Here is a 57671-nt window from a genome sequence, read left to right on the forward strand (position 1 = left end):
GCGCGACGCCGCTGGGACCGCGTCGTCGGGTCGTGCCCACGCGTCGAGAGGAGGTCCAGCGAAGGCGAAAGCCCGCCCCCACAGCGGGGGGCGGGCTTTCGTGGCCTTGAACGTCAGTTCGCGGTCGGGGCTCCGTGGCAGCGCTTGTATTTCTTGCCCGAGCCGCACGGGCACGGCGCGTTGCGGGACGGGCCGTTGCTCGGCGTCGCGGACTGGCGGCCCGGGGACGGGCGGCGGCCCGGCGACGGGCGCGGGCGGTCGCCGTTGCCCGCCGGCGCGGCTCCGCCGACGCCCAGTGCCGGCGCGTGCTGCATCGGCGGCTGGGGCTGCGGCTGGGTGTGCTGCACCGCGACCCCGCCGCCGCCGGCGGCGCCGTCGATGGTGGGGGCGGAGTATTGCAGGCCCTGCGGGCGGGACGACCGGCCGAGGCCCTTGGCCTTGATCTCGATCGTCGCGTCGTCGGGCATCGGCAGGGCGCGGCCGCCGGTGGCGGCGGGCTCGGCCTCGGGCGCCGGGGCCTCCTCGACCTGGACGTCCAGGTTGTAGAGGAAGCCGACGGTCTCCTCCTTGATGCCGTCCATCATCGTGGCGAACATCTCGAAGCCCTCGCGCTGGTATTCGACCACCGGGTCGCGTTGCGCGTAGGCCCGCAGGCTGATGCCCTCCTGCAGGTAGTCCATCTCGTAGAGGTGCTCGCGCCACTTGCGGTCGATCACCTGCAGCAGCACCATGCGCTCGAGCTGGCGGGTCGCCTCGGTGCCGAGCTCTTCCTCGCGCCGGTCGTACGCGTTGTGCGCGTCGTCCTTCATCCGCGAGAGCAGGAACTCGGCGTCGATGCTGTTGCGCTCGCCGCCGGCCTCTTCCTCGACGTCGTCGATCGTCACGCCGACCGGGTAGAGCTGCTTGAGGCTCGACCACAGCTGCTCGAGGTCCCAGTCCTCGGCGTAGCCGTCGGCGGTGGCGCCCTGCACGTAGGCCTCGACCACGTCGTCGATCATGTGGCGGACCTGCTCGTGCAGGTCCTCCCCGTCGAGCACGCGCTTGCGCTCGGCGTAGATGACCTGGCGCTGCTTGTTGAGCACCTCGTCGTACTTGAGGACGTTCTTGCGGATCTCGGCGTTCTGGCCCTCGATCTGGGCCTGCGCGCTGCGGATCTGCCGGGTGACCATCTTGGACTCGATCGGCACATCCTCGGGGATGTTGAACCGCTCCATGACGGCCTCGACGGCGCCCGCGCGGAAGCGGCGCATCAGCTCGTCCTGCAGCGACAGGTAGAACCGGGACTCGCCCGGGTCGCCCTGCCGGCCCGACCGGCCGCGCAGCTGGTTGTCGATGCGGCGTGACTCGTGGCGCTCGGTGCCGAGCACGTAGAGGCCGCCGGCGTCGACGACCTCGGCCGCCTCGCTCGCGCAGTGCTGCTTCCAGCGCGGCAGGATCTCCTCGAACGCCTTGGCGTAGTCGTCCTCGTGCTCGATCGGGTCGAGGCCCCGCTGGTGCAGCTCGGCCGCCGCGAGGTTCTCGGGGCTGCCGCCGAGCAGGATGTCGGTGCCACGGCCGGCCATGTTGGTCGCGACCGTCACCGCCCCGCGCCGGCCGGCCTGAGCGATGATCTCGGCCTCCTGCGCGTGGTATTTCGCGTTGAGGACCGAGTGCTTGATGCCCCGGCGGCGCAGCAGCTGCGAGAGGATCTCGGAGTTCTCCACCGAGACCGTGCCGACCAGGATCGGCTGGCCCAGCGCGTGCCGCTCGGCGATGTCCTCGACGACCGCGTTGAACTTGGCCTTCTCGGTCTTGTAGATGACGTCGGGGCGGTCGACGCGGACCATCGGGCGGTGGGTCGGGATCGAGACCACGCCGACCTGGTAGACCTTGTTGAACTCGCCGGCCTCGGTCTGCGCCGTGCCGGTCATGCCGGCCAGCTTGTCGTACAACCGGAAGTAGTTCTGCAGCGTGATCGTGGCAAGAGTCTGGTTCTCCTGCTTGATCTCGACGCCTTCCTTGGCCTCGATCGCTTGGTGCATGCCCTCGTTGTAGCGACGGCCGTGCAGGATGCGGCCGGTGAACTCGTCGACGATCAGGACCTCACCGTCGTTGACGATGTAGTCCTTGTCGCGCTTGTAGAGCTCCTTGGCCTTGATCGCGTTGTTGAGGTAACCGACGAGCGGCGTGTTGACCGACTCGTAGAGGTTGTCGATGCCCAGCCGGTCCTCGACCTTGGCGACGCCGCGCTCGGTGATCGCGATGGTGCGCTTGGCGTAGTCGACCTCGTAGTCGCCCTCGCCGTCCTTGCCGGGCTGGAGCCGGGCGACGACCGAGGAGAACTCCGAGTACCACCGGGCGGAGTGCTCGGCCGGACCGGAGATGATCAGCGGCGTACGCGCTTCGTCGATCAGGATCGAGTCGACCTCGTCGACGATGGCGAAGTTGTGGCCGCGCTGCACGAGCTCGTCCTTGGACCACGCCATGTTGTCGCGCAGGTAGTCGAAGCCGAACTCGTTGTTGGTGCCGTAGGTGATGTCGCACTCATAGGCGGCCCGGTGCTCGACGGACGGCCGGTTGGGCAGCACCACGCCGACGGTCAGGCCCAGGAACTCGTGGACCCGCCCGACCCACTCGGCGTCACGTTGCGCCAGGTAGTCGTTGACGGTGATGACGTGCACGCCCTTGCCGGAGAGCCCGTTGAGGTAGGCGGGGAAGACACCGGTCAGGGTCTTGCCCTCACCGGTCTTCATCTCCGAGATGTTGCCGAAGTGCAACGCCGCGCCGCCCATGATCTGCACGTCGTAGGCGCGCTGGCCGAGCACCCGGGCGGCCGCCTCACGGGCGGTCGCGAAGGCCTCGGGCAGCAGGTCGTCGAGGGTCTCCCCGTCGGCCAGCCGCTCGCGGTATTGGAAGGTCAGGTCGCGGAGCTCGTCATCGGTGAGGTTGACGTAGTCGTCCTCGATCGAGTTGACCGCAGCCGCGATGGCCTTGAGGCGGCGCAGCATGCGTCCTTCGCCCGCACGAAGGAATCTTTCCAGAATCGACACGGATCAACGCTCCCCTAGACGGTCTGCCGAACTATGGTAGGCGCTCATCCGGGGTGACTGTCAGGGGCGGTTCCCGACGAGCAGGTTATAACGGACATAACGAAGCTAACGCCGGAGGAAATCCGGTTATGCCCCAGCAGAAGTGTCCGGCAGGATGACCGCGTGGAGCCACCGAAGATCATCACGGACGGCCTGGTCATCCGGGCGTGGCAACCCGACGACGCGGCCGCTGTCGACCGCGCGTGCCAAGATCCGGACATCCAGCGCTGGACGACCGTTCCGGTGCCCTACCGCCGCGAGCACGCCGACTTCTTCGTGGGCGAGTTCACCACGGCGGCTTGGCGCAACGGCACGACGGCGCCGCTGGGCGTGTTCGACCACACCACCGGCGAGCTGGTCGGTTCGTCCGGTCTGGTGAAGATCAGCGGCGACCAGGCCGAGGTCGGCTACTGGACGGCGCCCTGGGCCAGGGGGCGCGGCGCGGCCACCGCCGCCACCCGCGCGGTGGCCCGGTGGGCGCTCGACGAGCTGGGCGTACGGCGGCTCGTATGGCGCGCCGAGGTCGGCAACCACCTGTCCCGGCTGGTCGCCCTCCGCTCCGGCTTCACGATCGAGGGCATCGCCCGGCACGACCTCGAGGACCGTGACGGCACCCGGCGGGACGCGTGGGTCGGCTCACTCCTGCCCGGCGACCCCACCGACCCAGACACCGCCGCGCCCGGCTCGGCCGAGGCCCGCCGCGCGGTGACGTTCAGCCGGCCGCAGCCGGAGCTCTTCGCCGCGACCCGCGACGGGGAGATCAAGCTGCGGGCCCTGGAGGAGCGCGACGTCGACCCGATCGCGGAGAGCGCCAACGACCCGGAGGCGGTGCGCTGGACGACGATCCCGCACCCCTACGAGCGCGCCCACGGGGAGAGCTTCGTCCACGACTACGCCGCCGGGGTGTGGCTGCGCGGCACGGGCGCCGTGTTCGCGATCGGCGATCCCGCCGACGACGCGTACGCCGGGGTCATGGAACTGCGCCTGCACCCCACCCGGCCGGCGCTCGCCGACGTGGGCTTCATGGTCCCGCCGCAGGCGCGCGGTCGTGGTTTCGCCCCCGCCGCGCTGGCCGCCATGTCCGCCTGGGGCTTCACCGCGCTCGGCCTGCACCGGATCGGCTGGTGGGCCAACGTCGGCAACGAGGCGTCCCGGCGGGTCGCCGAGAAGGCCGGTTTCACCTTCGAGGGCACCAGCCGCGGCTACCTCGACCACCGGGGCGAGTGGACGGATGCCTGGACGGCCGCGCTGCTGGCGTCCGACGGAAAGGCTCAGCGATGAGACGGGAACCCATCGAGCTGCCGACGGTACGGCTGCGCGCGCTGCGGGACGACGACACCGACGACGTCGTGGCCGCTTGCAACGACCCGCTGATCCAGCGGTTCCTGCCGGCCCTGCCGCGGCCCTACACGGCCGAGCACGCGCTGACCTGGATCCGGGACGACGCGCCGTGGGCGGCCGGCGGCGCCAGCTGGGCGATCGCCGACCCGGCCAGCGACCGGCTGGTGGGCACGATCGGCGTCCACCACGTCGACCGCGACCGGATGCAGGGCGAGATCGGCTATTGGGCGGCGCCGTGGGCGCGCGGCAAGGGGCTGACCACCGAGGCGACCCGGGCGACCGCCGAGCGGGCGTTCGCCGACGGCTTCGAGCGGCTCGAGATCCTGGTCGACCTGGCCAACCCGCGGAGCGTACGGATCGCGCTGGCGGCCGGGTTCCGGCCCGAGGGCACCCGCCGCGGCGCGGCCCGCAACGCCGACGGTTCCCGGCGCGACGTCGTCGTGTTCGCCCGGCTTCCCGGTGACAGCGCCGCCCCGGTCGACCGGCTCCTGCCCGACCTGCCCGGCGGCCAGCTGTCCGACGGCGTCGTGACGCTGCGGCCGGTGCGCCCCGACGACGCCGGCTTCTACCACGAGCTGTTCAGCACCCCGGACATCGTCGCGTCCCACGTGCCGCCGGTGGCGCCGGACCTCGAGGAGCTCCAGCTGCGCTGTGCCCGCGCGGAGAGCCGCTGGCTGCTCGGCGAGCGCGCCGACCTGGTGATGGTCGACACCGCCACCGGCGCGCCGGCCGGCGACATCGGCCTCTACTACCAGGAGCCGATGACCGGCCAGGCGATGATCGGCTACTGCGTGCTCCCGGCGTTCCGCGGCCGCGGGTTCGCCCGCCGGGCGAGCGTGCTGCTGGCCCGCTGGGTGTTCGCCGACACCGGCATCGCACGGTTGATCGCCGGTACCAACCCGGCCAACGCCGGATCGCAACGGGTGCTCGAGTCGGCCGGCTTCCTGCGCGAGGGCTACCAGCGCCGCCGCCTGCCGGGCCTGGCCGGCGGCCGGATCGACGACGTCCTTTGGGCCCTGCTGCCCGGTGATCTACCCGAGAGCAGCTGAACGGACATCGCCGGGCTTGCGGGTGTCGATTAAGGTGAGCCCACTTGGCAGCGGGGACCTGGGAGATGATGATGACTGCTCGGCGGCGCAACACCGCGCGCGTCGTGCTGGGCGCCGCGTTCCTCGGCCTGGCCGCCGGTGGCACCGCGGCCTGCGACTCGGCCGACGACGACCACACCTTCTACTGCGTCGACCAGAACGACACGATCGTCGACGAGGACGACTGCGACGACGACGGCGACGGCCGCGGCGGGTTCTTCTTCTGGGCGCATTCGCCGCGCTACAAGAAGGGGCTCAAGCCCGGCGCCAAGCTCCCCTCGGGCGGTTCGAAGTTCGCCTACAACGACGCGGCGCAGCGCTCCGCGTGGGGGCTGCCGGCGACCGGCCGGGTCAGCAACGGCACGGTGAAGTCCAACGTGGTCGGCAGCGGCGGCGACGGCTCCAGCAGCAAGTCGTCCGGCGGCTGAGGTGCGGCGGGTCGCGCACGGTGCACAGCGGGCGGAGTGGGAGCAGGCCAACGCGTCGCTCGGCCTGACCTACAACGCCACTCCCCTGGCCGACGGCCGGACGCTGTCCTACTGGCGTGAGGGCCCGTTCTACGACTTCGACCTCGACGAGATCCTGGCGCTCGAGCGGGCGGCGACCACCCTGCACCGGATGTGCGTGGCCGCCGGCGACCACATCGTGGCCGGGTGTCCGCGCCGGGAACGCGCCGTCCGTCGCGAGGCCTACCTCTCGGCCGAATGCTGGCCCGACACCTGCCGGATGGCCCGGATCGGCATCCCGGAATACGTGCACGAACAGGTGATCCGCACCTGGTTCGACGGCGACAAGGACGCGTGGACGCACGCCGACAAGGACCTGTTCGGGGCGCACGCGCACGCGCCGCAGGCTCCCGACTACTCGCCGAGCGTCTACGGGCGGTTCGACCTGTGGTACGCGGGCAAGGGCAGCACACCGAAGCTCCTCGAGTTCAACGCGCAGACGCCGACGGCGCTGCTGGAGAGCGCGGTGGTGCAGTGGTCGTGGCTGGAGCAGACCGGCCAGACCCACCACCCCGAGCGGCAGTGGAACGCGGTCCACGAGCGGCTCGTCGACGCGTGGCAGCGCAACATGGCCGAGCTGCGGGCGGCCCGGCCGTGGCTGCCGGAGCGGCCGACGATCTACTTCGCCTACGAGACGAGCGAGACGTCCGGCGAGGACCGGATGAACGTCGCCTACCTGATGGAGACGGCCAACCAGGCCGGTTTCCCGACCGAGCTGATCGCGATGAGCCAGATCGGTGTCGACGAGGTCGACGGGACGATCCGCTTCCAGCGCGGCCAGTTCGAGGTCGGTCCGCAGATCGACGTGATCTTCATCCTCTACCCGTGGGAGTGGCTCTGGCACGAGGAGGGCGGCCGGGCGATCTTCCGCAACATGGCCGACCCGACCAAGCGCGGCACCGTCTGGATCGAGCCGCCCTACACCGCGGCGCTCTGGTCCAACAAGGGCCTGCTGCCGGTGCTGTGGGAGCTGTTCGGGGACAAGCCCGAGGGCGAGCTGCTGCTGCCGGCCTACTTCGCCGACCAGAAACCCGCGACGATGACCTCGTACGCCAAGAAGCCGATCTGGTCCCGTGAGGGCGCCAATGTCGAGCTCGTGCGCGACAACGTGCCGTTGGTCGCCAACGGCGGCGACTACGGCGCGGAGGGGTTCGTCTATCAGGAGCTGCGCGAGCTGCCGTCATATCCCAGCAGCGACGGCGTCTGTCACCCGGTGCTCGGCGTGTGGCTGGTCGACGGCGAGCCGGCGGGGATGGGCATCCGGGAAGGAGTGGGCGTCGACGGGCTCATCACCCGCAACGACGCCCACTTCGTCCCGCACACCATCGGGTCACACCTGTAGCGAGATGATCCCGTAGTCGTATCCCTTGCGGCGGTAGACCACGCTCGGCTGGCCGCTTTCCTTGTCGTTGAACAGATAGAAGTCGTGTCCGACGAGCTCCATCTGGAAGAGCGCGTCGTCGACGGTCATCGGTTCGCCCGGGTGCTCCTTGACCCGCGCGATGTGCCAGGGCTGATCGTCCTGCTCGTCCTGCTCCAGCACCGCGTAGCGTTCCGCCGGGTCGTCGAGCACCGCCGTGCCGGCCGACTTCTTGGACTGCGCGGGAAGCACCGGCTCCGCCGCGTAGGGCAGGGTCGCCGTGTGCTCCGCGACGGAGACAGGCGGGCGACCGCGGTGTACGCGCCGCCGGTCGGCCGCCCGGCGCAGGCGGCTGTCGAGTCGCGTGATCGCCGCGTCGAGGGCGGCGTAGAAGTCGGAGGCGCAGGCCTCGGCGCGGACCACCGGTCCGCGGGACGCGCAGGTGATCTCCACGCGCTGGCAGTGGTCGGATTGGCGCGGATTGCGCTCGTGGAATAGTTCGACGTCGACTCGGATCAGCTTCTGGTCGTAGCGCTCGACCTTCGCCAGCTTGTCGGCGACATGGATCCGGAAATGGTCGGGCACCTCAACGTTTCGGCCCTTGACGACGATGTCCACGCGTTACCTCCCACAACTTCTCTGAGCTGATTGCGGTGGTGTTGGGAGTCGGCAACGCCGTGAGCTCATGACCCTGGGCATCGACCGACCGGACGGTGCGCCTCCTTTCGGATGCGGGTCCCCTCGAGGCTTGGACCACAGTCCTACCCCGGTGAATTTCACGCTAACGCCCGTTGGCGTCTCAGTCACCCCCTGTCAGGCCGAGGGCTCGGAGAAGTTTCGCCCAGTGGGCGCGATCGGGTGAAAACGGCCCTACTGAGGGTGACGCCTGCGTGTCGCTGCGAGTACGGCGGCGCCGTCGACCGGTATGCCGGACCGGAGCAGCACCGCGGTCACCGCCGCGAGGGTGGCGCCGGTGGTCACGATGTCGTCGACGAGGACGACCGCTCCCCCGTTCGCGCGCGACCTGGTGCGGCGCGGTTGGAAGGCTGCCGCGGCCGCAATTGCCCGCTGGGCACTGTCGAGGTGGGTGTGGTCCGGTTTCGGCAGCGCCCGCAACGGTTGCGCGACCGTCGCCGGCCAGCCCGCGCGGCGCAGCGTTCTCGCGGCGCGGTCGGCGAGGCGGCGCATGTGGTCGCCGTGGCGCTCTCTGATCGCTGACGCGGTGGACGGGACCGGGATCAGCGTCACCGGGCGGCGGACGCCACCCGCGGCCAGGGCGACCGCTTCGGCGAGCAGGGTGCCGAGCGGGGTCGCGAGGGTTACGCGGCCGCGTTCCTTGTAGGCCAGCAGGGCCTCGCGCAGCGGTCCGGCGTAGTCCCCGACCGCGGTGCACGGCGGCAGACCAGCGGGTGCGGGATTCGGCCGGGCGGCGTGTGGCCGCAGGGCGGCCAGGGAAGCGGCGCAGTCGGCACAGGCGCCGCGGCGGAGCGGGACGTGCGGCGTGCGGCAGCCGGCGCACTCGGCCGGCAGCACCAGATCGGCGAGCGCGGCGAGAACCACGGGCTCAGTAGATGAAGAAGGGTGCGGTCGGCTGGTCCTGCTCGTCCGTTCCCGGCGAGGGGTTGCTCGGCACGCCGGCCAGGCCGGCGCGGGTCAACTTGGTCGACCCGCCGCGGGTCAGCCAGGTCACGTTCTCCGCCTCGTAGAGCACCGTGCTGAACCGGCCGAGGGCCGTGCTCTCCGGATAGGCGGCGATCGTCGTGATCTGGCCCTGCGCGTCGACGATCCGCTCGACCCTGCGGGCGCCGTCGATCGTGACGTCGTAGATCGACAACCGACCCTCGTCATCGGTGCCCCCGACGGCGAGCGCCGTCTCACCACTCCAGGCCACCGCCGTCATGGCGTCCAACGGTTTGGCCACGGGCCACGCTTCCGAAAGGCTCACGTCGTCCTGGTTGTTGACGACCGGCGCGACGTAGAGCCGGTCGCTGGCGATCAACGCGATGCGCTGGCCGTCCGGCGCGGCCGCGACATGGGTGATCCCGGCCGGCACGCCCTTCGGAGAGAGCTTCGCGGGTCGCTGTCCCGGGCCGAACTTGTAGAGACCGCTGTCGGTGATCACCAGTGCGGTTCGCGACCGTGGGATCCACACCGGAGGCGAGACCGGCCTGACGCCGGGAACCGCGGTCCACTCGGCGATCTGGCCGCCGGCCACAGCGGTGCCGAGCCGCAGGTCGCCCGCCCTCGTGACAACGGCGGCGTCCATGCCGTCGTCGTGCCGGTTGAAGGCCGCCGAGCGTAGGTTCTGGTTTGCCGCGCTGGTCACCGGCGGATCGACGGACGTGCCGGCCAGCGCGCGGATCCGGCCGTCGAGAATCGTGTAGGCGTGCTCGTCCGGCCCAACCGGGTACGGCATCCGATGCAGCAGATCCTCGACGTTGTACGGCTCCGCCAACGCCTGGCCGTTGATCTTTAGCTGGAGCTTCTGAGGCTGAACCAGGTCCGGGCCACGAACCGTCCAGGCCGCCTGCTGGGCGAGGAAGTCCTCGGCGTTGTTGTCGACCGCCTTGGGTGACCAGTTCATCGTCAGCTGGCCGTTGTCGATCGGCGCGTTGATGAGTAGCTTGCTGCCCTCGGGCAGCGCCTGCGCCACGTCGGCGACGGACGGCGACGGACCGTTCTCGATCATCTTCAACAGCTCAGTCGGGACCCGGTCGGCGCCGACCTCCCGGGGCAGCCAGCGCAGATCGGGCACGAGCGCGCTGCGGTCGCTGTTCCAGAAGTAGACGGTGCGATCGGTGTAATAGGTCGACAGGACGTTCACGTTGAGCAGCGGCATCGGCGGCGGGACGGCCAGCGAGTAACCGCCGATCGTGGGCTCCGGATTGACCTGCAGGAGGTAGGTCTCCGTGCCGCGCGTGGGCGGGAGGATCTCCCCATTGGCGTTCAGGACACCCAGGTGCGTGACCGTGAGCTTGACCTGACCGCTTTCCCGGTTGATCTCAGGAGTGTTCCGCAGCCGAACCAGGGCAACACCACTCTTGAAGTTGATGTTGTCGGCCTTCCCCTGGCTCATGTAGTCCTGCACGCGGTGTTGGCTCCGCTCGAACTCGCCCGCCGGTGCTTCGAGGAAGTTGCGGACGAACTCGTCGATGCTGCTCGCCTCGTCGCGTTCGGGGGGCGGTTGGGCGGTGCTGGTCTGCGCGCCGGCGCCCTGCACCGGGCCCGCCTTCTCCACCTTGACGTCGGAGTGGTCGGGGATGCCGCAGCCCGCGACCAGGCCCGCCGCCAGACCGGCCACGGCCACGATCCCGGCGAACCGGCGCCGCATCATGGCACCTCCGCCGGGACCGCTGTGATCGCGCGGGGCTGCACGGGCGCGGCCACCGCGGGCACGTCCGCGTCTTCGGGCACCAGCCGCACCGGCGACGTGGTGAGCCGGTCGCCGGCCCGCACCGGCAGCGTCAGCCGGAACTGGGCGCCCTGGCCGGGCGCGCCCCAGGCCTCCAGCCAGCCGCCGTGCAGGCGGGCGTCCTCCAGGCTGATGGACAGGCCCAGACCCGTGCCGCCGGTCTGTCGCGCCCGCGACGGGTCGGCCCGCCAGAACCGGTTGAAGACCAGCTTCTCCTCGCCGGGCTTGAGGCCCAGGCCGTGGTCGCGCACCGCTACGGCCGCCGCCGTCCCGTCGGTGACCAGCCGCACCACGACGGGCTTGGCCTCGGCGTGTTCGACGGCGTTGCCGACCAGGTTGCGCAGGATGCGTTCGACCCGCCGCGGGTCGGCCTCGACGATCACCGGCGAGTCGGGCACGTCGACCCGCAGGTCGACCGCACAGCGCTCGGCCAGACCCCGCAGCGGCTCGACCGCCCGGTGCACCAGCGGCACGAGGTCGGTGGGCTCGGCGTCGAGCATGGCGAAGCCGGCGTCGTAGCGGCTGATCTCGAGCAGGTCCGTGAGCAGGCTCTCGAAGCGGTCGAGCTCCGTCTGCAGGATCTCCGCCGTCCGGGTCACGTCGGCCGGGAACCGCTCGCGCTCGGCGAAGATCAGGTCGGCGGCCATCCGTACGGTGGTCAGTGGGGTGCGCAGCTCGTGCGACACGTCGGACGTGAACCGGCGCTGCAGGCGTGACATGTCTTCCAGGCGGACGATCTGCCGCTGCAGGTTGGCGGCCATCTGGTTGAACGACGCCGCGAGCAACGCCAGGTCGTCTTCACCGGAGACCACCATCCGCTGGTCGAGCAGGCCCGCGGAGAGCCGCTGCGCGGTGCGGGCGGCGATCCGGACCGGCCGGACGACCAGCCGGGTGACCAGCGCGGAGAGCAGCCCGAGCAGGAGTACCAGGGTCGCGCCGGTGGCGAGCACCGTGGTGTTGATCTGGCTGGCCGCGGAGTCCTGGGTGCTCAGCGGCTCGACGTAGTAGAGCTCGACCTGGCCGAACTTGGTGCTGACCGGGGTGCCCTTGACGAGGTATTTCGCGGGGCCCGCGCCCAGGTCGGCGGATCGGATCGCGGTGGCCTTGTCGCCCCGCTCGACGGCCTGGGTGATGTCACCGGTGAGCACGCCGGAGATGTCACCGGGGCGCGACTGCACCGTGGAGATGTCGATGAAGCTGTCGGCCTTGACCACGACCAGGCCCGAGCTCGGGTCCTGCGCGTCACCGCCACCGAGATAGAAGACGACGTCCTGGAGCGTGCCCTGGACGTTGGGCTCGTAAGGCTTGCTGAAGACCGCGAGCTGCTCCCGGGTCCAGGACTGGCCGTAGTCCAACTGCGCCGACAGGTTCTCCTCGGCCCGGTTGAGCAGGATCGTCGAGCTCCGGTAGGCGACCACGTAGGCGAAGACCGCGACCAGCAGGCTCGACACGACCAGCGTCAGGGTGACCACGCGGACCTGGAGCGAGCGCCGCCAGGTGTGTTCGATGGTCACCAGGAAGAGCGTCAGCTGGCGGACGAGCCGACCCCAAAGGACCCGGGCGTCGGCCCGGGCCTTACGGAGGACTTCGTCGAGTGACGCTCTGCTCACAGCGCAACCCAGGTTATCCGGTGCCGGCCTTGTAGCCGACGCCACGGACAGTGAGGATGATCTCGGGCCGCTCGGGGTCGGGCTCGATCTTGGCGCGCAGGCGCTGGACGTGCACGTTGACCAGGCGCGTGTCGGCCGCGTGGCGGTAGCCCCAGACCTGCTCGAGCAGCACCTCGCGGGTGAAGACCTGGCGCGGCTTGCGGGCCAGGGCGACCAGCAGGTCGAACTCCAGCGGGGTCAGCTTGACCTCGTCGCCGTCGCGGGTGACCGTGTGGGCCGGCACGTCGATGGTGATCTGATTGCCGGGCGGGCCGATGGTCAACATCTCCGGCGCGGCGTCCTCGCCCCGGCGCAGCCGGGCCCGCATCCGGGCGACCAGCTCCTTGGGCTTGAACGGCTTGACCACGTAGTCGTCGGCGCCGGACTCGAGCCCGAGCACCACGTCGACGGTGTCGCTCTTGGCGGTCAGCATGACGATCGGGACGCCGGACTCCGACCGGATCGACCGGGCGACGTCGATGCCGCTCATCCCGGGCAGCATCAGGTCGAGCAGGACGATGTCGGGCCGGTTCTCCCGGAACGCGGACAAGGCTCGCTCGCCGTCGGCCACGAACGAGGGTAGGAATCCCTCACTGCGCAGCACGATGCCGAGCATCTCCGCCAACGCGGGGTCGTCGTCCACCACCAGAACCCGGGCTCTCATGGCACCAATATTCCATCCGCGTTCATCGCGGTGTGACCGGCCGGCCGGGGGATTATCTGGACCGACCCGGTACGCGGTCCCCACAATTCGGTCGTTCGGCGCTCTTCCGGGCCACCGGGTACGCAATATCCCCCACTCCGGTCCCCGAGCGTGACCTGCGCCATGCCACGATGACCGCTATCCCGCGCAGCCTCCCGGAGCCGACCCTGGACACGTCCGCCATCCCCCGGCGCCCCCTCACGGTGGGCGAGCTGCTCGACGCCGCCCTCCTGGTGCTCCGGGCGCACGCGCTGGCGCTGCTCCCCCTGGCCGCGGTCCTGGCGATCGGGGAGCAGCTGCTGCTGGCGCCCCTGCGCGACTGGGCCAACCTCTATCTGACCGACGTGGTCGACCCGTTCCGCTGGCTCGACGAGGACTTCGGCCCGGTCTGGACCGTCCTCTGCGTCGGCGCGGGCTGCGAGGCGTTGATCATCGCGCTGGTCGCCGCACCCGCCGCCCGGGCCGCCGGCGCTCTGCTGCTCGGTCGGCCGCTGCCCACCCGGGCGGTGGTCGACCCCCGCGGCCTGCGCCCGATCGCCACGACCGCGCTGGCCGTGTTCGCGGGCCTGACCGTGGCCACCGCGTCGTTCGCCGGCCCTCTGTGGGCGGTCGGCCTCGGTTTCACCGCCTTGGCCGTGCCGGTGCTGGTGGTCGACCGGGTCAACCCGTTCCGCGCGATCGGCCGCGGCATCAAGTTGGCCGGCCGCTCGGGCGCGCGGGCGCTGTGGATCCTGCTGGTCGCCTACTTCACCTGGTGGCTGATCCGGGTGCTCGTCGGCACCGGCGGCGGCAACCTGCTCTCCCAGCTCGTCCCCCTGCCCGACGAGGCGATCGGCGTGCTGCTCGTCGGCATGCGGGTCGCGGTCAACACCCTGGCGTACGCCGCCCTGGCCTGCCTGGTCGCGACCCTGCACCTGGAGACCCGGTTCCGCACGGAGGGCCTTGACATCGCCCTGAGCCGGGGCCTGCACGCCGACCCGCTGGCGGTGCGCCGATGAGCGGCTTCGCGCGCTGGTGGACGGAGTCGGTGGCGGCGGTGGGCGACGTGCTGTCGCTCGGCTGGCTGCTGCTCATCCTGCTGGCGCTGGCCGGCGTCGTGGCGGTGGTCTGGACCCACTGGGCCCGCATCCGCCGCTTCCGGTTCCGGCCGGCATGGTTCACGCGCCGCGCGCGGCCGAGCCAGCCTCCGACGCCCGAGGAGGCTCTGCAGGACGACAGCGAGCCCGACGCGCTGCCCGACCTGCCGGCCGCGACCTTCCTGTCCCGGGCCGACCGCTATGCGGCGCAGGGCCGCTGGGCCGAGGCCGTGCGCGAGCGGTTGCGCGCGGTGGTCCGGTTGCTGGTCGACCGCAAGGTGATCGACCACCATCCAGGATGGACGGTCACCGAGCTGGCCTCGGCCGCCGGCCAGCGCGCGCCGGCCACCGACCGCCCGCTCGGCGCCGCGGGCCTGATCTTCTCCGACATCTGGTACGGCCAGAAGCCCGCCACCGCCCACGACGACGCCACGATGAGACAACTCGCGTCCGATGTGGACAAGGCCGTCACCGGCGCCCGGGTGCCGGCGAGCCGGCGGGGTGAGGCATGACGGTGCGCGCACCCGGCCGCCGGGCGGCCCTGCTCCGTGGGCTGCGGCGCACCCGGCGCACGACGATCCCGTTCGGGCTGGCCCTGCTGGTGGTGCTCACCACGGTGGTGGCGCACGCGATCGACACACCCGACACCGGCGACGCCGACTTCCTCTCGCCCGTCAGCGAAGCGGGCATCGGCTCGGCCCGGCTGGCCGACGCGGTGCGCGAACGCGGTGTCACCGTGGTCCGGCACACCGATCCGCGCACCGCGCTGACCGACTCCGCCGGCGCGACGCTGTTCGTGCCGGCCGCCGAGTTCCTCGACGCCCAGACCGCCGAGATGCTTGAGTCGCTGCCGGCCGACACCCGGATCGTGCTGGTCGACCCGCCGGCCCGCACGCTGCAGGGCGCCGGCGTCCCGTTGACCCGCGCCCAGCGGCGGTGGGCCACCAGGGCCGAGCCGTCCGGCGGCTGCCGGATCCCCGGCGTCGAGCAGACCGGCGACGTGGCCGCGCGCCGCCAGGCGTACGCCGTGAACCGCTCCCGTGCCTTTGACGCGTGCTATCGCGCCAGCGTGTTCCGGTTCAGCTATCCGCAGGAGATCGTGGTCGTCGGCGCCACCGATCCGTTCCGCAACGACCGGCTCGCCGAGCACGACAACCGGGCCTTCGCCGCCGGTCTGCTGGCCACCCGGCCCCGGCTCGTCTGGCTCGACCTGCACGAGCGCTACACGCCGCCGGAGCCGCCACCGGGGACCGGCCCGCCCGACGACTACCGGACCGACGACGGTCAGCCGGTGGATCCGGGTGAGGGCTATCCGGCGCCGCCGGAGGGCGACCGGTCCGGCGCGCGCGACGGTGACGGCAGCAGTGATGACGGCGAGAGCGCCGCCGGCGGCGACAGTGCCTCGTTGACCGACGCGTTCCCGCCGTGGGTGTGGGCGATGCTCGCGACGCTGGGCGCCGCGCTGCTCCTGCTGCTGCTCTGGGCGGCCCGGCGCCTCGGTCCCGCGGTGAGCGAGCCGCTGCCGGTCGAGGTGCGCTCCGGCGAGACGGTGCTCGGCCGGGGACGCCTCTACCAGCGCGCCAAGGCCCGTGGGCCGGCGGCCGAGGTGCTCCGGCGGGCCGCGCTGCGCCGGATCGAGCCCGCGCTCGGTCTGGAGCCCGGCCACACGCCGACCGACGTGGCCGAGGCCGTCGCCGCCCGCACCGGCCGCGACCCCGACCGGCTCGGCGCGCTGCTCTACGGTCCCGAACCGACGCACGACGACGAACTGCTCGACCTCGCCCGCGGCCTCGACACGGTGGCCGACGAGGTGGGCGGCGTGCCCAGCCGCGACACCCAGCCCGGCGGCGCCGGGCCCGACACCCCGCCCGGCCACGCCTGGCCTGGCACCCAGCCCGGCGGCGCCGGGCCCGACCAAGGAGAACCACGGTGACCCTCGCCGCCGGACCGACCGCCGAGACCGATCCCCGGGTGGCCCTGCACCGGCTTCGGGCCGAGATCGCCAAGGCGGTGGTCGGCCAGGACGCGATCGTCACCGGTCTGCTGATCGGGCTGCTCACCCGGGGCCACGTGCTGCTGGAAGGCGTACCCGGAGTCGCCAAGACCCTGCTCGTCCGGGCTTTCGCGGCGGCGCTCGACCTCGACATGAAGCGGCTGCAGTTCACGCCCGATCTGATGCCCGGCGACGTGACCGGTTCGCTGGTCTACGACCCGCACGGCGCCGCGTTCACGTTCCGCCCGGGCCCGGTGTTCACCAACCTGCTGCTGGCCGACGAGATCAACCGGACGCCGCCCAAGACCCAGTCCGCGCTGCTGGAGGTCATGGAGGAGCGCCAGGTGTCGGTCGAGGGTGTGCCCCGGCCGCTGCCCGAGCCGTTCCTGGTGATCGCGACCCAGAACCCGATCGAGTACGAGGGCACCTACCCGCTGCCCGAGGCCCAGCTCGACCGGTTCCTGCTCAAGCTGGCGGTCCCGCTGCCCAGCCGCGACGACGAGCTCGGCGTGCTGCGCGCCCACCACCAGGGCTTCAACCCGCGCGACCTGGCCGCCGCCGGCATCCAGCCGGTGGCCACCGCGGCCGACCTGGCCGCCGGGCGGGAGGCGGTCGGCCGTGTCGGTGTGGTCGACATGGTGCTCGGCTACATCGTCGACCTGTGCCGGGCCACCCGCGTCTCCCCGTCGCTGGAGCTGGGCGCCTCGCCCCGCGGCGCCACCGCGCTGCTTGCCGGGGCCAAGGCGTGGGCCTGGATCTCGGGCCGCGAGTACGTGACGCCCGACGACGTCAAGGCCGTGGCCCGGCCGACGCTGCGGCACCGGGTGCGGCTGCGCCCCGAGGCCGAGCTCGAGGGCGTGACCGTCGACCAGATCCTGGACGCGGTGCTCGGCACCGTGCCGACCCCGCGCTGACGATGGTCACCTGGCGGAGCGCCCTGCTGCTCGGCGTCGCCGCGCTCACCATGCCGCTGTGGGCGGCGCCGTGGTGGGCCGCCGCGGCCGCGGGCTTCCTCGTGCTCGCAGCGTCCCTTGTGGACTTTCTGCTGGCCGCCCCGCTGCGCGACCTCGCACTGGACCGCAACGGCGACACCACTGTCCGATTGGGACAGTCGGCCACCGTGCGGCTGCGGTTGCGCAACAACGGCCCGCGTACGCTGCGCGCCCAGATCCGCGACGCCTGGGTGCCGTCGGCCGGCGCGGTCACGCCGCCCGAACGCCTGACGGCGCCACCGGGCGGCAGCGCGACCCTGGCCGCGGAGCTGACCCCGACCCGGCGCGGCGACCGCCCGGCCGTACGCGTGACCGTGCGCTCCCACGGCCCGCTCGGCCTCGCGTTCCGCCAGCGCGCCGAACGCCCCGCGACGCCGCCGTGGCGGGTCCGGGTGCTGCCCCGATTCGCCTCGCGCCAGCTGCTGCCCGAGAAGACCGCGCGCCTGCGGGTGCTCGACGGCACCATCGTGACCCGCGGCCGCGGCCAGGGCACCGAGTTCGACGCGCTGCGCGAGTACGTGATCGGCGACGACGTGCGCTCGATCGACTGGCGGGCCAGCGCCCGGCGGTCCGACGTGATGGTCCGCACCTGGCGCCCCGAGCGGGACCGCCGGGTCGTCTGCGTCCTCGACACCGGCCGCACCTCGGCCGTCCGGATCGGCGACGAGCCCCGCCTCGACGCCGCCATGGACGCGGCCCTGCTGCTGGCCACGCTCGCCTCCCGGGCCGGCGACCAGGTCGACCTGCTGGCCGTCGACACCGCCGTGCGCGCCTCCGTCTCCGGCGCCGGCCGCCAGGTGCTGCTGGCCCGACTGGTCAACGCGCTGGCCCCCCTGCAGCCCGCGCTCGTCGAGACCGACTTCGAGCTGGTCGTCGGCGAGGTGCTGCGGCGGGAACGGAAGCGGGCGCTGATCGTGCTCTTCACGGCACTGGAGCCGGGCGCGCTGGGCGAGGGGCTGCTGCCGGTGCTGCCGCGGCTGGTCGCCCGGCACAAGGTCGTCGTCGCGGCCACCCACGATCCGCTGCTCCGCGAGCTGACGACGCGGCGGGCGGAGACGCCGGCCGACGCGTACGCGGCCGCGGCCGGACACCGCGCGCTGGCCGAACGCGACCGGGTGGCGGCGGCATTGCGCCGCGGCGGCGTCGAGGTGGTCGACGCGCCCGCCACGGAGTTCGCGAGCGCGGTCGCCGACGCGTACCTGACCCTGAAGGCGAACGCCCGCCTCTAGGAGAGGCGCGAGGCCGTCGTTGGCCAGGCCAGCGGCGGCGTGTCGTCGGAGTAGGGGACGCCCGGGCGCACCAACGGCGCGGTCTCCGGTTGCGCCGGCGACAGATCCGGCCAGATCGCGTTGCTGACCGCGCGGGCCCGCCCGAGCCGGTCGCGGGCGCGCCGGTGCCGCTCAGCGATCACCGCGGCCAAATAGGCCCAGCCCGGCACGTTCGGCGGCGCCGGCGGGGTGGTGACGGCGGCGATTTCGGCGGCCAGCTCGCGGCCGAGCTCGGTGCGCGCCGGCTCCCGCAGCTCCCGGCCGCGGGCCAGGAAGTGCCGGACGGCCAGCGCCAGCTCGTCGGACACCCCGGTCAGGTCGAGCGTCCGGGCCCAGCCGGCCAGCTGCGGCGGCATGCCGGGCACCCAGCCCCAGGTCGCCGGCGTCCGCTCGTGGATCACCATGGTGCCGGCCACGAGGTCGCCGAGCCGCTTGCCGCGCGGGTTGCCGAGCATCGTGGTCAGCGCCGCGACCCAGGTGACCGGCGGCAGCAGCACCCCGGGCCATTCGGCGGCGACCCCGACGAGGCTGCGGGTCAGCGCGTGCCGCAGCCGCACGGGCCCGCCGTCGTCGCGGACCACCCGCAGGCCGAGCGCGGCCTTGCCGAGGGTGCGCCCGCGCCAGAGCGTCTCGCAGGTCACCGGGTAGCCGACCAGCAGCAGCACCGTGCCGACCACCGTGATGCCCTGCAGCGACGCGTCGTCGAACTCGAACGGCAGAGTCGACATCACGAGCGTGACGAGGGCGAACAGCGCCACGGCGATGATGAACATCGCCATCAGGTCGAGCAGCAGCGCGGTCATCCGCGAGCCGGCCCGGGCCGCGCGCACCTCGAGCTCGACGGCCTCGCCGATTACCACCCGGTCGACAGGTTGCGCGGTCACCCGCACAGTGAACACTATGAGCGCGTGGATCTCGACGCCTACGTAGCCGAGCACAGCGCGCAGTGGCGCCGCTTGGAGCAGCTCTCCGGCAAACGCCGGCTCACCGCGGCCGAGGTCGACGAACTGGTCACCCTCTACCAGCGCACGGCGACGCACCTGTCGGTCGTGCGCAGCCGTACGCCCGACCCTGCCCTGATCGCCCGCCTCTCCCGCCTGGTCCTGGCCGGCCGCGCGGCGATCTCCCCCGGCCCCCGTATGCGCCTGGCGGACGTCGGCCGGTTTTTCACGGTGGGTTTCCCGCTCGCCGCCTACCGCGCGTGGCCGTGGTGGAGCGCGGTCGCGACCGGCTTCACGGCGCTGAGCTTCTTCCTCATGTACTACACCGCCGCCCACCCCGAGGTCGCCAGCGCCCTGATCGGCGACGAGGCCGCGCGCCGCCTGGTCGAGACGGAGTTCGCCGCCTACTACTCCGAGTACTCGCCGCAGACGTTCGCGTTCTCCCTGTGGACGCACAACGCCTGGCTGTCGGTGCAGTGCCTGGCCTCCGGCGTACTCATCCTCCCGGTCCTCTGGCTCCTGTGGAACAACGCGCTCAACATCGGCCTGAGCGGCGGCGTGATGATCCAATATGGCGAGGCCGACCAGTTCTTCAGCCTGATCACCCCACACGGCCTCCTGGAGTTGACCGGCGTCTACGTGGCCGCCGGCGTCGGCCTCCGCATCGCCGGCGCCTGGATCCGCCCGCCACGCCACCTGAGCCGCACCCGCTCGGTGGCCACGGCCGGCCGCGAAGGGTTGCTGGTCGCGATCGGCCTGGTAGGCCTGTTCGCGGTCTCGGGGGTGATCGAAGCGTTCGTCACGCCGTCGCCGCTGCCACCGGCCTTGAAGATCGCCATTGGCGCGCTGGCCTGGTTGGGCTTCCTGGGTTATGTGGTGCTGTTCGGCTCGTCGGCGGCGCAGGCGGCTCGGGTGCGGGCGGCCGCGGAGGAGGCGGCCGCGCGCGCGGCGGTGCTCGGGGAACGGACGGTCGAACTGGCCATATTGGACTCGGGTCCGTCGGGGGCGCGACCGTCGCTCCCGCCAGACCACGGGCCGGTCCCTGGCGGGCCCGTCCCTGCCGGGTCCGCCGCCGCAAGACCTAACTGACCCCGAGCCGCGGCCACGCTTTCGAACAGCGCCTCCGCCACCACCGCCCACTGGGAGACGCGCCGCGCGCACGGGCTCGCCGTGTGCATGCTGCGGCCTTGCGATGACCGCACGCCTTCCCTTCGCCTGCACCAGGTCCGACGCCGTGGCATTCACATTGGCACCGTCTGCTCGTGAACCTTCTGGCCTGCCGACGGTACTCACGTGCATGGACGGATCTGTCACGCGCAGCGGCGCCGGCGGTGCTCATCGCGGCGGCGCGCTGGCCATTTGCTGGGATAGGTCAGCACGGCTGGCCGCACGCTCCGGTGCGCCAGCGAACGGCCGCCCGGTCGCTCAGCGGATTCGCGGCCGGCCCGGCCGCGCCGGACGGGGTGGGGCGTCACTCGAAGAGGGTGCGGCCCCAATAGTCGCCGGCGTCCGTCACGCCCGGCGGGCAGGCGAACAGGGCGCTCGAGACGTGCCGGAGATATTCGTTCATCACGTCATGGCGCGCCAACTGCAGCTGGATCGGCACGAACTGCTTGTGCGCGTCGCGCTGGAAGGAGATGAAGAACAGGCCCGCGTTGAGGCGGCCCAGCCCGTCCGAGCCGTCGACGAAGTTGTAGCCGCGGCGCAGCAGCCGGGCCCCGCCGTTCTGGCTGTGGTGGGCCAGCTTCACGTGGGCGACGTCCGCGATCGCCGGCTTGTCGTCGGCGCCCTTGATCGTGAAGTCGAGCTCGTCGAACTCGTTCTGCCGGCCGAGCGGCGCCCCGCTGCCCTTGGCCCGCCCCACGATCTCTTCCTGCTCGCCGAGCGAGGTGCGGTCCCAGGTCTCGATGACCATCCGGATCTTGCGCGCCACCAGATAGGTGCCACGGTCCATCCAGGACGCACCGTCGCCGCCCTTGGCCCACAGGTGCTCGTCGAGCAGCGCGGTGTCCTCGGCCTTGAGGTTGGCGGTGCCGTCCTTGAAGCCGAAGAGGTTGCGCGGCGTCGCCTGGTCGCGCGACGTCGACGACGTCCGCCCGAAGCCGAGCTGCGACCACCGCACGCTGACCACGCCCATGCCGATCCGGGCCAGGTTGCGGATGGCGTGCACGGCGACCTGCGGGTCGTTGGCGCAGGCCTGCACGCACAGGTCACCGCCCGAGATCTCCGGCTGCAGCGCGTCGCCGGGAAACTTCGGGAGGTCCGCGAGCGCGGCCGGGCGCTTAGCGGCGATGCCGAAGCGGTCCACACCTTGGGCGTCGCGGAACAGCGACGGGCCGAAGCCGACCGTCAGCGTCAGCCCGGCCGGCGGCAGGTCGAGCGCCTCACCGGTGTCGTCCGGCGGCGCCTCCGGGATCCCGTTGACCGCGCCGATCGTGCCGGCGTCCTTGCCCGCGGTCATCCGGGCGGCCGCGGCCGTCCAGTCCTGGAGCATCGACACGAGCCGGTCGCGGTCCTTCGTGATCACGTCGAACGCGACGAAGTGCAGCCGGTCCTGGGCCGGCGTGACGATGCCGGCCTGGTGCGCGCCATAGAAGGGGACCGCGCCGCTGGCCGCCGACGGCACCGTTTCCGGTTGCGAGTCGGCGGCCAGCACGGCCGTCGCGCCGGCAGCGGCGCCCGCGATGCCGGCCACACCGACACCCGCGATCGTCATCGCCTGGCGACGAGAGATGTTCATGGGTCAGCCCGCCACCACCGCGGCGACCTTGCTGATCGGCTCGGCCAGCGCGTTGATCGCGTCGGACAGCGCCTTCAGGTCATCCTGCGACAGCTCGTTGTGCAGCTTCCAGCCGTCGCCGGCGCGGTGCTTCGACAGCGCCGTGTCGACGTTGGCGAACTCGGTGTCCAGCTGCTTGACCAGGTCGGCGTTGCGCTGCTCGAGCGCCGGCCGCAGCGCCGAGATGGCGGCCTTGGAACCCTCGACGTTGGCGTTGAAGTCCCACAGGTCGGTGTGCGAATACCGGTCCTCTTCACCGGTGATCTTGCCGGTGGCCACCTCGTCCAGCAGCTCCTTGGCGCCGTTGGCGAGCTGCAGCGGGGACAGCTGCTCCGCGTTGGCCTTCGCCACGATCTCCTTGATGTTGACCATCAGCTCGTCGGCCATCGGACCCGACTTGGAGATGTCGCCGGTCTTCCACAGGTCCCGCTCGATCGCGTGGAACCCGGTGAACTTCATGCCCTCCTCGACGACCTCTTCCCGACCGTCGATCTTCGGGTCCAGGTCACCGAAGATCTCGGCGACGGGCTCGATCCGCTCCCAGTACGTGCGAGCGACCGGGAACAGCTGCTTGGCCTTCGCGGCGTCGCCGGCCTTGACCGCGTCCACGAACTCCTGCGTCTTCTGCAGCAGCGCGTCGGTCTGGCTCTTCACATACCGCGAGTAGCTGGTGGTGGCGTCCTTGAGCGCGGCGTCCTCGGTGAGCGGGGCGGCCGAGCCGTTGACCTTCAGCGGCCCGCGGATGCCCTTGCCGATCATGCCGGGCTTGCAGGCGGTCTCGTAGGTGCCGGCGGGCAGCTCGACGTGCAGGTCGCGGCTCAGGCCCGGCGCGATGTTCTCGACCTCGCCCATCACCCGGTCGCCGGCGGCGTACACGTAGAACTCGGTGACCTTGCCGCCCTTGTTGGTGACCTTGAACTGCACGGTGCCCGCGTCGACGTCGGTGATGCCGACCTCGCAGGCGCTGTCGCTCGCGTTGACGGCGATCGGCCCGCCCTTGTCGGCGCCGGCGTCGGCCTTGTCGTCGCTGCCGGAGCAGGCGGCCAGGCCACCGGCCAACAGGGCGACCGCCACGGTCGCCAGATAACGGTTACGCATTCAGGGACTCCTGGTCAGGCCTGCGGCGAGGGTGCCGAGGTGGGGGTTTCGGAGGGCGCGTCGGCCGCGGCGGCCGGCTTCGGCTTGGGCTTCGCCTTCGCGGGCTTGAGGAAGATCGCCAGAACCGGGATGCCGTACGCGACCCAGGCGATCGTCTCCAGCACGGTGGGCGCGGGGGTGACGTTGAACATGCCGGCGAGCAGCGCGGCGTACCAGGTGTTGGGGTCGAGCGTGCCGCTGATGTCGAACGCGAGCGTGTTGATGCCCGGCAGCACGCCGGATTCCTGGAAGTCGTGCACCGCGTACTTGAGGATGCCGGCCGCGACCAGGATCAGCAGCGCGCCGGTCCAGGTGAAGAACTTGCCGAGGTTGATCCGGACGGCGGTGCCGTAGAGGAGGATGCCGATCACGACAGCCGTGACCACACCGCCGATCAGCGCGTAGAGCGGGCCGCCGTCGGTCTCCACGCCCTGCACCGCGGAATAGAAGATCAGCGCGGTCTCCAGCCCTTCGCGGACGACGGCGAGGAAGGCCATCAGCGCGACCGCGAGCGAGCCGACAGCGAGCGCGTCGGTGAGCTTCGTGCGCAGCTCCCCGGCGATCGACCGGGCGGCCTTGCGCATCCAGAAGATCATCCAGGTGACGAAGACGACCGCGGCGAGGGAGGTGATCGCCTCGAACAGCTCGCGATCCTGATAGTCGGCGAGCAGCGTCGTGCTCGTGTAGGTGAGCAGCCAGCCGAAAAGGACGGACAACGCGACGGCGAGGGCGACGCCCGCCCAGACCTGGATGAGCCGGTCCTTGCGCTGCGACTTGACGAGGAAGGCGACCAGGATGCTGACCACCAGGGTTGCTTCCAGGCCTTCGCGCAAGCCGATCAGATACGTGGCGAACATGTGCGTCGGGCTCCGTCACACTAAGTGATAGGCGCACCTAAGTAAGGGCAGCCATACCTTCTCTCCGGCCCGAGCGGAAGTCAAGTTGGCAGTGGACCGGTAAGGTCCCGGCACGTGAAGGCCTTCATCCCGTGGCTGACCGTGCTGGCGTTGGTCATCGCGCTCAACGCCATGCGACTGCGGCCGCTCGCCACGGCGCTGGCGGTGGGTTGGCTCATCTATTGCGTGTGGACCTGGGTGCGCCCCAAAAAACCACAAAACCGCCCCAACTAGAGCGGGTCAGCGAGGTCCCAGCCTCTCGCGACCAGGGCATCGCAGGCCGCCACCGCAGCACGGAGACGCTCGTCGCGGGGGCCGGACAGTTCGACCACGGGTACGGGCGCGCCTGCCAACATGTCGCGAAACCGACCCGTCATCCACTCTCGAACGTGCTCACCGTCACGCAGCCCGTCCTGTTCGAACGGCACGCCGACGTGGTCGGTCAGCAGGTACAGGTCGGGCCAACGGGCGGCGGCGCGGACCTTCTCCGCGGTTTCACCGAGGTAGCGCTCCTGCCACAGCGCGGTGGCCCGGGCGTCGGTGTCGCAGATCAGCAGCGGGCCACTCGACCTGGCGGCGTGGTCGGCGGCGGCTTCCTGACGGTGGGCGACCTCGACGAAATCCTCTTCCGCCCAGGTGACGTCGAAGATGGACGCCCCCGGCCCGAGCGCGGCCAGCTTGCGTTCGGTGAGCTCCCGGCCGTACTCGGGGACCCAGGCCGTGCCGAAGTGCTCCGCCAGTGCGCGGGCGGTCGTCGTGGTGCCGGTCGACTCGGCGCCGACGACCACGACCTTGCGGACGAACCACGCGCGTACGGGCGGCGACAGGGCCCACCAGTGCGCCGCCGGGTCCGCGCGAACGGCCGTGCCGGAGACGGGGACCATGCCGCGGTCCTGGTCGAAGGGCACGTGCGCGGCGTCGAACCGGCGAGCCAGCTCGGCGCCGTAGGGCTCGGACGTAAAGACGGCGTCGAAGTCGGTGTCGCCGGCCGCGGCACGGAACAGGGCGCAGTGCGCGTCCCAGGCGGCCGGATCGGCGTAGTCGATCGGATGATCGTCGTAGCGGCCGACGAACCGCACGTGTGGCGTCCCGGCATGGATCTCCTCCAGCCAGCCGACCCGCAGGTCGAGCGGGATCGACTCGCGACGCGACGGCGCGACCACGACGGTGACGGCCGCGCACCGGGCGGCGGCGAACGCGATCAGCGCGTGGTGACCGGCGTGCGGCGGATAGAACTTGCCGACGATGAGCCCGTGCGCGTACGTCACGCCGCGACCAGGGCCGGAGTCCGCGCGGCGCGCCACTGGCGCAGTCCGAAGACGCAGAGGGTGAGGAAGATCAGGTAGAGGGCGGCGGTCAGGTAGAGGCCCTTGTAGGCGTACAACGGGATGTAGATCAGGTCTGCCGTGATCCAGAGCCACCAGCTCTCCCAGCGCTTGCGGGTCTGGCCGTAGGTGGCGAGCAGGCTGAGCGCGGTCGTGAGCGCGTCGGGCAGCGGAACCGTGGAGTCCGTGGCGCGGTCGAGGAAGAGCCAGAGGGCGGCGGTGAGGGCGACCCCGGCGGCGGCGAGCGCGACCCACTCCGCCCGGCTGGTGTCGGTGACCTGGAGCCGGGTGCGGTGCTGCCCGCCGTAGAGCCAGGCCCACCAGCCGTAGAAACCGAGGATCACGTAGAGGACTTGCAGGCCGGCGTCGGCGTAGAGACCCGAGGTCCAGAAAACCAACATCAACAGGGCGACGTTGAGAATGCCGACGGGCCAGTTGCTGATCCGCTGCCGCGCGACCAGCCACACGTTGAGCGCCCCGGTGACAAACCCGAGCAATTCGGCCCACGAGGTGGGCGTGCCACCCAGCGTGAACGCGGTGTCCGTGAGCAATCCCGCCTCCGCACAGGCGATTCAAAGAACGGTGGCCCTCCGCCGAGTTCCGGCGAAGGGCCATCGGCAGTGCCCGCTCCCGAAAGAACGGTGGCCCTCCGCCGAGTTCCGGCGAAGGGCCATCGGCAGTGCCCGCTCCCGAAAGAACGGTGGCCCTCCGCCGAGTTCCGGCGAAGGGCCATCGGCAGTGCCCGCTCCCGAAAGAACGGTGGCCCTCCGCCGAAGTTCCGGCGAAGGGCCATCGTCCTTGATTTCGATCTAGAGCGGAAGGGTCGCGGGCCTGGCAGGGCGTGGGCCGGGTTGTGGCCCGCGCCCGGTCCCCGGCGGGAGCGACGGTCGCGCCCCCGACGGACCCGGGACCGGATCCGGTTCTTGGATCAGTAGCGGTAGTGGTCCGGCTTGAACGGGCCCTCGACGGCGACGCCGAGGTAGCTGGCCTGCTCCTTGGTCAGCTCGGTCAGGTGCACGCCGAGCGCGTCGAGGTGCAGGCGGGCGACCTTCTCGTCGAGGTGCTTCGGCAGGGTGTAGACGCCGACCGGGTACTGGTCGAGCTTGGTGAACAGCTCGATCTGCGCGATCGTCTGGTTGCTGAAGCTGTTGGACATCACGAAGCTCGGGTGGCCGGTCGCGTTGCCCAGGTTGAGGAGGCGGCCCTCGGACAGCACGATCACCGAGTGGCCGTCTTCGAAGCGCCACTCGTCGACCTGCGGCTTGATGTTGATCCGGGTCGTGTCGCCGCGCTTGGCCAGGCCGGCCATGTCGATCTCGTTGTCGAAGTGGCCGATGTTGCCGACGATCGCCTGGTGCTTCATCCGGGCCATGTGCTCGTTGGTGATCACATTGAAGCAGCCGGTCGCGGTGACGAAGATGTCGGCGGTCTCGACGACGTCCTCGAGGGTGGCGACCTGGTAGCCGTCCATCGCCGCCTGCAGCGCGCAGATCGGGTCGATCTCGGTGACGATGACCCGGGCGCCCTGGCCGCGCAGGCTCTCGGCGCAGCCCTTGCCGACGTCGCCGTAGCCGGCCACGACCGCGACCTTGCCGCCGATCAGCACGTCGGTCGCCCGGTTGATGCCGTCGATCAGCGAGTGGCGGCAGCCGTACTTGTTGTCGAACTTCGACTTGGTGACCGAGTCGTTGACGTTGATCGCCGGGAAGAGCAGGCTGCCGGCCTGCTGCATCTCGTAGAGGCGGTGCACGCCGGTGGTGGTCTCCTCGGTGACGCCCTTGATGCCGGCGGCGACCCGGGTCCAGCGGCGGTTGTCCTCCTTGAGCGAGCGGTGGAGCAGGCCGAGGATGACGGCGTACTCCTCGCTGTCGGCGGTGTCGACGCTCGGCACGGCGCCCAGACCTTCGAACTCGGCGCCCTTGTGTACGAGCAGCGTGGCGTCGCCGCCGTCGTCGAGGATCATGTTGGGGCCCTCGCCGTCGGGCCAGAGGAGCACCTGCTCGGTGCACCACCAGTACTCCTCGAGGGTCTCGCCCTTCCACGCGTAGACCGGGACACCGGCCGGCGCCTCGGGCGTGCCGTCGGCGCCGACGACGATCGCGGCGGCCGCGTGGTCCTGCGTCGAGAAGATGTTGCAGGACGCCCAGCGGACCTGCGCGCCCAGCGCGGTCAGGGTCTCGATGAGCACCGCGGTCTGGATGGTCATGTGCAGCGAGCCGGTGATGCGGGCGCCCTTCAGCGGCTGGGTCGCGGCGAACTCGCGGCGGAGCGACATCAGGCCGGGCATCTCGTGCTCGGCGAGCTGGATCTCCTTGCGGCCGAAGGCGGCCAGGGAAAGGTCGGCCACCTTGTAGTCGCCCTCGGCGAGGGTGCGCGGACGGTCCCCGGTCGACGCGCCGTGCGCCGGAAGGGTGCTGGTCATGAAAGCTCCTAGTCGGTCGCGTCTGCTGGGCACTGCGCCTGATCGCGACCTTCGAGCTTACGCGTGGGGCATCGGTGAAGCAGCGTTACCCCGGGCCGGCCCGGACTGGCTCCGCGGCGTCGCAAGCCGGTGGCCCCCGTCCGCGCATAGCGCACGGGGCGGTGGGTAGTCGGCGGATAAACCGCTCGACCCCACACCGCCCCGTGCATCCCCCCGGTTTGGTTCCCCCGCGCGTGACTCGGACCTTCGTCGCGATAACGCTGCGTGGTTATAGAGTCACACGACGCGATCGGCTCCGTCAAGAGAATGCGGATATTTCCTGACTTGTTCTGGTCGTGGCGTCGTGGATCTTGCTGGTTGGCGGCGTTTCCTTGTGGGGCTGGCGTGGGGTTACTGACCAAGGGAGGCGACGTAGGCCTCACCAGCGCCGGCGATCATGAGGGGTCCGGCGCCGGCGGGGCCGACCGCCGCTTTGCCCGGAGTGAGCGAGACCACGCCGGTGGAGTCCCCGATGGTGATCTCTCCGGCGGTGCAGAGGGCGAGTGCGGGGCCGTTCAGGCGCAGTTCGGTGGGCCGGGTGACCCGGTGCAGGGCGAAGTCGTCGACGGGTACGGGCCACGTGGAGACGCCTGGCGCGACCTCGACGGCCTTGACGACCGGGTCGTCGAGCACCTCGAAGCGGAGCACCTGGAGCAACTCGCCGACGTCGACCCGCTTCGGGGTGAGGCCGCCGCGCAGGACGTTGTCGCTGGCGGCCATGATCTCGACCCCGGCGCCGGAGAGGTACGAGTGCAGGTTGCCGGCGGGCATCCACACGGCGTCGGCGGGCTCGAGGCGGACGGGGTTGAGCAGGAGCGCGACCAGCACACCGGGGTCGGACGGGTAGTGCTGAGCGAGCCGGCGCACGAGGGCGAGATCGTCGGCGAACCTTTCGCCAGGTTGTGCGCCGGTGACGAGTTTGACCAGGTCAGCGCCCTTGCCGGGCCAGGTCAGCAGCAGCTCGACGGCGTCGGCGAGCTCGCCCCGGCGCAGGTGGTCGACGACCGGTCGGAGCGGCTCGCCCCCGAGGGCCTCCAGCGCGTCGGCCGAGCGCTGCGGGTCGCGAAAGCCGCACAGGGCGTCGAACGGCTCGATTGCGACGAGCAGCTCCGGCTTGTGGTTGGCGTCGACGTAGTTGGTGTCGCCGGCCGCGAACCGCTCCCGGGCCCGGTCGAGATCGGGGTGGGCCTGCAGCGAGAGCGGGGCGTCGGCGGCGAGGAACTTGAGGAGAAACGGAAGCCGGGGCCCGAACCGGGTCACCGCGTCGACGCCCAGCCACCCGATCGGCGCGGCCGCGATCGTCTCGGCCAGGCTCACCGGGCCGTCCTCACCGTCCAATGTCGATGGAGCGGCGGGGTGGGCGCCGACCCACAGCTCGGCCTCCGGCCCGGTGGTCGGTGCCGTGCGCCCCTGCAACCGGGCGAGCACGGTGCGCGAACCCCAGGCATAGTCGCGAATCGGGCTGTCGAGTGGTTCCACAGTGGCCGGTCCCTCGGGTAGGCGCTGGTCGTCTGGTCGCATCGTGCCTTGTGCCGGCGGCCGGCCCGCACGGCCCGACCGCCGATCATCGCCGGCCGACGACCGGCGCCGACCGCGGGCGCGCGTCCCGGTAATCCGGGCGACACCGCGCCGCCCGCCAGTCTCCCGCACGGCAGCAACGACGCCCGACCGGCCGGCACGGTCGTCGCCCGCCAGTCTCCCGCACCACATCAACGACGCTCGGCCGGCCGGGGGCGGTCGTCGTCGGATCGGGGCTCGGGTTTCTCCGGACGCCGCGCACCAAGTCGATCGAGGGCGTCAGTGGGTCGTGATGCCTTCGGCGGTTTCGGCGGCGGACCCGTTCCCGGCCTGTGCCGCCCGGCGGCTGAAGATGTCCGGCTCGAGGTAGATCACGCGGGCGATAGGCACCGCCTCGCGTACCCGGGCCTCGGCCGCGTTGATCTCGCGGGCCACGTCCTCAGCGGAGGCGTCCGGCATGACTGCGATCTTGGCCGCCACGAGGAGCTCCTCGGGGCCCAGGTGCAGGGTCTTCATGTGGATGATGCGGTCGATACCCTCGCCGACCAGCGACTTCTCGATCGCCTGGACGTTTTCCGGGCTGGCACCCTCGCCCACCAGCAGGCTCTTGGTCTCGAGGGCCAGGATGACCGCGATCGCGACCAGCAGCAGGCCGATCATCGCGGTGCCGACCGCGTCCCACCGACCGTTGTGGGTGGCCAGCGTCATCGAGACGCCGAACAGCGCGAACACCAGGCCGAACAGCGCGCCGACGTCTTCGAGCAGCACGACCGGCAGCTCGGGCGCCTTCGCCCGCCGGACGAACGAGACCCAGGACGCCTTGGCCCGCAGTGGGTTGGATTCGCGGATGGCGGTACGCAGCGAGTAGGACTCGAGCCCGATCGCGACGACCAGCACGGTGACCGGCACCCACTGCCAGCTGTCGAAGCCGTGCGGGTCCTGCCACTTGTGCCAGGCCTCGTAAAGGGCGAAGAGGCCACCGACGCTGAACAGGATGATCGAGACGATGAACGCGTAGATGTAGCGCTCACGCCCGTACCCGAAGGGATGTTCGGGCGTCGCCTTCCGCTTGGACCGGCGGCCGCCGAGCAGGAGCAGCACCTGGTTGCCCGAGTCGGCGACCGAGTGGATCGCCTCGGCGAGCATCGACGAGGAGCCGGTGAGAACGAACGCCAGGAACTTCGTGACCGCGATGCCGAGGTTGGCACTGAGGGCCGCGACGATGGCCTTGGTGCCGCCTTCGGCACTCATGTCACTGCGCTCATGGGTTCGAAAGCTCCTTCATCTCGGAGACGGCGGGGACCGCCATCGGATCGAGACCATGGGCCAGAGCGAGATAGACCGAGGCGAAGTCGGGCACGGCGACGAGGGACGCCAACCGCTCCAGCGACGAGCCGCCCTCGGCCGTGATCACGTCGCAGCGCACACCGCGCCGCTCGGCCAGGGTCTGGATCGCGTCAGCCCGCCGCTCCTCCACCGCCAACGGCTCGTCGGTGTCGTCGTCGGCGTTGAGCCCGCCGTCGCGCAGCAGCACGACGCGTAGTCGGCTCGACTGTTGCCCGTCTTCGTCGTCGAACGGGTCGGCGAAGATGTCGCGGTCGGACTCCACCAGGCCGCCGAACACGCCGTCGAGCAGGCCGACCCGGCCACGCCCGGCCTCACCGAGCGCGCCGGCCACCACGGGGTAGCGCGCGTTGGCCGACAGCGTGTCGGCGAACCGCCGGGCCGCAACGGTCGCCAGCGGCGACGAGCCCCAGACGATCGGCACGGAGCCGGCGAGCCCCAGCGCGAGGGACTTCGCGGGGTTGACGAACGACTCGGCGCTCGGCCGGCACCGCTCGGCGTCGGCGTCGAGCCGGGTCGCGGTCTCCGCGAAGTCGGCCTCGTTGACCTTGACGAGCCCGAGCGTGCGGGCGGCCAGCAGCACCGGAACCGTCAGCGCCCACAGGCTGGCCCGGGCCGGCGCACGGCGCGGAACCGGGATGAACGGGGCACGGGCCCGCTCGACCACCGACTGGAGCTCGGAGTCGGGCGCACCGATGCCAACCAGGCGGGCCCCGCGTCGGGCAGCGGCGTCGGCGGCCGCCAGCGCCTCAGGGCTGTGGCCGGACGCGCTGATCGCGATCACCACGTCGGCCGCGCCCACCCAGCCGGGTACGCCGGCGCTGCGGTGGGCGATAACGGGCGCGCGGGACCGCGGACCGGCGGCCATCGCGAGGATCTCGCCGGTGCGGGCCGCGGTGCCGGCGCCGGCGATCACGACGGCACGCGGCTGCCCGTCGTCTTCGAGCGCGGACAGGTTGACCTCGGCCGCCAGGGCGGCGGACTCACGGACCTGGGCGCCGGCGGACGCCGTCATCCGCAGCATGCCGCCCGGGTCGTTTTCGGCCATGGCCTCCTGGTTGTCCAGGAGTGCCTCGTCGGCGATCCGCTGGCCACGCAGGCCGGCGGCGCCACCCACGGGGGTGTCCATCAGCTGGCCTGCCCCTCGCCCGCGGCCGGCGCCGGCGGGCGCGCCTCGTCGAGAAGGAGGATCGGGATGTCGTCGCGGATCTCGAACACCCGGCGGCACTCGGTGCAGGTCAGCGTCTGCGCCTCCGCGTCGTAGGTGAGCGGCGCGTGGTGCGTGTCAGGACAGGCGAGAATGTCCAACAGCTGCTGATCCAGGGCCATCGTGCGGCTCTCCTTCCAAAGGGCGGGCGGCGGGCCGTCCGGCGACGATCTTAACGGCGGATGAGGCCGAGCACCGCGTCGCGCAGTTCCGCCATGCGCGTAGCGGTCGGCGCCTCGACGTTGAGTCGCAGCAGCGGCTCGGTGTTGGACGCGCGTAGGTTGAGCCAGGCGCCGTCCGGGAAGGTCAGCGTCAGTCCGTCCAGCTCGTCGACGACCGCGTCCGGGTACGCCGCGCGTACCTCCTGCTGCTTCGCCTTCTGGTCCTGCACCGTCGAGTTGATCTCGCCGGACGCGACGTAGCGCTCGAACTCGCCGCCCAGCTGGGACAGCGGCTCGGGCTGCCCACCGAGCGCGGCCAGCACGTGCATCGCGGCGAGCATGCCGGTGTCGGCGAACCAGAACTCGCGGAAGTAGTAGTGCGCCGAGTGCTCACCGCCGAAGACGGCGTTGGTGCGCGCCATCTCCGCCTTGATGAACGAGTGCCCAACCCGGCTGCGCACGGGCGTGCCGCCGTTTTCCGCAATGATCTCGGGTACGGCGCTCGACGTGATCAGGTTGTGGATGACCGTGTCGCCGGGGTGCTTGGCCAGCTCGCGGGCGGCGACCAGCGCGGTGATCGCGCTCGGGCTGACCGGCTCGCCGCGCTCGTCGATCACGAAGCACCGGTCGGCGTCACCGTCGAAGGCGAGCCCGAGGTCGGCGCCGTGCTGCACGACGGCGTGCTGGAGGTCGATCAGGTTCTTCGGCTCCAGCGGGTTGGCCTCGTGGTTGGGAAACGAGCCGTCGAGCTCGAAATAGAGCGGGACGATCGTGAGGGGCAGCGAGTCGAGCAGCTGGTCGCCCAGCACCGCCGGGACCGTGTAGCCACCCATGCCGTTGCCCGCGTCGACCACGATCTTGAGCGGGCGGATGCCGCGCAGGTCGACCAGCTCGCGCAGGTAACGGGCGTAGTCGATGAGCACGTCGCGCTGCTCGGGCCGTACATCGGAAGTCACCGGTGTGGGCGCCGGCGCCGCGCCGTCGAGGATCGCCTGCGCGTTGGCCTGGATCTCGCGGAGGCCGGAATCCTGGCCGATCGGCTTCGCGCCGGCGAGGCACAGCTTGATGCCGTTGTATTGCGCCGGATTGTGGCTGGCCGTGAACATCGCGCCGGGCATGCCCATCGAGCCGGCGGCGAAGTAGAGCATGTCGGTGGAGCCCAGGCCGGCCTCGACGACGTCAAGACCTTCGCTGAGTACGCCGCGGGCGAAGGCGGCCGCCAACCCCGGCGACGACGCGCGCATGTCGTGGGCGATGACGACGCTGGCGGAGTCGGGGTGGCTCGACCGCAGGAACTGGGCGAAGCCCGCGCCGAGTGCTTCGGCAGCCCGCTTGTCCCACTGATCCGGGACGACACCGCGGATGTCGTAGGCCTTGACGATCTGGGACAGGTCGGACAACGCACTCGCTCCTTGGACGATGCCAGTCGTATCGCCGCCGAGCGTAACGGAGGGCGTCCGCCGGGCCGGCGAAGGCTCTTCGTGGCCTGTGGATAACTCCGAACTGTGGATAACCAGTTTTCAGTCTTCTACGCGCGGAAGAATCGCCGTCGGCTGGTCCGCCCCCGGTCCGGCCGCCGGACGCATGGGAGGAAGGAACATGATCTGGGTTTCTGGCGCACCGCCGTCGGCCGCCGCCGAGTGCCGCCTGGCCTCCGCTGTCGATCCGCCGCCGCCCCGGTCCGAGCGCAGCTGGCGCACCAGGAAGACGATCAGGCCCGCCCCCACCGCGACCAGCCCCAGCCCGCCGATCATGACCAACCCGCTCATGCCGAGAAAGCCACCGCTGTCCGAGTTGCTCGGCGGAATCGGCACACCCGCCGCCAGCGGGCTCTTTGCCGGGTCGTCGAACGGCGCTACCGGCTCCTCGGTCGCGACGGGGCTCGGGGTGGCCTTCTTGGTCGGCGAGGGCGACTTCTTCGTCGGGGTCGGCTTGACCCCGTTGATCCGGGCCGACGCCGACTCGCTGCCGAGCGACTGCCCGCGCCCGTTGAACACCTGACCGATGAGCGTCACACTCCCGGACGGCGTGCCGTCGGCAAAGCTGACCCGATACCGCCCGACCGCGGTCTGGCGGTTACACAACGTCGACCGATCCGGCGCGGTCCGCTCGGTGACCACCGTGCTCCCGCCGCCGTCGGACACGACAATCGGCCGCCACTGCCCACGGCTCAGCGTCTCGACCCGAACCTGCCCGGAGTTCATCCCGCTGGCGAGCCGGATGGCCAGCCCGGTGCGCACGCTGATGCAGCCCTTCTCCCGCCGCTCGACGACGACGGAAGCGGAGCCAGGATTGCCACCGGCGGTGAAGCTACGCGACGCTCGGAGGTCGATCCGCTCGTCCGCGGCACTGGCCGCGCCGGCCGTCACCACGAGCCCGACGCCAACCGCCCCGAGCAGCCCGACGCCGGTCGCCAACAGCGCCACCGCCCGACGCCCACCGCGCCGACCCGCCATCATCACCATCTCCTGTGCCGAGTTCCCCCACCAGGGCGACACGGTACCCGCTGGCCGGTCGCCCCAACCGGCACGAAGCCCTCCAGATAGACCGTAGGTAGTGGACCGGCAACAACCCGCACTGTCATGTTCCCGACGCCACCCTCACCCACCCTGCCGCGGCCTGCCTCGCCACCGGAAGATCCACCCAATCGTCTCTTCATCAGGCAATTCCTCGCCACCGGTCACCCCGAGCGCGATCCGCTCAGCCTCGGCGCGGTCGACGCTTGCCCAGCGGTCATCGTTGCGATCGTCATCGAGGAAACCCACCACGAGCGCGGGGTTGTAGCTCCAAGCCTTCAACTTGTGGTCCCACAAGAGGGCATCGCCAGGACCGACATCCATGACGAAGACTCCCGCAGCCTGCTCTCTATCCCTTCGGCCGTAGACCACGTAATAGCTGTACATCGCCTCCCCCAAGATGATCATCGATCGGGAAGTCGGCTGCATCGAGACCGAACTCATCCACCACGTCGGCAAACGCCAAGCCATTCATATCCAACCAAGCGCGGTACTCCTGCCAGACATCCGGCCTCCGAGCGATCCATCGAGAGAAGGTCGTATTTCGCGGCGGCCACTGCTCAGCCAGTCGCGGAGGCATGCGCTCCGGCAATCGCAGGCTCCGGTTTACGGCGAGTGTTCGCAGAAATGCGTGGATTCGGCGTGCGCTGGAGCCTGTATCGCCAGGCGTGCCGTCCTGCCGCACGATCTCGTAGAGCTGGTGGGTGAGCTTGCCAGCACGCCACGAATCGGCCGTGGGCAACTGGAGCTCAAACTGGTGGCCTGTCAGCGCGCGGAGGGTGAGGTTCATGCCCATGAACCGGTTACCAACGGCCCAGAAGTTCTTGAGCGACCGGGGACCTGTGGAGTAACCCGCTGCGGCAAGGGAGTCGAGCACGCGCTCGACCACAGGCCTGCAGCGATCATCGTGTGGGACCACGATCGTGAAACGGAGGACGTCGTTCACGTCCTCCGCGAACTCGTCGACCGAATCATTGGCCGCGCGGGCTTCCGCGTCGTATTTCCTCGCCAATGACTCGAAGCTTTTGACTCGATGGTCGAGGCCTTCGAGCCGCAGCGCCTCGTCGAGCCCGAGCTCGGCCGAGACGTCTGCGGCGATCGCCGTCAAATCGCGCTGAACGCGGTCTGCTGCTGTCTCGGCAGAGGTCCGGAGTCTTTCGAGCACGTGACGTTCCGTGGAGTCGAGCTCGATCGCCGGCTCACTGTCGCTCCAGCTAAGGAGCACCGGCGTTCGTTCGGTCCCGAACAGCTGAACTGGCAACAGGCTGTGGTCGCCGGCAGCAAGGAGACCGGCAAGGTCCCCGAAAGATGTCGCCACCGAACCCTGCTCGTCACGGATGCGGCCAGCAACCTCCAGCACGGGCAAAGGTCCGTTGGGCCCATGGGTGCGCCGTCGCAGCCCTCTCTCGACCATCGCCGCCGGCCAGTCGGCTACGCGCTCGGACGGGACGTGAACCACCATGGGCACTCGCGGGAGACGTGCCTCTCGTGCGGCGCGGAGCCGGTAGTTGTCGAAGCACGCGTAGCTTCCGTCACCCCAGCGGATGCCGTGGATCGGGGGGCCTTGCCAGCCGGTTGCGCGGAAGCGGGCGACTAGTTCGTCGAGCCCGAGGTTGTCGCTCCTCGTCGGGTTGATGCTGCGTTGGGTGAAGCGGATCTGGTCCGGTGGGAGCAGGGCCGTTCGCGGGAGGATTCTGTCGAGGTGCGATCGTTCGGTTTCCGTCAGTGAATCGGGATCGACGCCGAGGTCCGAGTAAGTGACAGCGCCGACGCCGACGGCTCGGAGCTCCTCCGGGCTGGGGTCTCGAAGCATCCGCTCGCGGTCGCCTCGATGCTTGGCGTGAGCGCGCGACGATGAGGAATGAGCATCTCCGGCGCCAACCACAGCCGACGCGACAACGGCGGTCCCGGGCTGCTGCGGTGCGTCGGTCAGGCCGGCGCGAGGGGCGGCGTCTGCGACGGATGGACGATCCGTTTGAGGAGGGTCGGCAGCAACAAATGGTTGCGGGCTGAGCGGCGCAGGTCTCACCGAGCCGTCGGTGTGGGGAACGACCACTGCGTCCTGCCGATCGCCGATTCCCGGCAGCAACGAGTCGGCTGGAAGGTCGACACGACCGGCATCGAGCGGCGGCTCGGCCTTCGAGGTGGAGGGCGGGCCAGTCGACGCGGTCGGGCCCGCCTGCGACGCGTCGATCCGAGCAGTCGGTGTCGCGCTCGAAACCTCAGCGTCGAAGGACGCCCACGGAGTCGGCGGCGGGCTCGAGAGAGCTGGAGTCGAAGCCGCCTCGGTGACGCGTGGCAAATCCGTCGAGGCAACTGGCGCGGTTGAACCGGAAGCTGCCAGACCCCCGAATCTGGCCGCGGCTGAGCCGGCAAGATCGATCGTGCCGTCGACGGCGCCTGAGGTGGCGGCGCGGGCCGATTGGCCGAGGTCCGGTAGGCCGGCGCCCGTCGCCAGGCTGGCCGCCGTTTCGGCCAGTGCCTCCGAAGCAGCCGAACGCACCGTCTTCGACACCACACCGGCGACCGGATCCGGGACCACCGTCGACCCGGCCGCTCCCCCGGCCAACCCGCCCACCGCCGACATCCCCATCGCCGCCACATCGAACGACTCACGGTGGCCCACCAACCGCTGATAAGACTGGATCCCACCCGCCGTCGTCAGCTCCTGCGCCGACTCCAAAGTCCCCGCCGCAACGGCGCGGCGAGCAGCGAGCCGGACCGTCGACGTCTTGACCACGTCGCGCGACACGGTCAAGACCAACCGGCCGAAGATGCGCTGGATCGCTGCCCTGGTCGCCGCCGCGGCGGCCATGGCGGCCGGGGTCGCGGCGCCCGCCGACAACGCCACCGCGATCCCCAGGCAAATCAGCTCGATGACGAGCAGCCCCACCTCGATCCAGATCTCCAGCTTCGCCGCTTCGATCTCCGTGCCGCACGCATCGACCGCCGCAGCGATCTCTGTGAAGGCCGCGCTCAGACCGCCCAGCAACTCGTCGACCGGATGCCACGACTCGGCGAAGGCCGACGCGGCCGGGCCCGCATAAGACGACGTCACGGCAAGCGCGGCGACAGCCGACTCCGCCCGCGCCGACGACAGCGACGAACCACCCTCCCGCCACGCCGCGGCCAGTGACCACAACGCCGCCTCGTCGCCATCCGGCCATTCGGCGCCGATCACCCATTCGAGGCACTCGTACGCCCAGTCCGGCACCTCCCACGGCAGCGTGTCGAGCGGATGCGGGATCGGGCTCCCCAGCACCGTCACGGCGAAGGGCCGAAGCGGCGCGCGGCCGCGTCGTCCGCGCTGGAAGTGGACGCGCAGGCGGCGGCCACCGCCGAGCCCAGCTCTGACAGGGCATCCCCCGCCGCCGACCGCGCCGACAGCGCCGCCGCCGCGACCGGCAGGTAGACCCGGGCGAACGCCTGCCCCGCTTCGTCCGCGCCCCACGGCGCACAAGCCGAGATGGACTCCGCCGCGCGCACCTGCGCACCGATCGCCGCCAGATCCTGAGCCGCCCGCGCCGCGGCCGCGAAGTCCAGGTAGACCTCAGGCATGGCGCCGCAGCAGGGCGTCGAACTGGCCTGATCGCACGTAGTCGGCCACCCCCGAACCCGGCGGCAGGTAGCCCGCAACCAGGTCCTGGACCGCCGCCGCGGCCGACGTCGCCGCGGATCGGACCGTCGCCGTGGCCACGGCCGCCAGCTGGTCGGGGCGGTGGGCGCGGTAGGCGGCCGGGTCGAACGCCAGCCGGACCAGTTGGCCGCGGGCGTCGACCGTAGCGATCACCAGGCCGTCTGGTGAACGCGCCGTTGTCGAGAAGGCGGACAGGCGGTCGCGCAGCTCGGCCATGCCGGCGCGGATGCGTTCGTATTGGCCGAGCACTTCTTCGGCACGCCCACGCAAGGCTTCGTTGCGCTGTGCCATTGCCGATTCTCCCAACCCCGCAGGCAGAGATCACCGAAAGTCACGCTGACGATACCGGGAGACATTGATCGATGTTGTCCCATCCACAGGAAGTTTCCACCGCGGCGGCCATGTCCCGGGGCCGCCGCCGGCCGTTGAAGTGGGAGTCGGCACCACCTGATGAGTGAAACCCCAGCTCAAGCCCCGCGTACGGGGTCTTGGCGTGCCCTCCTGCGCACTGATCTCATGTGCCCATCCGCAACCGCCGGAGCAGATTGGACGGTGCATCAGCGATGACTGTCAGCACGGGCAACCGCTCCGCGATCCCGGCACCCCGCCGTGGGTCCGGGGTGTTCGAGCGGGCGCGGACCGTCACCGAGCCGGCACTGCGGGCCGCCATCGACTCACTGCCGCCCGCGACCCGGCGCGCCGTCGGCTACCACTTCGGGTGGTGGGACAGCAGAGGCAACCTTCATTCGGGTACGCCCGGCAAGGCGCTCCGCCCCGCCCTCGTGCTCGTCGCGGCCGAGGCCGTCGGCGGCACCCCGGTCGGCATGGCGGCCGTGGCGGCCGTCCCCGCCGCGATCCCCGCCGCCGTCGCGGTCGAGCTGATGCACAACTTCACCCTGCTCCACGACGACGTGCTCGACGGCGACGGACTGCGCCGCCACCGGCCGGCGGTGTGGAAGGCGTTCGGCACCGGCGCCGCCATCCTGGCCGGTGATGCCCTGGTCGCACTGGCCTTCGACGTGCTCGCCGCCACCGCCCACCCGAGCGCCTCGACCGCCGCGCGGCTTCTCGGCGCCACCGTCGCCCAGCTCGTCGAGGGGCAGGCCGACGACCTCTCCTTCGACCGGCGCGACGACGTGCGCCTCGACGAATGCTTCCGTATGGCCCGCCGCAAGACCGGCGCGCTCCTGGAGTGCAGCGCCGGCCTCGGCGGGCTGTTCGGGGGCGGCACACCGGCCCAGATCGCCGCCCTCCGCGGTTTCGGGGTCGAGCTGGGTCTGGCGTTCCAGCTCACCGACGACCTGCTCGGGATCTGGGGCGGCGTCGACGCGACCGGCAAGCCGGCGCACTCGGACCTCAAGCACCGCAAGCGATCGCTGCCCGTGGTCGCCGCGCTGGCTGCCGGTGGCGCGACGGCAGACCGCATCCGCGACGCGTACCGAGCGACGCAAGAGATGTCCGATGTGGAAGCGCAGGAGCTGGCGGGCACCATGGACGCCGCCGGTTGGCGCGACTGGTGCCGCAGTGAGTCGAGGCGGCACCTGCGGGTGGCGCTCGATCTGCTCGAGCCCGCCATCACCACCGAACGGCGCCAGGACCTGCGTGCGATCGCCCGGCTGGTCGGTGACCGGGACCGGTGAACCGCGGCATCGCCGCCGCGGCAGCCGTCGCGGCTCTCCTACTCACGCCCATCCCGGCTTCCGCCGCACCCGCCCAGGCGGCAACGGCCACTGCCACCGCGACACGGGCCATGCGGGCACCCGCCCCAGCGCCGGCACAGACCACATCCGCCACCGCAGCGCCGGCTCAGGCCGCCGCGGGCTGCTACGGCGAGATCTACCTGACTCGCGACCGGACCCTGCACCGCCTGGGCGACGACAGCCCGATCGCCGAGTTCGCCGCCACGCCGGACGCGGTGGCCTGGGTCCCGGCCACCCGCTCCTTCTGGGCCATCGCGGGCGACCAGGTCATCAGCTTCGACCAGGCCGGCCGGATCACCAAGCGCCTGCCGCGCCCCCGCGCGCTCGACAACGACGACCCCGTCACGGTCGTCACCGGCGTCAGCAGCGCGGCGACCGGCGCCGGCGACCGCTGGATCGTCCGCACCGGCCGCGACGTCGTCACCTACCGGATGCCAGCGCTGAAGGAGATCGCGCGGCGCACGCTCACCGCCCCGGGCGCCGTCGACATCCTCCTGCGCCCGCAGATCGCCGACTGGGACCTCGACCGCGGCCGGCTCTATTCGGTCGTCTCCGGCACGCTGATCGGCATCAACCTCGACACCGGCCGGGTAACCGCCATCGCCCGCCCACACGGGCTCCCGGTGACCGGCACCTACGGCGCCGTCGCAATCGATCCACAAAGGACCGTGCACGCGCTGCACGACCAGAGCGGCCGCCTATACGAGATCGACCTCGACGATCCCGGTGCCGCGAAGGCCAGCACAATGGTCGGGCCGGCCACCCGCTCGGACGCGGCCGCCTGCCCCGAAGGCTGGGACTTCGGCGACGCGCCCGCACCGTTTCCCACCAAACGCGCCGCCAACGGCCCGCGCCACCGGCTCACGACCGGACTGACACTCGGCCGCACGGTCACCGCAGAGTCCGACGCCACGGCGAACGACATCGACGACGCCCTGGCCAAACAGGCGATCACCGACGACGGCGCCTTGACCGTTCGGGTGACGGTCACCAACGCCACCAACGGCAACGCCCTCCTCGCCGCCTGGCACGACCTCGACGGCAACGGCCGCTTCGATCAACGCGACCTCGCCACCGCCCGCGTCAAGCGCGGCCGCACGACGGTCACCCTGTCCTGGCCGCCGAGCCGGGCGACAGCGAGGACGTCGAGCACCCTGCGCCTCCGTCTCTACGGCAACCCCGGCTACAACGCGACCCCGAAGCCATCAGGACCGGCTGACAGCGGCGAGGTCGAGGACCACCCGATCACGATCCGCCAGCCGGCCAAGCGCGAAGCCCCGGATCCGTTGGACATCCAGAACCTCGGCGCGACCGACGCCATCCCCGACCCGGGCGCCAAGCCCGTGGCCGAGCCCTTCCCCTCGCCCGAACGCCCGCACCACCCCGTCGCCACCGCCGCGCCGCACAGGCCCGAACGCCTCCCGCTGACCTGGTCGGTGTTCGTGGGTCTGCTGGTGCCCGCCGCCTCTGTCGCCGCGCGGGCGGCCGCCAAGAGAGGAAGTCGATGAACACGCTGCTCGCCGGGATCGCCGTGGTCCTGGCCTCGGCCCTCGCGTCCGTCGTCGGGTTCACCGTGGTGTCCCGCTGGGTGCCGCGGCGCTGGCGGGTGGCCGACGGCGACGCGGTCGGCACGGTCTATTCGACGATCGGCATGGTGTACGCGATCCTCATCGCCATCGCCGCCATCGCGGTCTGGGAGCCCCGCGCCGACGCGGCGGCCAACACGGAGGTCGAGGCGAGCAGCCTGGTCGAGGCGTACTGGTCGGCGAACCGGCTCGCCCCCGCCGACCGCGACGACGTGCGGCGCCTGATCGTCGGCTACCTCCAGGTCGCCGGTGGCGCGGAGTGGGACCACCTGCGCAGCGCCCACTCCGGCACGATGACCGCGGAAACCCTGTCGACCGAGTTGCGGGAGCGGGTCGACGCCGTGCGGCCGGCCACCGACGGCGAGCAGGCCGCGCACCAGACGCTGGCCGGCCAGGTCAGCACGGCCGCCACCGCCCGCCGCGCCCGGATCGGCGACGCCGACGCCCGGATGCCCGCGCCGCTCTGGCCCATCCTGCTCGGCAGCGCGTTCGTCAGCGTCGGCTTCCTCTATCTCTTCGGCCTGCGCCGCACCGTCCCCAATGGAGTCATGTTCGCCGCCCTCGGCGGCATGGTGGCGCTCATGCTCTTCGTGCTCTATCAAGTGGAACTGCCCTACAGCCGCGGCTTCGCCGTCGAACCGGACGCCCTCCGCGCCGCGCTGGAATCCTTACGCGGCGCGGATGGCGTCTGACGCAGCCAGCCACGCCACAGTGATGCGCCAGGCCGCGGCATCCGACAGCGACGCCGCCCAGCCCGCCATGGGCTGGCGACCCAACCCGCCCAGCCCGCCATGGGCCGGCGACCCAACCCGCCCGGCCCGCCACTGGACGGCGACCCCAACCCGCCCGACGGCGAAGCAGTCGGCGGGCCCGCCGCCGGCGGGCGAAGCAACCGGCCGGTGCCACCGGACGGCGACGCAACCCGGCCAGTCCGCGGCTACCCGGCCCGGACGGCCTCCAGCGCGGACGCCACCACATCGAGCCCACGCTCCAACGTCCGGTCGTCGATCACCAACGGCGGCAGGAACCGCAGCACGTTCCCGTAGGTGCCGCAAACCAACGTCAGCACACCCCGCCGATGGCACTCGGCCGACACCGCCGCCGCGGTGACCGGATCAGGCGTCAGCGACCCCGGCTGGACGATCTCGATGGCCATCATCGCGCCGCGGCCGCGTACCTCGGCGATTCGCGGGTCCGCCGCCGCCAGGTCGGACAGGCGCCCGCCCATCATCAGGCCGATGCGCCGGGCCGCCGTGATCAGGTCAAGCTCGCGCATCGTCTCGATCGAGGCCAACGCCGCCGCACACGCGATCGGGTTGCCGCCATAGGTGCCGCCCAACCCACCTGGATGCACCGCGTCCATGATGTCGGCCCGACCGGTCACCGCACCCAGTGGCAACCCACCCGCGATGCCCTTGGCCAGCGTCAGCAGGTCCGGCACCACGCCCTCGTGCGACGACGCGAACCAGTCGCCGGTGCGGCAGAAGCCGGTCTGGATCTCGTCGGCGACGAACACCGCGCCCGCCTCACGGGCCCACGTCGCCAGCGCCGGAAGGAAGCCGGGCGCCGGCACCACGAAGCCGCCCTCGCCCTGGATCGGCTCGACGAGCACAGCGGCGACGTTGGTGGCCCCGATCTGGGCGCTGACGAGGTCGAGCGCGCGGGCGGCGGCCTCCTCCCCGGACAGGCCGCCGTCGCGCAGCGGGTAGGACATCGGCACCCGGTAGACCTCGCCCGCGAACGGGCCGAACCGGTGCTTGTAGGGCATGTTCTTGGCGGTCAACGCCATCGTCAGGTTGGTGCGGCCGTGGTAGGCGTGGTCGAACACCACCACCGCCGTGCGCCCGGTCGCGTGCCGGGCGATCTTCACCGCGTTTTCCACGGCCTCGGCGCCGGAGTTGACCAGAATCGAGCGCTTGTCGACGTCGCCCGGCGTCAGCGCGTTGAGGGTCTCGCAGACCGACACGTAAAGCTCGTATGGCGCGACCATGAAGCACGTGTGGGTGAACCGCTCGACCTGCTCGCGGACCGCGGCGACCACCTTCGGCGCGGAGTTGCCCACCGACGTGACCGCGATGCCCGACGCGAAGTCGATCCACTCCGTGCCGTCGACGTCGGTCAGCGTGCCGCCGCTCGCATGGTCCACATAGGAGCTGATCACCGAGCTGACGCCGCGGGCCACCGCGGACATGCGCCGCTTCTGCAGGTCGGAGGAACCCATCAGCCCTCCAGGTTGTGCATCACGTGCTTGACCCGGGTGTAGTCCTCGAGGCTGTAGACCGACAGGTCCTTGCCGTGCCCTGAGTGCTTGAAGCCGCCGTGCGGCATCTCCGAGACGAACGGGATGTGCGTGTTGACCCAGACGCAACCGAAGTCGAGCCGCCGGGTCATCCGCATCGCCCGACCGTGGTCGCGCGTCCAGACCGAGGCGGAAAGGCCGTATTCGACCCCATTGGCCCAGCGTACCGCCTCGTCTTCGTCGCTGAACCGCTGAACGGTGATCACCGGACCGAACACCTCGTCCTGGATGATCTCGTCCTGCTGGCGCACGCCGGACACGACGGTCGGCGCGTAGAAGAAGCCACGCTCGCCGACCCGGGCCCCGCCGACCTCGAGCGAGGCGTGGTCGGGCAGCCGGTCGACGAACCCGGTGACCCGGCCGAGCTGGTTGACGTTGTTGAGCGGGCCGTAGAGCACGTCTTCGTCGTCGGGCGCGCCCGTCTTGGTGGCGCGGGCCTGCTCCACCAGCGCGGCGAGGAAGTCGTCGTGGATGCCGGGCCCGGCCAACACCCGCGTGGCCGCCGTGCAGTCCTGCCCGGCGTTGAAGTAGCCACCCACCGCGATCGCCTCGGCCGCGGCCGCCACGTCGGCGTCGTCGAAGAGCACGACCGGCGCCTTGCCGCCCAGCTCGAGGTGGGTCCGCTTGAGGTCGGGCGCCGCGGCCGCGGCGACCTCTTTGCCGGCCCGGGTCGAGCCGGTGATGGAGACGAGCTGCGGCACCGGGTGGGCCACCACGGCGCGGCCGGTGTCGCGATCGCCGCAGACCACGTTGAACACGCCCGCGGGGAAGAACTCGGACGCGATCTCGGCCAGCAGCAACGTGCTGACCGGCGTCGTGTCGGAGGGCTTGAGCACCACGCAGTTGCCGGCGGCCAGCGCGGGCGCGATCTTCCAGATGGCCATCATCAGCGGGTAGTTCCACGGCGTCACCTGGCCGACGACGCCGAGCGGCTCGCGGCGCACATAGGAGGTGTGGCCCGCCAGGTATTCGCCGGCCGAGCGACCCTCCAGCATGCGCGCGGCGCCGGCGAAGAACCGCAGCTCGTCGACCGCCGGCGGCAGCTCCTCGTCGGTGGTGAGCTGACGCGGCTTGCCGGTGTTGCGCACCTCGGCGTCGACGAGCTCGGCCGCCCGGGCCTCGACCGCGTCGGCGAACTTGAGCAGCGCCAGCTGCCGCTGCGCCGGGGTGACCTCACGCCAGCTCTCGAACGCCGTCGCGGCGGCGGTCATCGCCCGGTCGACGTCGGCCTCGCCGGAGATCGGCGCCTGCGCGAACACCTCGCCGGTGGTCGGGTCGACCAGATCGCTGAAGTTGCCGTCGACCGGCTCGACGTAGTCACCGTTGACGAAGTTGCGCAGCTGCTGCTTGTCGCTCATGGTGGCGGCTCCAGGCGTGGGGGTGAGCTGTTGGTTTCGAAACCCACACGCCATCCTCGCGACTGAATTCGTGGCTGACAAGGCCCATCGCCACCGTTTCCGCGAAACTGTGGGGTGAGTTAGGCTCCGCCCGTGGACCAGCGCGCGTTCTACGTAGCAGGCCGGCCGGAACACGGCGTCGACGCGGTGACGATCCGGCACCCGTACGACGGTCATGCTGTCGGCGTCACCACCACCGCGACCGCCGAACAGGTCGAACGCGCGGTCAGCGCGGCCGCCGACGTGGCTCCCGCGGCCGCCGCACTGCCCGCGCACGCCCGCGCCGCCGCCCTCGACCACGTCTCAGCCCGGCTCAAGGAACGCGCCGACGAGATCGCCAGGCTGATCACCGCCGAGAACGGCAAGCCGCTCAAGTGGGCCCGGGCCGAGGTGGGCCGCGCGGTCTCGACGTTCCGGTGGGCGGCCGAGGAGGCCCGCCGGTTCGCCGGCGAGCTGCAACGCCTCGACACCGACCCGGCCGCCACCGGCCGCGTCGCCGTGGTCCGCCGCTTCCCGCGCGGGCCGGTCCTCGGCATCACGCCGTTCAACTTCCCGCTCAACCTCGTCGCGCACAAGGTCGCTCCCGCGATCGCGGCCGGCGCGCCGATCGTCGTCAAACCCGCGCCCGCCACTCCGCTGACCGCGCTGGTGCTGGGCGAGATCCTCGCTGAGACCGACCTGCCCGAGGGCATGTTCTCGGTGCTGCCGCTGCCCAACGAGCGGGCCGGCGCGCTGGTCGAGGACCCCCGACTGCCGGTGGTCAGCTTCACCGGCTCCGGCCCGGTCGGCGCGGCGATCCGGCGGGCGGCGCCCGACAAGCACGTGACCCTGGAGTTAGGTGGCAATGCCGCGGTGCTGCTCTGCGAGGATTGGACCGCCGACGCGGATCTCACCTGGGCGGCCGAGCGGATCGCGACGTTCTCCAACTACCAGGCGGGGCAGAGCTGCATCGCGGTGCAGCGGGTCTTCGTACACGAGTGGATCTATGACGGTTTTCTGCCCCGTCTGGTCAACGCCGTCGCCGCGCTGCACACCGGCGACCCGAACGACGAGGCCACCGACGTCGGCCCGCTGATCTCCGAGGCGGCCGCGCAACGCGTCGAGTCCTGGGTGGACGAGGCGGTCACGGCCGGCGCCACGATCGAGGTCGGCGGCCTGCGCGCGGGCGCCACCTATCCCCCGACGGTGCTGTCGCGCGCGCCCAAGGACGCGAAGGTCAGCCGCGAGGAGGTCTTCGGCCCGGTGCTGGTCGTCGAACCGGTCACCTCCGACGCGGCGGGCTTCGAGGCGATCAACGACTCGGCGTACGGACTGCAGGCGGGCGTCTTCACCCACAACCTGCAAACCGCGTTCGCCGCGCACCGCACCCTCCAGGTCGGCGGCGTCATCGTCGGCGACGTGCCGTCATACCGCGCGGACCAGATGCCCTACGGCGGCGTGAAGGGGTCGGGCGTCGGACGCGAGGGACTGCGCAGCGCCATCGACGACTACACCGAACCTCGCGTCATGGTGCTCACGGGGCTTGATCTTTAGATTTACGCGCGTCCGCGGTGGGCACGACCGTTTGCTCCCGCGCGCAACGGGCGGGGCCAAACCCCGGCCCCGCCCTGCCGGGTCCGCGGTGGGCCTGGCCCGCAGGACCCCCGGTGAGCTCGGCCCGCCGAACCCGCGCTGCGCCCGGCCCACGGGGTCTGCGGTCGGCCGGTCCGCCGGGTCCGCGGTGAGCCCGGCCCGCCGGGGTCCCCGGTGGGCCCGGTCCGCCGGGTCCGCGGTGAGCCCGGCCGCCAAGCTGGCGGAGAGCCCGCCCCCCGGACGCGGTGACCCCGGCCCCCAGCGCGCTGAGTCTGGCCGCCAGGCGCGGTGAGCCTGGCCGCCAGGCGTGGTGAGCCCGGCCCCCATCTGCAGGCGGCCCGACCCTCCGGGTCCGCGTCTACGGGCGTTAGGAAGGGACCCTTCCTATGCGGAAAGCGATAAGAAGGGGCCCTTCCTTCCGGTTAGGCTTCGCCGACGTTGGGGCCGCGGCGGCGTAGTTCGTCGACCGCGCCCATGGCGTCGCGGAGTTCGCCCAGCCACTGGTCGGCGTGCTGGCCGACGAGGCGTACGCACCAGGCCAGCGCCTCGGAGCGGCTGCGGGCCACGCCCGCGTCGACCAGCGTGTCGAGGACCTGGCGGTCGGTCTGGCGCAGGCGGGTCATCACCGGCGCTGAGAACGTGGTGAACAGCGCCTCGGTGTCGCCGCAGGCGGCGCCCCAGCTGACCTTGCGGCGCCAGCGGTGCTCGACCTGCTGCGCGATCTTGATGCGCTGCTCGCGGGTGTCCTCCCGGTGCTGGGCGATCCGGCCCTGCTGCGCCGAGGCGCGGTCGGCGTCGGAGGCGCCCTCGGCCAACTGCGGCGCCGGCAGCCGACCAATGATCATGACTTCGTCGCGGTCGATGGTGACGTGCGGCGGCTCGGTGAACCAGCCGTCCGGCACCGCGCCGGTGATCCACGCGGCCAGGCCGTCCGCCGGCGGCGGCTCCTGCCGCCCGCCGCGCGGTCCCGCTTCCCATGGGCCTCGGAAACCTCTCATGCCACACCTCCGAGCGCTGCGATGCTTACTTGATTACAGCATTACACCCTTGCACGAGCGCGCACAGAGCTGAGCGGTTCGCCGTGAGCGGAATCGGGAGGCGGGGTCCTTGCTCTGCAGCCACATACGCAACGGTCCGGTGCGGAGCTGGTGCGCATCGCATCAGCCTGCGAGCCACAGCGATGATCATCTCGCCCGCGCCAGGAGAGCTGGACTTGGCCAACCTGGCCGCCTGGCCAACCTGGCTACGGGCGGGAACCGCCCCAGCGCGACGGAGACCTCGGCCGTGGGCAAACAGGACCTCGACCGGGTGGCGAGGGAGGGCTTTGGCTCACGCGAGGGGTCTCGGCGAGCGGGAGGGAGGGCCTTGGCCAGGGCGAGGGAGGGCCTTGGCTCACGCGAGGGGTCTCGGCGAGCGGGAGGGAGGGCCTTGGCCAGCGCGAAGGAGGCTCTCGGCGAGCGCGAGGGAGAGCCTCGGCCAGCGCGAAGGAGGCTCTCGGCGAGCGCGAGGGAGAGCCTCGGCCAGCGCGATTGCCGGTCCGACGGCTGACGCCTGGTAGGCGAGGCACCACGGAGGCGGCGGAGGCCCTCCCTCGCGCTGGCCGATGCCCTGCCTCGTGCTGGCGGAGGCCGAGGTCGTGCTGGGTGAGGCCGGCCCGCGTGCCACCCGATCCGCCTTCGGCCCGCACTCCCCTGCTGGACGAAGTCAAAGATCAACCGCCACAACTCGTGATCAGGTGCGTCGCGTCAGGAACCCGGCAGCCGGGGTCCATGAGCAAGTGCATCCGATCGGGAAAGCGGTCGGCGTGTCGTCCAGGCCAGACGCACATGATCTTGTGCGAATGGCGCCACAAGCCAGGACCGACGCACATGATCAAGGCAAGGCACCTCGACGAGCGTTCGAAGCAGAACAAAGGCGCTCTGCGAAGACCCCGGCGAACCCAAACGCGATGCGCTCGCCGAGCGGTGATGCGTGAATCGATGCAAAACCAAGCCGATCCAGCCAATGAAAGAGCCGGCCGGGCCGGGTGGCGCGAGCCAAGCCATGATGCGTGGACGAACCAGAGCAAGCAGCGTCTCAGCGCATGGCCCAGGGCGAGCCGTAGGCGGCCAGCAGGTCCAGGAACGGCTTCGGCGGCAGCGCTTCCGGGCCCAGGACACCGACGCCCGACCACGTCCCGCCGGCCAGCAGTTCGAGGGCCACCACCGGGTTGACGGCGGTCTGCCACACGACGGCCTGATGCCCGTACTCGCGCATCGACCATTCGTTGTCGACCACGTGGTAGAGGTAGACCTCCCGCGGCGACCCGTCGACACCGGTGCCCCGCACCCACGTCCCCGCGCACGTCTTGCCGCGCATCCGCGGCCCCAGAGAAGCCGGATCCGGCAGGCACGCCGCCACCACGTCGCGCGGCGCCACCGACACGTCGCCGACCTTCACCGGCACGGTCGAGTCCAGGCCCAGGAGATGCAACGTACGCAGGACCGAGACGAACTCGGCTCCCAGCCCGTACTTGAACGTCACCCGACCCGCGTCGACCCAGCGCGGAATCAGCAGGACCTCTTCGTGCTCGACGTTGACGCACTCGACCGGCCCGATGCCGGCCGGGAAGTCGAACACCTCCGGTTCCGAGAACGGCTCCGTGGTGAACCAGCCCCGCTCCCGCTCCCAGACCACCGGCGGGTTGAGGCACTCCTCGATCGTCGTCCAGATCGAGAACGACGGCGCGAACGCGTGCCCGTCGACCACGAGGTTCGACCCGTCCCGCACGCCGATCTCGTCAATCGACGAGAACAGCTCGTCGGCGGCATAACGGGCGAAGATGTCGGACAGCCCCGGTTCCACCCCGATGCCGCACAGCGCCAGCCGCCCCGCCTCCGTCCACAGCGACGACGTCGCGAACTGGGCCTCGCCGAGCACGACACCGGTCGACGCGTACGGCTGGGTCGGGTGCGGCTGGGACAGCGACATCGCCATGTCGAGGTAGTCGGCCCCCGCCGCGAACGCACCGTCGAATATGGACATGACGAACCGCGGGTCCACCGCGTTGAAGACGTGCGTCGCCCCCGCGGCCAGGTCCCGCACCTCCGTCGCGGACGACGCGTCGACGCGGGCCGCCGAGAACCGCGGGTCGTCGACCGCGGCGACCACCGCCTGCGCCCGCTCCAGCGAATAGTCCGCCACCACCCACGACGAGAAGAACGTGCGGCGCGCGGCGATCGCGGCGGCCGCGGCCCCGACGCCGCCGGCGCCGATCTGCAGGACACGCATCAGGAATCGAACCCCAAACCGAATCTGTCGAGCGTACGCAGCCACACGTTGCGCCGGCCCTCGTGCGCGTCGGCGTGCGCCATGGACCAGCGGGTCGCGTTGATGACGAGGGAGCGCAGCGGTTCCGGCGGGAACGGCACCGGGCGGCTTCGTACGAAGTCCAAAGTGGTCAATGGTGTGGGCTTGCCGGCGAGCAGGTCCAGCGCCACGCGGGCCCCGAAGCGGCTCGCGCCGACGCCGAGCCCCGTGAAGCCGGACGCGTAGGCCACCCGACCGCCGAGCGCCGTGCCGAAGAACGCGCAGAAGCGGGAGCAGGTGTCGACCACGCCGCCCCAGCGATGGGTGAACGTGACGTCGGCCAGCTGTGGGAACGTCTCGAAGAAGTGCTGAGCCAGCGTCGCGAACGTCGGCGCCTCCCGGGCCAGCCTCGGCGCCATCCGGTTGCCGAAGTGGTAGACGGCGTCGTACCCGCCGAAGAGGATCCGGTTGTCGGCGGTCAGCCGGTAGTAGTGGAACTGGTTGCCGGAGTCCGCCAGCCCCTGCCGGCGCCGCCAGCCGATCGACGCCAGTTCGTCGGCCGACAGTGGCCGAGTGACCAGCGCGTAGTCGTAGACCGGCACGACGTAGGCCCGCAGCCGGCGCAGCAACGGCGGGAACGCGTTGGCGGCCAGCACGACCGCGCCGGCCCGCACCGAACCGGCCTCGCCACGCGCCACCACCCCCACGCCGTCCCGGGCCAACCCGGTCACCCGCGTGTGCTCGAACACCCGCACCCCCAGCGACAGGCAGGCGGCGCGCAGCCCCCAGGCCAGCCGGGCCGGGTCCAGCATGACCGTGCGGTCGCGGTCCCAGACGCCGCCGAGGTAGGTGGGCGAGTCGACCTCCGCCCGCACCTCGTCGCGGCCGAGCACCACGACGTCGTGCCCATGCCGGCGGGCGAGGGCAGCGTCCGATGCCAGATCGGCCACCTGGTGCGCCGCGGTGGCGAGCGAGATCTCCCCGGTGCGCTCGACGTCGCAGCGGATGTCGAACAGCGAGACCGTGGCCAGCAGCGCGTCGAGGTTGGCGGCGCCCAGCTTCTCCAGCGTGTCGATCTCGCGGGGGAAACGGGCCGCGCCGTTGGCCAGGCCGTGGGTGAGCGAGGCCGCGCAGAAACCGCCGTTGCGGCCCGAGGCCGCCCAGCCGCAGGTGCCGGCCTCGAGCAGCACGACGTCGCGCCCGGGGTCGTCCTGCTTGGCCTGCAGCGCCGCCCAGAGTCCCGAGTAGCCGCCGCCGATCACCAGCAGGTCGGCGCTCGTGTCGCCGGTCAGCGGTGGCAGCGGATCGGGGCGCTCGGGACGGTCGAGCCAGAAGACCTTGGGCTGCGCGTCCGCGAGCGCCCGACCGACGTTCATGCCACCCGCGCCCCCCGTCGACGCCGCACGTTGGTCGCCACCACCAGCAGCAGCGCGATCGCGAACATGGCCGTGCCGATGACGTTGACCTGCGGCGGGATGCCGCGCTGGTTGGCTCCCCAAACGTACATCGGGAAGGTCACCGTGTTGCCCGAGTTGAAGTTCGTGATGATGAAGTCGTCGAACGACAGCGAGAACGCCAGCAGCGCGGCCGCGACGATGCCCGGCAGCACGAGCGGCAGCGTGACGCGGCGGAACGTCTGGAACGGCGTGGCGTAGAGGTCCATCGCCGCCTCCTCGAGCCGCGCGTCCATGCCGGCCAGCCGCGCCTTGACCGTGACCACCACGAACGAGACGCAGAACATGATGTGCGCGATCAGGATCGTGACGAAGCCCAGCTGGACGCCGCCGGCCGTGAACAGCGCCAGCAGGGACGTGCCCATGACGAGCTCGGGCGTCGCCATCGGCAGGAAGATCAGCAGGTTGGTGGCCCCGCGGCCGCGGAACTGGTGGCGGGCCAGGGCGAACGCCATCAGCGTGCCGAGGATCGTCGAGCCAACCGTGGCCAGCAGACCGATCCAGGCCGAACGGCCGACGGCGGCGCAGAGGTCGGCCGGACCGCACAGGTTGGTCCAGTTGTCGGTGGTGAACGCGTTGAAGTCGTAGGAGAGGCGGCTCGACGGGCGGTTGAACGAGAGCCCCGCCACGACCGCGATCGGCAGGAACAGGTAGATCAGCACCATCAGGCCGACGGTCAGCACCCAGTGCTCCGCGATCCAGCGTCCGATCCGGTGTGTCATCTCAGACCACCTCGTCGGTGCCGGAGCGGCGCACGTAGAAGAAGACGATCGCCAGGATGACGGCCATCAGCAGGAACGAGAGGGCGGCGCCCTGCGGTGGCTCCTGCCGGGACAGGAACGCCGAGTTGACGACGTTGCCGACCATCGTGGTGTTGGTGTTGCCGAGCAGCGCAGCGTTGATGTAGTCGCCGACCGCCGGGATGAAGAACAGCAGCGTGCCGGCGACCAGGCCCGGCATCGACAGCGGGAGCGTGACCTTGAGGAAGGTACGGGTCGGGCTCGAGTAGAGGTCGCCCGCCGCCTCCAGCAGCCTGGTGTCGAGCCGTTCGAGGCTGGCGTAGAGCGGCAGCACGAGGAACGGCAGGAAGTTGTAGGTCAGGCCGAGCACGACGGCGAGCGGGGTGGCCAGCAGCCGGCCGTCGGCCGCGAGGAGGCCGATGTCGCGCAGGAAGCCGACCAGGGCGCCGTTGTCGGACAGGATCGTCTTCCAGGCCAGCGTGCGCACCAGGAAGCTGGTGAACATCGGCGCGACGACGCAGATCAGCAGCACGTTCTTCCACCGGCCGGCCTTCTGCGCGATGGCGTAGGCCAGCGGGTAGCCGATCAGAATGCCGATCACCGTGGCGATGCCGGCGTAGGCGAAGGAGCGGACGACCTGGGGCCAGGCGTACGCGATCGCGTCCGGGTAGTTGCTGAACGCCCAGGTCATCGCGTAGCCGGTGGTCACCGAGCCGGACGGGTCGTAAAGGCTGGTGGCGCCGAGCTGCACCGCGGGCACCACGAAGAACAGCACGAGCCAGGCGCCGCCGGGGAGCAGCAGGAGATAGGGCAGCCACCCCCGGCGGGTGCGGCGCGGGTCGGCGCCGGGCGTCTCGACCGGGCGCGCGCCGACGCCGGTCAGAAAGCTCACGAGCCGACCCCGACCGCGTCCGGCGTGTCCAGCACCGGCGTGGTGCGGTCGCCCTCGCCCGGCTCGCGGTGCAGCAGGAACGCGTGCTCCGGGCTCCAGTGGGCGGTGACCTCGGCGCCGACCGCCAGCGGCGCCGCCGATCCGTTGTTGGGCGCGAACACCGCGAGCTCGGTGCCCCAGCCGGTCCGGACGAGATACTGCGTGCTGACGCCCACATAGGACGAGTCCGTGACGACGCCCGTCACCGACTGGTGTCCGGTGGGCACCGCGGCGCCGTCGGCGACCAGGGCGAGCTTCTCCGGGCGTACGCCGAGGAAGACCGGACCGTGCTCGGAGCGCGCCCGGACCGCGGGCACCGCGAACCGCTGGCCGTAGGCCTCGACCAGCACGTCGCCGCCGGACCGCCCGTCGGCCTCACCGGCCAGCAGGTTGGACTGGCCGAGGAAGTTGGCCACGAACGCGGTCGCCGGGTACTCGTAGATCTCCGCGGGGCGGCCGAGCTGCTCGATCCTGCCCGCGTTCATCACCGCGACCGTGTCGGCCATCGTCATGGCCTCCTCCTGGTCGTGGGTGACGTGGACGAACGTGATGCCGACCTCGGTCTGGATGCGCTTGAGCTCGATCTGCATCTGCCGGCGCAGCTTGAGGTCGAGGGCGCCGAGCGGCTCGTCGAGCAGCAGCACCTGCGGGTGGTTGATCAGGGCCCGGGCCAGCGCGACCCGTTGCTGCTGACCTCCGGACAGCTCGGCCGGCCGCCGCTTGCCGAAGCCGTCGAGCTGGACCAGCGCGAGCATCTCCTCGACCTGCGAGCGGACCTCGCGCACCTTGCGCCGGCGCAGCCCGAACGCCACGTTCTCGAACACGTCGAGGTGCGGGAAGAGCGCGTAGCTCTGGAACACGGTGTTGACCGGCCGCTGGTAGGGGCGCAGGCGGGTGATGTCGCGGTCGCCCAGCCGGACCTCGCCGGCGGTCGGCTCCTCCAGCCCGGCCACCATCCGCAGCGTGGTGGTCTTGCCGCAGCCCGAGGCGCCGAGCAGCGCGAAGAAGGCGCCCTGCGGGACGGTCAGCGTGAGGTCGTCGACCGCGGTGAACACGCCGCCGAACCGCTTGGTGAGGTTGGTGAGCCGCAGGTCGCCGGCGTCGGATCCGCTCGCCACGTCAGGCTCCGATGACGCGCTGGAACGCGGACTCGTACTCCCGCTCCTCGGACTCGCTCAACGCCTTGAAGACCTTGGCGTTCCCGAGCAGCGCGTCGTCAGGGAAGATCAACGGGTTCGCGGCCAGCTCCGGGTCGATCTTCTCCATCGCCTCCTTGGCGCCGCTGACCGGGCAGATGTAGTTGACGTAGGCGGCGACCTCGGCGGCCACGGCCGGGTCGTAGTAGTAGTCGAGGAACTGCTCGGCGTTGGCCTTGTGCGCGGCCTTGTTGGGCACCGAGGAGTTGTCGGAATAGAGCATCGCGCCGCTGTCGGGCGCCACGAACTTGATCTTCGGGTCCTCCAGGCCGAGCTGGATGATGTCGCCGGACCAGCCGATGCACGCGGCGATGTCGCCCTTGGCCAGCTCGGGCGCGTAGTCGTTGCCGGTGAACCGGCGGATCTGCCCGGCGTCGACCGCCTTCTGCAGCTTGTTGATCGCGTCGTCGAACTGCGCCTTGGTGAAGTCGGACGGGTCGTGGCCGTTGGAGAGCAGGATCAGCCCCATCGTGTCGCGCATCTCGGTCAGCGCGGTCACCTTGCCCTTGAGGTCGGGCCGGGTGAGCAGCTCGTCGACGGAGCGGATCTCCTTGGCCACGTTGCCGTTGAACGCGAGGCCGGCGAGGCCGGACTGCCACGGGACCGCGTACTCGTTGTTCTTGTCGAACGGGCGGCCCTTGAGCGACGGCAGCAGGTTGGCCTGGAAGTTGGGCATCTTCGCGGTGTCGAGCTTCTGCAGCCAGCCGAGCCGGATCATGCGGGCGGTCATCCAGTCGGTGAGGACGATGACGTCGCGGTCCGTCGGTTGGCAGGCGGTGAGCTGATTCTGCACCTTGCCGAAGAACTCGTTGTTGTCGTTGATGTCTTCCGTGTAACTGACCTTGATGCCGCTCTTCTGCTCGAATGCGGCGAGAGTCGGCCGCTTCGATTCGTCTTTCTCGTCGACGTCGATATATTGCGGCCAGTTCGAGACGATGAGCGTCTTGTCCGAGGCCGAACTGTCTTCACTGACACAGCTGGCCTCCGTCTGCTGCGCGCCCTTGGTGCCGCAGGCGACGAGGGCGCCACCGGAAACGGCCAGCGCGCCGGAGGCGAGGGCGCCGCGCATCAGGGTGCGGCGCGACAGGGAGGAACGCGAGAAGGAGAGCAGGGCCGCGGCCTCGGGCGAAAGCGGGGGTTGCGTGCGGTAGCGCATCGAGGGCTCCCGGGGGGTTCGGTCTAGTTGGGGGATAGCTAGACGACGACCGATCCTGACATGCGTGGACCCCTGTCACAAGGGATTCCGTTGTGGCACTCGTAGTTGACGACGAAATGCGGAAGACTTGCGGCCGTAACGCAGGTCGGTTATTCGAGGAGGCTGCCGGATGGGCATCTCGGGCAATGGGGTTGTCCCCGGCGCGCGCCGCGTCATGGTTCGCGAGGGGGCCAGTCATGCACTGCTCGACGACGTCGCCAAGCAGATCATCGAACAGCTCCAGGAGGACGGGCGACGGCCGTACGCGTCGATCGGCAAGGCTGTCGGTCTGTCCGAGGCGGCGGTCCGCCAGCGGGTGCAGCGGCTGCTCGACGCCGGGGTGATGCAGATCGTCGCGGTGACCGACCCGCTCCAGCTGGGCTTTCCGCGCCAGGCCATGATCGGGCTGCGGATCTCCGGCGACCTGGAGCAGGTGGCCGACCGGCTGGCCGACCTGCACGAGGTCGATTATGTCGTGATCACCGCGGGCTCGTTCGACCTCCTCTGCGAGGTGGTGTGCCGCGACGACGACCACCTGCTGGAGATGCTCAAGCGCCTGCGGGCCGTCGAGGGCGTGGTGTCGACGGAGGCGTTCGTCTATCTCAAACTGCGGAAGCAGACCTATTCATGGGGTACGCCCTAGCTTCGGATTTCGTGGTCTGTTGCCTCTGTGGCTTCTGGAACGCTTGCCTCGGGTGGCGATCTCGTGCGATAACCGTAGTAGGTGCTGTGAGCTCACCCGCTCGCACGACGACGCGATGGGGAACCCGATGGCCAACGCCACCGACCACCTGTGGATGCACTTCACCCGGATGTCGAGCTACCGCGACGGGGAGGTGCCCACGATCGTCCGCGGCGAGGGGGCCTACGTCTGGGACTCCGCCGGCCGCCGCTACCTCGACGGCCTGGCCGGCCTGTTCGTGGTCAACGCCGGCCACGGCCGCACCGAGCTCGCCGACGCCGCCGCCAAGCAGGCCGCGGAGCTCGCGTTCTTCCCGCTCTGGTCCTACGCGCACCCGACCGCGGTCGAGCTCGCCTCCCGGATCGCCTCCCTCGCACCCGGCGACCTCAACCGCGTGTTCTTCACGACCGGCGGGTCCGAGGCGGTCGAGTCGGCGTGGAAGCTGGCCCGGGCGTACTTCAAGCGCGTCGGCAAGCCCACCAAGCACAAAGTGGTGAGCCGGCACATCGCCTACCACGGCACGTCGATGGGCGCGCTGTCGATCACCGGTCTGCCGGGGATCAAGTCGGACTTCGAGCCGCTGGTGCCCGGTGGAATCAAGGTGCCCAACACCAACTTCTATCGGGCGCCGGAGCACGGGTCGTCGGCCGTCGAGTTCGGGCGGTGGGCCGCGGACGAGATCGCGCGGGCGATCGAGCGGGAAGGGCCGGACACGGTCGCCGCGGTGTTCCTGGAGCCGGTGCAGAACTCGGGTGGGTGCTTCCCGCCGCCGCCCGGCTACTTCGAGCGGGTGCGGGAGATCTGCGACGCGTACGACGTGTTGTTGGTGTCCGACGAGGTGATCTGCGCCTGGGGCCGGCTCGGGCACTATTTCGGCGCGTCCCGTTACGGCTACCAGCCCGACATCATCACCACGGCGAAGGGCCTGACCTCCGGGTACGCGCCGCTGGGCGCGATGATCGCGCGGGACTCGTTGATTGAGCCGTTCCTATCCGAGACTGAGATGTTCGCGCACGGGATCACGTTCGGCGGGCATCCGGTGTCGTGCGCGGTGGCGCTGGCGAACCTCGACGTCTTCGCGCGGGAAGACCTGAACGGTCACGTGCGTAGTAACGAGGACGCGTTCCGGTCCACCCTCTCGCGGCTGCTGGACCTGCCGATCGTCGGTGACGTGCGGGGTGACGGCTACTTCTACGGGATCGAGCTCGTCAAGGACAAGGCGACCCGGGAGACGTTCGACGAGGCGGAGTCGG

Annotated in this window: 49 protein-coding genes (1 of these 49 running past the window's edge); 17 read left to right on the forward strand and 32 right to left on the reverse strand. The window is 71.2% G+C overall.

Going from position 1 to position 57671, the window contains the following annotated elements; translation table 11 throughout:
• Positions 1 to 113: 113 nt before the first annotated feature.
• A complete protein-coding gene (gene secA / locus O7635_RS03405) occupies positions 114 to 3029 on the reverse strand; it encodes a preprotein translocase subunit SecA (protein WP_278078940.1) in 2916 nt (971 codons plus the stop codon).
• 162 nt (positions 3030 to 3191) lie between these two features.
• On the opposite strand from secA, the gene O7635_RS03410 reads away from it, so the two are divergent.
• From O7635_RS03410 to O7635_RS03425, 4 genes are read left to right on the forward strand one after another with little or no spacing between them, the layout of a single operon-like run.
• Positions 3192 to 4349 carry a GNAT family protein gene (locus tag O7635_RS03410; RefSeq protein WP_278078941.1) on the forward strand — a complete coding sequence of 386 codons (1158 nt, stop codon included), beginning with the start codon at positions 3192 to 3194 and terminating at the stop codon, positions 4347 to 4349.
• On the forward strand, positions 4346 to 5458 hold the full coding sequence (locus O7635_RS03415) for a GNAT family N-acetyltransferase (protein ID WP_278078942.1): 1113 nt from the start codon (positions 4346 to 4348) through the stop codon (positions 5456 to 5458). The genes O7635_RS03410 and O7635_RS03415 overlap by 4 nt, the downstream gene beginning before the upstream one ends.
• Before the next feature lie 44 nt (positions 5459 to 5502).
• Positions 5503 to 5925: a hypothetical protein gene (locus O7635_RS03420; protein WP_278078943.1), complete on the forward strand. Its 423-nt coding sequence runs from the start codon at positions 5503 to 5505 to the stop codon at positions 5923 to 5925.
• A gap of 1 nt (position 5926) precedes the next feature.
• A complete protein-coding gene (locus tag O7635_RS03425) occupies positions 5927 to 7345 on the forward strand; it encodes a glutathionylspermidine synthase family protein (RefSeq protein ID WP_278078944.1) in 1419 nt (472 codons plus the stop codon).
• Here the strand turns inward: O7635_RS03425 and raiA are convergent.
• The 5 genes from raiA to mtrA form a co-directional block, all read right to left on the reverse strand.
• Positions 7334 to 7981: a ribosome-associated translation inhibitor RaiA gene (gene raiA / locus O7635_RS03430; RefSeq protein WP_278078945.1), complete on the reverse strand. Its 648-nt coding sequence runs from the start codon at positions 7979 to 7981 to the stop codon at positions 7334 to 7336. The two genes, O7635_RS03425 and raiA, sit on opposite strands and share 12 nt — an antisense overlap.
• 252 nt (positions 7982 to 8233) lie before the next feature.
• Complete coding sequence (locus O7635_RS03435; RefSeq protein ID WP_278078946.1) at positions 8234 to 8923, reverse strand: ComF family protein; 690 nt, start codon at positions 8921 to 8923, stop codon at positions 8234 to 8236.
• 4 nt (positions 8924 to 8927) lie between these two features.
• Positions 8928 to 10694, reverse strand: coding sequence for an LpqB family beta-propeller domain-containing protein (locus O7635_RS03440; protein WP_278078947.1), 1767 nt, complete (start codon positions 10692 to 10694; stop codon positions 8928 to 8930).
• Positions 10694 to 12304, reverse strand: a complete 1611-nt coding sequence (gene mtrB, locus O7635_RS03445; RefSeq protein ID WP_278085355.1) for an MtrAB system histidine kinase MtrB — start codon at positions 12302 to 12304, stop codon at positions 10694 to 10696. The genes O7635_RS03440 and mtrB overlap by 1 nt, the downstream gene beginning before the upstream one ends.
• Before the next feature lie 94 nt (positions 12305 to 12398).
• Entirely contained in the window at positions 12399 to 13088 is a 690-nt protein-coding gene (mtrA, locus tag O7635_RS03450; protein ID WP_278078948.1) for an MtrAB system response regulator MtrA, read from the reverse strand.
• 170 nt (positions 13089 to 13258) lie between these two features.
• Between mtrA and O7635_RS03455 the strand changes: the two genes are divergently transcribed.
• From O7635_RS03455 to O7635_RS03475, 5 genes are read left to right on the forward strand one after another with little or no spacing between them, the layout of a single operon-like run.
• The gene (locus O7635_RS03455; RefSeq protein WP_278078949.1) at positions 13259 to 14125 is read left to right on the forward strand and encodes a hypothetical protein; all 867 of its coding nucleotides are present in this window, start codon (positions 13259 to 13261) and stop codon (positions 14123 to 14125) included.
• Positions 14122 to 14715: a DUF4129 domain-containing protein gene (locus O7635_RS03460; RefSeq protein WP_278078950.1), complete on the forward strand. Its 594-nt coding sequence runs from the start codon at positions 14122 to 14124 to the stop codon at positions 14713 to 14715. The genes O7635_RS03455 and O7635_RS03460 overlap by 4 nt, the downstream gene beginning before the upstream one ends.
• Positions 14712 to 16136, forward strand: a complete 1425-nt coding sequence (locus O7635_RS03465; protein ID WP_278078951.1) for a DUF4350 domain-containing protein — start codon at positions 14712 to 14714, stop codon at positions 16134 to 16136. Before O7635_RS03460 ends, O7635_RS03465 begins: the two co-directional genes overlap by 4 nt.
• The gene (locus O7635_RS03470) at positions 16133 to 17110 is read left to right on the forward strand and encodes a MoxR family ATPase (RefSeq protein ID WP_278078952.1); all 978 of its coding nucleotides are present in this window, start codon (positions 16133 to 16135) and stop codon (positions 17108 to 17110) included. Before O7635_RS03465 ends, O7635_RS03470 begins: the two co-directional genes overlap by 4 nt.
• A 2-nt stretch (positions 17111 to 17112) precedes the next feature.
• Positions 17113 to 18417, forward strand: a complete 1305-nt coding sequence (locus O7635_RS03475; RefSeq protein ID WP_278078953.1) for a DUF58 domain-containing protein — start codon at positions 17113 to 17115, stop codon at positions 18415 to 18417.
• Here the strand turns inward: O7635_RS03475 and O7635_RS03480 are convergent.
• Positions 18414 to 19340: an RDD family protein gene (locus O7635_RS03480; protein WP_278078954.1), complete on the reverse strand. Its 927-nt coding sequence runs from the start codon at positions 19338 to 19340 to the stop codon at positions 18414 to 18416. The two genes, O7635_RS03475 and O7635_RS03480, sit on opposite strands and share 4 nt — an antisense overlap.
• A gap of 24 nt (positions 19341 to 19364) precedes the next feature.
• Between O7635_RS03480 and O7635_RS03485 the strand changes: the two genes are divergently transcribed.
• Positions 19365 to 20486, forward strand: coding sequence for a stage II sporulation protein M (locus O7635_RS03485; RefSeq protein WP_278078955.1), 1122 nt, complete (start codon positions 19365 to 19367; stop codon positions 20484 to 20486).
• 382 nt (positions 20487 to 20868) lie between these two features.
• Here the strand turns inward: O7635_RS03485 and efeB are convergent, their stop codons facing one another.
• Genes efeB through efeU form a run of 3 tightly spaced genes read right to left on the reverse strand, consistent with a single transcriptional unit; the run spans position 20869 to position 24170 of the window.
• Entirely contained in the window at positions 20869 to 22137 is a 1269-nt protein-coding gene (gene efeB, locus O7635_RS03490) for an iron uptake transporter deferrochelatase/peroxidase subunit (protein ID WP_278078956.1), read from the reverse strand.
• A gap of 3 nt (positions 22138 to 22140) precedes the next feature.
• Positions 22141 to 23274, reverse strand: coding sequence for an iron uptake system protein EfeO (gene efeO / locus O7635_RS03495; protein WP_278078957.1), 1134 nt, complete (start codon positions 23272 to 23274; stop codon positions 22141 to 22143).
• Between the two features lie 14 nt (positions 23275 to 23288).
• A complete protein-coding gene (gene efeU / locus O7635_RS03500) occupies positions 23289 to 24170 on the reverse strand; it encodes an iron uptake transporter permease EfeU (RefSeq protein WP_278078958.1) in 882 nt (293 codons plus the stop codon).
• 114 nt (positions 24171 to 24284) lie between these two features.
• Here efeU and O7635_RS03505 point away from each other — a divergent pair, with 114 nt between their 5' ends.
• Entirely contained in the window at positions 24285 to 24443 is a 159-nt protein-coding gene (locus O7635_RS03505; protein ID WP_278078959.1) for a hypothetical protein, read from the forward strand.
• Here O7635_RS03505 and O7635_RS03510 read toward each other — a convergent pair.
• From O7635_RS03510 to O7635_RS03570, 13 genes are all read right to left on the reverse strand, one after another.
• Complete coding sequence (locus O7635_RS03510) at positions 24440 to 25477, reverse strand: AAA family ATPase (protein WP_278078960.1); 1038 nt, start codon at positions 25475 to 25477, stop codon at positions 24440 to 24442. The two genes, O7635_RS03505 and O7635_RS03510, sit on opposite strands and share 4 nt — an antisense overlap.
• Complete coding sequence (gene pnuC / locus O7635_RS03515) at positions 25474 to 26085, reverse strand: nicotinamide riboside transporter PnuC (protein ID WP_278078961.1); 612 nt, start codon at positions 26083 to 26085, stop codon at positions 25474 to 25476. Before pnuC ends, O7635_RS03510 begins: the two co-directional genes overlap by 4 nt.
• Positions 26086 to 26462: 377 nt before the next feature.
• Positions 26463 to 27956: an adenosylhomocysteinase gene (ahcY, locus tag O7635_RS03520; protein ID WP_278078962.1), complete on the reverse strand. Its 1494-nt coding sequence runs from the start codon at positions 27954 to 27956 to the stop codon at positions 26463 to 26465.
• A 390-nt stretch (positions 27957 to 28346) separates the two neighbouring features.
• Complete coding sequence (manA, locus tag O7635_RS03525; protein WP_278078963.1) at positions 28347 to 29474, reverse strand: mannose-6-phosphate isomerase, class I; 1128 nt, start codon at positions 29472 to 29474, stop codon at positions 28347 to 28349.
• 318 nt (positions 29475 to 29792) lie between these two features.
• Positions 29793 to 30764 (reverse strand): cation diffusion facilitator family transporter, encoded by a 972-nt coding sequence (locus O7635_RS03530; protein ID WP_278078964.1) that lies wholly within the window; start codon positions 30762 to 30764, stop codon positions 29793 to 29795.
• A gap of 10 nt (positions 30765 to 30774) precedes the next feature.
• Positions 30775 to 31986: an SIS domain-containing protein gene (locus O7635_RS03535; RefSeq protein ID WP_278078965.1), complete on the reverse strand. Its 1212-nt coding sequence runs from the start codon at positions 31984 to 31986 to the stop codon at positions 30775 to 30777.
• Entirely contained in the window at positions 31986 to 32186 is a 201-nt protein-coding gene (locus O7635_RS03540; protein ID WP_278078966.1) for a Trm112 family protein, read from the reverse strand. The genes O7635_RS03535 and O7635_RS03540 overlap by 1 nt, the downstream gene beginning before the upstream one ends.
• Before the next feature lie 50 nt (positions 32187 to 32236).
• On the reverse strand, positions 32237 to 33625 hold the full coding sequence (locus tag O7635_RS03545; RefSeq protein WP_278078967.1) for a phosphomannomutase/phosphoglucomutase: 1389 nt from the start codon (positions 33623 to 33625) through the stop codon (positions 32237 to 32239).
• A gap of 120 nt (positions 33626 to 33745) precedes the next feature.
• Positions 33746 to 34642, reverse strand: a complete 897-nt coding sequence (locus tag O7635_RS03550; RefSeq protein ID WP_278078968.1) for a hypothetical protein — start codon at positions 34640 to 34642, stop codon at positions 33746 to 33748.
• A 183-nt stretch (positions 34643 to 34825) separates the two neighbouring features.
• The gene (locus tag O7635_RS03555; protein ID WP_278078969.1) at positions 34826 to 35128 is read right to left on the reverse strand and encodes a hypothetical protein; all 303 of its coding nucleotides are present in this window, start codon (positions 35126 to 35128) and stop codon (positions 34826 to 34828) included.
• A complete protein-coding gene (locus O7635_RS03560; RefSeq protein WP_278078970.1) occupies positions 35091 to 38009 on the reverse strand; it encodes a hypothetical protein in 2919 nt (972 codons plus the stop codon). The genes O7635_RS03555 and O7635_RS03560 overlap by 38 nt, the downstream gene beginning before the upstream one ends.
• Entirely contained in the window at positions 38006 to 38299 is a 294-nt protein-coding gene (locus O7635_RS03565; RefSeq protein ID WP_278078971.1) for a hypothetical protein, read from the reverse strand. The genes O7635_RS03560 and O7635_RS03565 overlap by 4 nt, the downstream gene beginning before the upstream one ends.
• Positions 38292 to 38669: a YbaB/EbfC family nucleoid-associated protein gene (locus tag O7635_RS03570; protein WP_278078972.1), complete on the reverse strand. Its 378-nt coding sequence runs from the start codon at positions 38667 to 38669 to the stop codon at positions 38292 to 38294. Before O7635_RS03570 ends, O7635_RS03565 begins: the two co-directional genes overlap by 8 nt.
• Before the next feature lie 272 nt (positions 38670 to 38941).
• On the opposite strand from O7635_RS03570, the gene O7635_RS03575 reads away from it, so the two are divergent.
• From O7635_RS03575 to O7635_RS03585, 3 genes are all read left to right on the forward strand, one after another.
• Positions 38942 to 40018 carry a polyprenyl synthetase family protein gene (locus tag O7635_RS03575; protein WP_278078973.1) on the forward strand — a complete coding sequence of 359 codons (1077 nt, stop codon included), beginning with the start codon at positions 38942 to 38944 and terminating at the stop codon, positions 40016 to 40018.
• A 110-nt stretch (positions 40019 to 40128) separates the two neighbouring features.
• A complete protein-coding gene (locus O7635_RS03580; RefSeq protein ID WP_278078974.1) occupies positions 40129 to 41586 on the forward strand; it encodes a GEVED domain-containing protein in 1458 nt (485 codons plus the stop codon).
• Positions 41583 to 42356: a DUF4239 domain-containing protein gene (locus tag O7635_RS03585; RefSeq protein WP_278078975.1), complete on the forward strand. Its 774-nt coding sequence runs from the start codon at positions 41583 to 41585 to the stop codon at positions 42354 to 42356. The genes O7635_RS03580 and O7635_RS03585 overlap by 4 nt, the downstream gene beginning before the upstream one ends.
• A gap of 245 nt (positions 42357 to 42601) precedes the next feature.
• Here the strand turns inward: O7635_RS03585 and gabT are convergent, their stop codons facing one another.
• Together gabT and O7635_RS03595 are read right to left on the reverse strand one after the other, a co-directional pair.
• On the reverse strand, positions 42602 to 43888 hold the full coding sequence (gene gabT / locus O7635_RS03590; RefSeq protein ID WP_278085356.1) for a 4-aminobutyrate--2-oxoglutarate transaminase: 1287 nt from the start codon (positions 43886 to 43888) through the stop codon (positions 42602 to 42604).
• A complete protein-coding gene (locus O7635_RS03595; protein WP_278078976.1) occupies positions 43885 to 45321 on the reverse strand; it encodes a gamma-aminobutyraldehyde dehydrogenase in 1437 nt (478 codons plus the stop codon). Before O7635_RS03595 ends, gabT begins: the two co-directional genes overlap by 4 nt.
• A gap of 132 nt (positions 45322 to 45453) precedes the next feature.
• Between O7635_RS03595 and O7635_RS03600 the strand changes: the two genes are divergently transcribed.
• Positions 45454 to 46893 carry an aldehyde dehydrogenase family protein gene (locus O7635_RS03600; protein ID WP_278078977.1) on the forward strand — a complete coding sequence of 480 codons (1440 nt, stop codon included), beginning with the start codon at positions 45454 to 45456 and terminating at the stop codon, positions 46891 to 46893.
• A 461-nt stretch (positions 46894 to 47354) separates the two neighbouring features.
• Here O7635_RS03600 and O7635_RS03605 read toward each other — a convergent pair whose 3' ends face one another.
• The 7 genes from O7635_RS03605 to O7635_RS03635 all read right to left on the reverse strand — a co-directional run bounded on the left by O7635_RS03605 (position 47355) and on the right by O7635_RS03635 (position 55697).
• Complete coding sequence (locus O7635_RS03605) at positions 47355 to 47930, reverse strand: hypothetical protein (RefSeq protein ID WP_278078978.1); 576 nt, start codon at positions 47928 to 47930, stop codon at positions 47355 to 47357.
• A 1078-nt stretch (positions 47931 to 49008) separates the two neighbouring features.
• Positions 49009 to 50202, reverse strand: coding sequence for a saccharopine dehydrogenase C-terminal domain-containing protein (locus O7635_RS03610; protein WP_278078979.1), 1194 nt, complete (start codon positions 50200 to 50202; stop codon positions 49009 to 49011).
• Positions 50202 to 51596, reverse strand: coding sequence for an FAD-dependent oxidoreductase (locus tag O7635_RS03615; protein ID WP_278078980.1), 1395 nt, complete (start codon positions 51594 to 51596; stop codon positions 50202 to 50204). The genes O7635_RS03610 and O7635_RS03615 overlap by 1 nt, the downstream gene beginning before the upstream one ends.
• The gene (locus O7635_RS03620; protein ID WP_278078981.1) at positions 51593 to 52396 is read right to left on the reverse strand and encodes an ABC transporter permease; all 804 of its coding nucleotides are present in this window, start codon (positions 52394 to 52396) and stop codon (positions 51593 to 51595) included. The genes O7635_RS03615 and O7635_RS03620 overlap by 4 nt, the downstream gene beginning before the upstream one ends.
• A 1-nt stretch (position 52397) precedes the next feature.
• The gene (locus O7635_RS03625) at positions 52398 to 53228 is read right to left on the reverse strand and encodes an ABC transporter permease (protein ID WP_278085357.1); all 831 of its coding nucleotides are present in this window, start codon (positions 53226 to 53228) and stop codon (positions 52398 to 52400) included.
• A gap of 74 nt (positions 53229 to 53302) precedes the next feature.
• A complete protein-coding gene (locus tag O7635_RS03630) occupies positions 53303 to 54463 on the reverse strand; it encodes an ABC transporter ATP-binding protein (protein ID WP_278078982.1) in 1161 nt (386 codons plus the stop codon).
• 1 nt (position 54464) lies between these two features.
• The gene (locus O7635_RS03635; RefSeq protein WP_278078983.1) at positions 54465 to 55697 is read right to left on the reverse strand and encodes a spermidine/putrescine ABC transporter substrate-binding protein; all 1233 of its coding nucleotides are present in this window, start codon (positions 55695 to 55697) and stop codon (positions 54465 to 54467) included.
• 214 nt (positions 55698 to 55911) lie between these two features.
• On the opposite strand from O7635_RS03635, the gene O7635_RS03640 reads away from it, so the two are divergent.
• Together O7635_RS03640 and O7635_RS03645 are read left to right on the forward strand one after the other, a co-directional pair.
• Complete coding sequence (locus O7635_RS03640) at positions 55912 to 56379, forward strand: Lrp/AsnC family transcriptional regulator (RefSeq protein WP_278078984.1); 468 nt, start codon at positions 55912 to 55914, stop codon at positions 56377 to 56379.
• A gap of 127 nt (positions 56380 to 56506) precedes the next feature.
• Positions 56507 to 57671 carry the 5' portion of an aspartate aminotransferase family protein gene (locus tag O7635_RS03645; protein ID WP_278085358.1) on the forward strand. It continues 182 nt past the right edge of the window, so 1165 of the gene's 1347 nt are visible here — the first part of the coding sequence; it begins with the start codon at positions 56507 to 56509; its stop codon lies beyond the right edge, outside the window.

Source organism: Asanoa sp. WMMD1127 (genome assembly GCF_029626225.1).
In the GTDB taxonomy this organism is placed as follows: domain Bacteria; phylum Actinomycetota; class Actinomycetes; order Mycobacteriales; family Micromonosporaceae; genus Asanoa.

Bases quoted from the DNA above. Each gene is read 5' to 3' on its own strand.
- O7635_RS03575 (WP_278078973.1), top strand. From the start codon at position 38,942: ATGACTGTCAGCACGGGCAACCGCTCCGCGATCCCGGCACCCCGCCGT.
- O7635_RS03535 (WP_278078965.1), bottom strand. From the start codon at position 31,986: ATGGACACCCCCGTGGGTGGCGCCGCCGGCCTGCGTGGCCAGCGGATC.
- O7635_RS03465 (WP_278078951.1), top strand. From the start codon at position 14,712: ATGACGGTGCGCGCACCCGGCCGCCGGGCGGCCCTGCTCCGTGGGCTG.
- O7635_RS03585 (WP_278078975.1), top strand. From the start codon at position 41,583: ATGAACACGCTGCTCGCCGGGATCGCCGTGGTCCTGGCCTCGGCCCTC.
- O7635_RS03640 (WP_278078984.1), top strand. From the start codon at position 55,912: ATGGTTCGCGAGGGGGCCAGTCATGCACTGCTCGACGACGTCGCCAAG.
- O7635_RS03635 (WP_278078983.1), bottom strand. From the start codon at position 55,697: ATGCGCTACCGCACGCAACCCCCGCTTTCGCCCGAGGCCGCGGCCCTG.
- efeB (WP_278078956.1), bottom strand. From the start codon at position 22,137: ATGAACATCTCTCGTCGCCAGGCGATGACGATCGCGGGTGTCGGTGTG.
- O7635_RS03415 (WP_278078942.1), top strand. From the start codon at position 4,346: ATGAGACGGGAACCCATCGAGCTGCCGACGGTACGGCTGCGCGCGCTG.
- O7635_RS03620 (WP_278078981.1), bottom strand. From the start codon at position 52,396: ATGACACACCGGATCGGACGCTGGATCGCGGAGCACTGGGTGCTGACC.
- O7635_RS03475 (WP_278078953.1), top strand. From the start codon at position 17,113: ATGGTCACCTGGCGGAGCGCCCTGCTGCTCGGCGTCGCCGCGCTCACC.
- O7635_RS03460 (WP_278078950.1), top strand. From the start codon at position 14,122: ATGAGCGGCTTCGCGCGCTGGTGGACGGAGTCGGTGGCGGCGGTGGGC.
- O7635_RS03570 (WP_278078972.1), bottom strand. From the start codon at position 38,669: ATGGCACAGCGCAACGAAGCCTTGCGTGGGCGTGCCGAAGAAGTGCTC.
- O7635_RS03595 (WP_278078976.1), bottom strand. From the start codon at position 45,321: ATGAGCGACAAGCAGCAGCTGCGCAACTTCGTCAACGGTGACTACGTC.
- O7635_RS03565 (WP_278078971.1), bottom strand. From the start codon at position 38,299: ATGCCTGAGGTCTACCTGGACTTCGCGGCCGCGGCGCGGGCGGCTCAG.
- O7635_RS03615 (WP_278078980.1), bottom strand. From the start codon at position 51,596: ATGAACGTCGGTCGGGCGCTCGCGGACGCGCAGCCCAAGGTCTTCTGG.
- O7635_RS03530 (WP_278078964.1), bottom strand. From the start codon at position 30,764: ATGAGTGCCGAAGGCGGCACCAAGGCCATCGTCGCGGCCCTCAGTGCC.
- O7635_RS03580 (WP_278078974.1), top strand. From the start codon at position 40,129: ATGCGGGCACCCGCCCCAGCGCCGGCACAGACCACATCCGCCACCGCA.
- O7635_RS03540 (WP_278078966.1), bottom strand. From the start codon at position 32,186: ATGGCCCTGGATCAGCAGCTGTTGGACATTCTCGCCTGTCCTGACACG.
- O7635_RS03555 (WP_278078969.1), bottom strand. From the start codon at position 35,128: ATGTACAGCTATTACGTGGTCTACGGCCGAAGGGATAGAGAGCAGGCT.
- efeO (WP_278078957.1), bottom strand. From the start codon at position 23,274: ATGCGTAACCGTTATCTGGCGACCGTGGCGGTCGCCCTGTTGGCCGGT.
- O7635_RS03610 (WP_278078979.1), bottom strand. From the start codon at position 50,202: ATGCGTGTCCTGCAGATCGGCGCCGGCGGCGTCGGGGCCGCGGCCGCC.
- mtrA (WP_278078948.1), bottom strand. From the start codon at position 13,088: ATGAGAGCCCGGGTTCTGGTGGTGGACGACGACCCCGCGTTGGCGGAG.
- O7635_RS03605 (WP_278078978.1), bottom strand. From the start codon at position 47,930: ATGAGAGGTTTCCGAGGCCCATGGGAAGCGGGACCGCGCGGCGGGCGG.
- O7635_RS03440 (WP_278078947.1), bottom strand. From the start codon at position 10,694: ATGCGGCGCCGGTTCGCCGGGATCGTGGCCGTGGCCGGTCTGGCGGCG.
- efeU (WP_278078958.1), bottom strand. From the start codon at position 24,170: ATGTTCGCCACGTATCTGATCGGCTTGCGCGAAGGCCTGGAAGCAACC.
- O7635_RS03455 (WP_278078949.1), top strand. From the start codon at position 13,259: ATGACCGCTATCCCGCGCAGCCTCCCGGAGCCGACCCTGGACACGTCC.
- ahcY (WP_278078962.1), bottom strand. From the start codon at position 27,956: ATGACCAGCACCCTTCCGGCGCACGGCGCGTCGACCGGGGACCGTCCG.